The sequence below is a fragment of the Streptomyces sp. NPDC101194 genome, from assembly GCF_044767885.1.
Lineage (GTDB): Bacteria > Actinomycetota > Actinomycetes > Streptomycetales > Streptomycetaceae > Streptomyces.
In genome coordinates, this window is record NZ_JBIWOS010000012.1 from 57,066 (window position 1) to 106,164 (window position 49,099).

General features: G+C 70.1%; 37 protein-coding genes and 1 pseudogene (1 of these 38 running past the window's edge). 31 read left to right on the forward strand and 7 right to left on the reverse strand.

The window, feature by feature from the left end; genetic code table 11:
• From ACIRP2_RS33270 to ACIRP2_RS33295, 6 genes are all read left to right on the forward strand, one after another.
• On the forward strand, window positions 1-2,642 hold the 3' portion of the coding sequence (locus ACIRP2_RS33270) for a putative bifunctional diguanylate cyclase/phosphodiesterase (RefSeq protein WP_404256908.1). 193 nt of this gene lie to the left of the window's left edge; 2,642 of the gene's 2,835 nt are visible here — the last part of the coding sequence; its start codon lies beyond the left edge, outside the window; the stop codon is at window positions 2,640-2,642.
• Window positions 2,643-2,859: 217 nt separating this feature from the next.
• Window positions 2,860-4,716 (forward strand): acetolactate synthase large subunit, encoded by a 1,857-nt coding sequence (locus ACIRP2_RS33275; protein ID WP_404256910.1) that lies wholly within the window; start codon window positions 2,860-2,862, stop codon window positions 4,714-4,716.
• A 22-nt stretch (window positions 4,717-4,738) separates the two neighbouring features.
• Window positions 4,739-5,266 (forward strand): acetolactate synthase small subunit, encoded by a 528-nt coding sequence (ilvN, locus tag ACIRP2_RS33280; protein WP_351080820.1) that lies wholly within the window; start codon window positions 4,739-4,741, stop codon window positions 5,264-5,266.
• Window positions 5,267-5,399: 133 nt separating this feature from the next.
• Complete coding sequence (gene ilvC / locus ACIRP2_RS33285; protein WP_037690024.1) at window positions 5,400-6,401, forward strand: ketol-acid reductoisomerase; 1,002 nt, start codon at window positions 5,400-5,402, stop codon at window positions 6,399-6,401.
• Between the two features lie 271 nt (window positions 6,402-6,672).
• Window positions 6,673-8,265: a phosphoglycerate dehydrogenase gene (gene serA / locus ACIRP2_RS33290; RefSeq protein ID WP_404256913.1), complete on the forward strand. Its 1,593-nt coding sequence runs from the start codon at window positions 6,673-6,675 to the stop codon at window positions 8,263-8,265.
• A gap of 76 nt (window positions 8,266-8,341) precedes the next feature.
• The gene (locus ACIRP2_RS33295) at window positions 8,342-8,929 is read left to right on the forward strand and encodes a TetR/AcrR family transcriptional regulator (RefSeq protein ID WP_404256915.1); all 588 of its coding nucleotides are present in this window, start codon (window positions 8,342-8,344) and stop codon (window positions 8,927-8,929) included.
• Between the two features lie 144 nt (window positions 8,930-9,073).
• Here ACIRP2_RS33295 and ACIRP2_RS33300 read toward each other — a convergent pair whose 3' ends face one another.
• Window positions 9,074-10,216, reverse strand: coding sequence for a PucR family transcriptional regulator (locus ACIRP2_RS33300; RefSeq protein WP_404256917.1), 1,143 nt, complete (start codon window positions 10,214-10,216; stop codon window positions 9,074-9,076).
• 179 nt (window positions 10,217-10,395) lie between these two features.
• Between ACIRP2_RS33300 and ACIRP2_RS33305 the strand changes: the two genes are divergently transcribed.
• Together ACIRP2_RS33305 and pruA are read left to right on the forward strand one after the other, a co-directional pair.
• Window positions 10,396-11,322, forward strand: a complete 927-nt coding sequence (locus ACIRP2_RS33305; RefSeq protein WP_404256919.1) for a proline dehydrogenase family protein — start codon at window positions 10,396-10,398, stop codon at window positions 11,320-11,322.
• 47 nt (window positions 11,323-11,369) lie between these two features.
• Window positions 11,370-13,001 (forward strand): L-glutamate gamma-semialdehyde dehydrogenase, encoded by a 1,632-nt coding sequence (gene pruA / locus ACIRP2_RS33310; RefSeq protein WP_404256921.1) that lies wholly within the window; start codon window positions 11,370-11,372, stop codon window positions 12,999-13,001.
• 108 nt (window positions 13,002-13,109) lie between these two features.
• Here the strand turns inward: pruA and ACIRP2_RS33315 are convergent, their stop codons facing one another.
• Entirely contained in the window at window positions 13,110-13,820 is a 711-nt protein-coding gene (locus ACIRP2_RS33315) for a nitroreductase family protein (RefSeq protein WP_404256923.1), read from the reverse strand.
• 227 nt (window positions 13,821-14,047) lie between these two features.
• Here ACIRP2_RS33315 and ACIRP2_RS33320 point away from each other — a divergent pair, with 227 nt between their 5' ends.
• Complete coding sequence (locus ACIRP2_RS33320) at window positions 14,048-14,602, forward strand: GNAT family N-acetyltransferase (protein WP_404256925.1); 555 nt, start codon at window positions 14,048-14,050, stop codon at window positions 14,600-14,602.
• Window positions 14,603-15,109: 507 nt separating this feature from the next.
• The gene (locus ACIRP2_RS33325; RefSeq protein ID WP_361447164.1) at window positions 15,110-15,238 is read left to right on the forward strand and encodes a hypothetical protein; all 129 of its coding nucleotides are present in this window, start codon (window positions 15,110-15,112) and stop codon (window positions 15,236-15,238) included.
• 123 nt (window positions 15,239-15,361) lie between these two features.
• Here ACIRP2_RS33325 and ACIRP2_RS33330 read toward each other — a convergent pair whose 3' ends face one another.
• Window positions 15,362-16,936, reverse strand: a complete 1,575-nt coding sequence (locus ACIRP2_RS33330; RefSeq protein ID WP_404256927.1) for a purple acid phosphatase family protein — start codon at window positions 16,934-16,936, stop codon at window positions 15,362-15,364.
• A 129-nt stretch (window positions 16,937-17,065) separates the two neighbouring features.
• On the opposite strand from ACIRP2_RS33330, the gene ACIRP2_RS33335 reads away from it, so the two are divergent.
• Window positions 17,066-18,106: a 3-isopropylmalate dehydrogenase gene (locus ACIRP2_RS33335; RefSeq protein WP_404256929.1), complete on the forward strand. Its 1,041-nt coding sequence runs from the start codon at window positions 17,066-17,068 to the stop codon at window positions 18,104-18,106.
• 236 nt (window positions 18,107-18,342) lie between these two features.
• Window positions 18,343-19,431, forward strand: a complete 1,089-nt coding sequence (locus ACIRP2_RS33340; RefSeq protein WP_404256931.1) for a branched-chain amino acid aminotransferase — start codon at window positions 18,343-18,345, stop codon at window positions 19,429-19,431.
• Window positions 19,432-19,509: 78 nt separating this feature from the next.
• Here the strand turns inward: ACIRP2_RS33340 and ACIRP2_RS33345 are convergent, their stop codons facing one another.
• Window positions 19,510-20,946, reverse strand: a complete 1,437-nt coding sequence (locus tag ACIRP2_RS33345; protein ID WP_404256933.1) for a cytosine permease — start codon at window positions 20,944-20,946, stop codon at window positions 19,510-19,512.
• 126 nt (window positions 20,947-21,072) lie between these two features.
• Between ACIRP2_RS33345 and ureA the strand changes: the two genes are divergently transcribed.
• From ureA to cimA, 6 genes are all read left to right on the forward strand, one after another.
• Window positions 21,073-21,756 (forward strand): urease subunit gamma, encoded by a 684-nt coding sequence (ureA, locus tag ACIRP2_RS33350; RefSeq protein ID WP_404256935.1) that lies wholly within the window; start codon window positions 21,073-21,075, stop codon window positions 21,754-21,756.
• Window positions 21,756-23,438: an urease subunit alpha gene (locus ACIRP2_RS33355; RefSeq protein ID WP_404256937.1), complete on the forward strand. Its 1,683-nt coding sequence runs from the start codon at window positions 21,756-21,758 to the stop codon at window positions 23,436-23,438. The genes ureA and ACIRP2_RS33355 overlap by 1 nt, the downstream gene beginning before the upstream one ends.
• Window positions 23,439-23,506: 68 nt before the next feature.
• Window positions 23,507-24,526 (forward strand): agmatine/peptidylarginine deiminase, encoded by a 1,020-nt coding sequence (locus ACIRP2_RS33360; RefSeq protein WP_404256939.1) that lies wholly within the window; start codon window positions 23,507-23,509, stop codon window positions 24,524-24,526.
• Window positions 24,527-24,600: 74 nt separating this feature from the next.
• Window positions 24,601-25,224 (forward strand): TetR/AcrR family transcriptional regulator, encoded by a 624-nt coding sequence (locus ACIRP2_RS33365; protein WP_404256941.1) that lies wholly within the window; start codon window positions 24,601-24,603, stop codon window positions 25,222-25,224.
• An 81-nt stretch (window positions 25,225-25,305) separates the two neighbouring features.
• Window positions 25,306-26,640 (forward strand): MFS transporter, encoded by a 1,335-nt coding sequence (locus tag ACIRP2_RS33370; protein WP_404256943.1) that lies wholly within the window; start codon window positions 25,306-25,308, stop codon window positions 26,638-26,640.
• Between the two features lie 277 nt (window positions 26,641-26,917).
• Complete coding sequence (gene cimA / locus ACIRP2_RS33375; RefSeq protein ID WP_351080787.1) at window positions 26,918-28,525, forward strand: citramalate synthase; 1,608 nt, start codon at window positions 26,918-26,920, stop codon at window positions 28,523-28,525.
• A gap of 72 nt (window positions 28,526-28,597) precedes the next feature.
• On the opposite strand, the gene ACIRP2_RS33380 is transcribed toward cimA, so the two are convergent.
• Complete coding sequence (locus tag ACIRP2_RS33380) at window positions 28,598-29,512, reverse strand: GNAT family N-acetyltransferase (RefSeq protein WP_404256946.1); 915 nt, start codon at window positions 29,510-29,512, stop codon at window positions 28,598-28,600.
• A 460-nt stretch (window positions 29,513-29,972) separates the two neighbouring features.
• On the opposite strand from ACIRP2_RS33380, the gene ACIRP2_RS33385 reads away from it, so the two are divergent.
• The 11 genes and pseudogenes from ACIRP2_RS33385 (at window position 29,973) to ACIRP2_RS33435 (ending at window position 43,880) form a co-directional block, all read left to right on the forward strand.
• The gene (locus tag ACIRP2_RS33385; protein WP_404256948.1) at window positions 29,973-30,947 is read left to right on the forward strand and encodes a LacI family DNA-binding transcriptional regulator; all 975 of its coding nucleotides are present in this window, start codon (window positions 29,973-29,975) and stop codon (window positions 30,945-30,947) included.
• 280 nt (window positions 30,948-31,227) lie between these two features.
• Complete coding sequence (locus ACIRP2_RS33390; RefSeq protein ID WP_404256950.1) at window positions 31,228-32,901, forward strand: ABC transporter substrate-binding protein; 1,674 nt, start codon at window positions 31,228-31,230, stop codon at window positions 32,899-32,901.
• 30 nt (window positions 32,902-32,931) lie between these two features.
• Window positions 32,932-34,017: an ABC transporter ATP-binding protein gene (locus ACIRP2_RS33395; protein ID WP_404256952.1), complete on the forward strand. Its 1,086-nt coding sequence runs from the start codon at window positions 32,932-32,934 to the stop codon at window positions 34,015-34,017.
• Window positions 34,014-34,994 carry an ABC transporter permease gene (locus tag ACIRP2_RS33400; protein WP_404256954.1) on the forward strand — a complete coding sequence of 327 codons (981 nt, stop codon included), beginning with the start codon at window positions 34,014-34,016 and terminating at the stop codon, window positions 34,992-34,994. Before ACIRP2_RS33395 ends, ACIRP2_RS33400 begins: the two co-directional genes overlap by 4 nt.
• A 3-nt stretch (window positions 34,995-34,997) precedes the next feature.
• The gene (locus ACIRP2_RS33405; protein ID WP_404256956.1) at window positions 34,998-35,996 is read left to right on the forward strand and encodes an ABC transporter permease; all 999 of its coding nucleotides are present in this window, start codon (window positions 34,998-35,000) and stop codon (window positions 35,994-35,996) included.
• The gene (locus ACIRP2_RS33410) at window positions 35,993-37,009 is read left to right on the forward strand and encodes an ABC transporter ATP-binding protein (protein ID WP_404256958.1); all 1,017 of its coding nucleotides are present in this window, start codon (window positions 35,993-35,995) and stop codon (window positions 37,007-37,009) included. Before ACIRP2_RS33405 ends, ACIRP2_RS33410 begins: the two co-directional genes overlap by 4 nt.
• Before the next feature lie 27 nt (window positions 37,010-37,036).
• On the forward strand, window positions 37,037-38,455 hold the full coding sequence (locus ACIRP2_RS33415; RefSeq protein WP_404256960.1) for a GH1 family beta-glucosidase: 1,419 nt from the start codon (window positions 37,037-37,039) through the stop codon (window positions 38,453-38,455).
• A 172-nt stretch (window positions 38,456-38,627) separates the two neighbouring features.
• Window positions 38,628-38,990 (forward strand): annotated as a pseudogene (locus ACIRP2_RS33420) (family 16 glycosylhydrolase); the annotation flags it as partial.
• Between the two features lie 37 nt (window positions 38,991-39,027).
• Entirely contained in the window at window positions 39,028-40,404 is a 1,377-nt protein-coding gene (locus tag ACIRP2_RS33425; protein ID WP_404256962.1) for a hypothetical protein, read from the forward strand.
• 218 nt (window positions 40,405-40,622) lie between these two features.
• Window positions 40,623-43,268, forward strand: coding sequence for a SpoIIE family protein phosphatase (locus ACIRP2_RS33430; protein WP_404256964.1), 2,646 nt, complete (start codon window positions 40,623-40,625; stop codon window positions 43,266-43,268).
• Between the two features lie 171 nt (window positions 43,269-43,439).
• On the forward strand, window positions 43,440-43,880 hold the full coding sequence (locus ACIRP2_RS33435; RefSeq protein WP_404256966.1) for a hypothetical protein: 441 nt from the start codon (window positions 43,440-43,442) through the stop codon (window positions 43,878-43,880).
• Between the two features lie 148 nt (window positions 43,881-44,028).
• On the opposite strand, the gene ACIRP2_RS33440 is transcribed toward ACIRP2_RS33435, so the two are convergent.
• Window positions 44,029-44,973 carry a hypothetical protein gene (locus ACIRP2_RS33440; RefSeq protein ID WP_404256968.1) on the reverse strand — a complete coding sequence of 315 codons (945 nt, stop codon included), beginning with the start codon at window positions 44,971-44,973 and terminating at the stop codon, window positions 44,029-44,031.
• Between the two features lie 240 nt (window positions 44,974-45,213).
• The gene (locus tag ACIRP2_RS33445; RefSeq protein ID WP_404256970.1) at window positions 45,214-45,834 is read right to left on the reverse strand and encodes a YceI family protein; all 621 of its coding nucleotides are present in this window, start codon (window positions 45,832-45,834) and stop codon (window positions 45,214-45,216) included.
• A 214-nt stretch (window positions 45,835-46,048) separates the two neighbouring features.
• Here ACIRP2_RS33445 and ACIRP2_RS33450 point away from each other — a divergent pair, with 214 nt between their 5' ends.
• Together ACIRP2_RS33450 and ACIRP2_RS33455 are read left to right on the forward strand one after the other, a co-directional pair.
• Window positions 46,049-46,573, forward strand: a complete 525-nt coding sequence (locus ACIRP2_RS33450; protein WP_404256972.1) for a hypothetical protein — start codon at window positions 46,049-46,051, stop codon at window positions 46,571-46,573.
• Between the two features lie 448 nt (window positions 46,574-47,021).
• The gene (locus tag ACIRP2_RS33455; RefSeq protein ID WP_404256974.1) at window positions 47,022-48,197 is read left to right on the forward strand and encodes a macrolide family glycosyltransferase; all 1,176 of its coding nucleotides are present in this window, start codon (window positions 47,022-47,024) and stop codon (window positions 48,195-48,197) included.
• Window positions 48,198-49,099 lie beyond the last annotated feature (902 nt).

The following is a 49,099-nucleotide window of genomic DNA, read 5'->3' on the forward strand; positions in this document are numbered from 1 at the left end:
TCGCGGCCGTCTCCTGCTTTCTCTACGCGCGGTCCGCCGGCGACCGGTTCCGGCCCGCCTGGCTGCTGTTCTCGATCTCCTCGTTCATGGCCGCCGGGGGCAACGCGGTCTGGGGCTGGTACGAGGTGGTGCTCGGGCGCTCGGTGCCCAGCCCCTCCCTCGCCGATGTCTTCTTCCTCTGCTTCGCCCCACCCGCCATCGTCGGGCTGCTCGTGCTCGCCAAACGGCCCGTCACCCGGGCCGGCTGGGTCTGTCTCGCCCTGGACTCCTGGCTGATCGGCGGCTCGCTGCTCACGCTCTCCTGGAGCCTCGCTCTCGCCCACACCGCCCATCTCGTGGACGCCGAGGGGGCGAGCGTGGCCCGCGCGGCGCTCTCGCTGGCCTACCCGTTGCTCGACATCGTGCTGGTCTCCATGGTGCTGGCCCTGCATTTCCGGCGGTCGAATGCCAACCGCTCCGCGGTGAACACCGCCATCGTCGCCCTCGCCCTGACGGTCCTGTGCGACGCCCTGTTCACCTCCCCGCTGCTGCGCCAGAGCTACCACTCCGGCCAACTGCTGGACGCCGGCTGGTTCGGGGGTTCCCTGCTCCTCGCGTACGCGCCCTGGGGTGCCCACGGCGCGACGGACGACGCCCTCCCGCCGCGCGGCGCGCCCCGCCCGACCAGCCGCCCCATCGCGGGATCGCTGGCCGCGCTGACGCCGTATCTCGCCGCCGCCGTCTGCACCCTCGGCATTCTCTACAACGTCATCGAGGGTCGCCGGGTGGACCGCGTGGTGGTCTTCACCGGCTGCACGGTGGTGCTCGCCCTGGTCGTCCGGCAGGGCATCATGCTCGTCGACAACATCGCCCTCACCCAGGAACTGGCGCAGAAGGAGAACCACTTCCGCTCGCTGGTGCAGGGGTCCAGCGACGTCATCATGATCGCCGCCCCGACCGGCGTCCTGCGGTACGTGAGCCCCGCCGCCGCCGGGGTGTACGGGCGTGACGCCGACGACCTGGTCGGCGCCGAACTCGCCTCGATCATCCACCCCGAGGACCTGGGACGAGTGGTCCACGAGGTGCGCCGGTTCCTCGCCGCCCCTCCGGGCGAGGAACCCGCCACCCGGATCGAGTGCCGCTTCAGATCCGGCACGGGGGACTGGCTCAACGTCGAGTCCACGGTCAACCGCCACCAGGGCGGGCTGATCCTCAACAGTCGCGATGTCACCGAACGGGTGCGGCTGCAGGCGCAGTTGCAGCACAACGCCGAGCACGACCCGCTCACCGACCTGCCCAACCGCGCCCTGTTCACCCAGCGGGTCCGCCAGGCCCTCGGCGGCCGCCGCTCCGGCGACCCGGGCACCGCCGTGCTCTTCATCGACCTCGACGGCTTCAAGGCGGTCAACGACCGCCTCGGCCATCAGGCGGGCGACGAACTCCTCGTCCACGCCGCCCGCCGTCTCCACGAGTCCGTGCGGGCCGGCGACACCGCGGCCCGCCTCGGCGGGGACGAATTCGCGGCCATCATCCTCGGCGACGGCACCCGTGACCAGTCCGCCCGGGAATGCCAGGTCCACGAGATCGCCGACCGGCTGCGCCTCACGCTCTCCCAGCCGTACCGCATCGGCGCCGGGGAGGTCCGGGTCGCCGCGTCCATCGGCGTCGCCTTCGCCGAACCCGGCATCACCCCCAGTGACCTCATGCGCAACGCCGACCTCGCCATGTACCGCGCCAAGGCGGGCGGCAAGGACCGTGTCGAGCTGTACGCCCCGCAGATGCAGGCCGAAGTCGTCCGCCGCTCCGAGCTGGCGGCCCGGCTGCGCACCGCCCTGCGCGACGGTGAGTTCGCCCTGCTCCACCAGCCCGTGGTGCATCTCGCCAGCGGCGCGGTCGTCGCCGTCGCCGCGCAGGCCCGCTGGCGTTCGGCGCAGGGAATCCTGTTCACCCCGGCCGAGTTCCTCCGCGTCGCCGAGGACGGCGACCGCACCGCCGAGCTCGGCCGCTGGCTCCTCGAAGAGGCCGTCGAGCAGGCCGCCGACCGGGCCAGGGCCGGGCACCCGGTCTCCGTAGCCGTGCGGCTCTCCGCCCGCAGGCTCCTCGACAAGGGGATGCCGTTCGGTTCCATCGAGGCGCTGCTCACCCGGCACAGCCTGCCCTCCGGTGCCCTGATGATCGAGGTGTCCGACAGCGACCCCCGGATCTCCTTCGACGAACTCGAACAGCGCCTCGTCGCGCTCCGCCGGCTCGGCGTCCGCATCGCGCTCGACGGCTTCGGCAGCGGCTACGCGGCGATCAACGCCCTGCGCCGGCTCCCCATCGACGTGCTGAAGCTGGACCGCGGTCTCGTCGAAGGAGTCGTGGAATCCGCCCGACTGCACAAGATCACCAGCGGCCTCCTCCGTATCGCCTGCGACCTCGGCATGCAGTCCGTGGCCGACGGGGTCGATGTACCGGAGCAGGTCCTCGCGCTGCGCGCCATGGGCTGTACGCACGGCCAGGGAATGGCCTTCTCCGGGCCGCTCGACGAGTACCGGCTGCGCCGTGCCCTGTCCCGGGGAGAGTTCCCGGTGCCCGGCGCCGCCGCCCAGCCGGTGCTGGCAGGCGGCTCGCTCCCTCTTCTCAGCGGCTCACATGTTGAGACTCCCGTCCCACCCACTTGACACGCCACGTGCGTCGGAGAGAGGGTCATTGCCATGCGCACCCGAATTCTCGTACTTGGAAAGCGCGTCGGCTGAAGCTGAGTCCCTCGTAGACACTCTGCAGACCACTCCGACGCGCTCCCCTCGCTTGCCTCACGGCACGAGGGGTTTTTTGTTGCACTGGAACCACGCAAAACGTCGCAAAACACCCGCAAGAACCCTCAGCTTCGAGAAGAGAATGCCGATGACCGAGCAGGCCACCGGGGCCCACCATCCCCAGCCGCGGGCCCGTAACGGCGGATCGTCCGCCGCCACCGTTGAGCACGTCACGGGTGCGCAGTCCCTCATCCGGTCTCTTGAGGAAGTGGGTGCCGACACGGTATTCGGCATTCCCGGCGGCGCCATCCTTCCGGCGTACGACCCGATGATGGACTCCACCCGGGTCCGTCATGTGCTGGTCCGCCACGAGCAGGGCGCGGGACACGCCGCCACCGGCTACGCGCAGGCCACCGGCAAGGTCGGCGTCTGCATGGCGACCTCGGGCCCCGGCGCCACCAACCTGGTCACCCCGATCGCCGACGCCCACATGGACTCCGTCCCGCTGGTCGCGATCACCGGCCAGGTCGCCTCCAAGGCCATCGGCACGGACGCCTTCCAGGAAGCCGACATCTGCGGCATCACCATGCCGGTCACCAAGCACAACTTCCTGGTCACCAGGGCCGAGGACATCCCGCACACCATCGCCGAGGCCTTCCACATCGCCTCCACCGGCCGTCCGGGTCCCGTCCTCGTCGACATCGCCAAGGACGCCCTCCAGGCGCAGACCACGTTCAGCTGGCCGCCCACCCAGGACCTGCCCGGCTACCGCCCGGTCACCAAGCCGCACGCCAAGCAGATCCGTGAGGCCGCCAAGCTGATCACCCAGGCCAGGCGCCCGGTGCTCTACGTCGGCGGCGGTGTCATCAAGGCGGGGGCCACCGCCGAACTGAAGGTCCTCGCCGAGCTCACCGGAGCGCCCGTCACCACCACACTGATGGCGCTCGGCGCATTCCCCGACAGCCACCCGCTGCACGTCGGAATGCCGGGCATGCACGGTGCGGTCACCGCCGTCACCGCGCTGCAGAAGGCCGACCTGATCGTCGCCCTCGGAGCCCGCTTCGACGACCGCGTCACCGGCAAGCTGGACAGCTTCGCCCCGTACGCCAAGATCGTCCACGCCGACATCGACCCGGCCGAGATCGGCAAGAACCGTGCCGCCGACGTCCCGATCGTGGGCGATGCCCGCGAGGTCCTGGCCGATCTGGTCCAGGCCGTCCAGGCGGAGCACAACGACGGTCACGTCGGTGACTACACCGCCTGGTGGAAGGACCTCAACCGCTGGCGCGACACCTACCCGCTCGGCTACGACCTGCCCGAGGACGGCAGCCTCTCGCCGCAGCAGGTCATCCAGCGCATCGGACAGCTCGCCCCCGACGGCACGATCTTCGCGGCGGGCGTCGGCCAGCACCAGATGTGGGCCTCGCACTTCATCCAGTACGAGCAGCCCGCCACCTGGCTGAACTCCGGCGGTGCCGGAACGATGGGCTACGCGGTCCCGGCCGCGATGGGCGCCAAGGCCGGCATGCCGGACCGCACGGTCTGGGCGATCGACGGCGACGGCTGCTTCCAGATGACCAACCAGGAACTCACCACCTGCGCGCTCAACAACATCCCGATCAAGGTCGCCATCATCAACAACGGCGCGCTCGGGATGGTCCGCCAGTGGCAGACCCTGTTCTACAACCAGCGGTACTCCAACACCGTGCTGCACTCCGGTGCCGACACCGAGGGCGTCCCGGCGAAGGGCACCCGCGTCCCCGACTTCGTCAAGCTGTCCGAGGCCATGGGCTGCTACGCGATCCGCTGCGAGGACCCGGCCGAGCTGGACAAGGTCATCGAAGAGGCCAACTCCATCAACGACCGCCCCGTCGTGATCGACTTCATCGTCCACGAGGACGCCATGGTGTGGCCGATGGTCGCCGCAGGCACCTCCAACGACGAGGTCATGGCCGCCCGCGGGGTCCGTCCCGACTTCGGCGACAACGAAGACGACTGAGAGACAGAGAGAGACCGACTTCATGTCCACCAAGCACACGCTCTCCGTCCTGGTCGAGAACAAGCCCGGTGTCCTCGCCCGGATCACCGCGCTGTTCTCCCGCCGCGGCTTCAACATCGACTCGCTCGCGGTCGGTACCACCGAACACCCCGACATCTCGCGCATCACCATCGTCGTCAGTGTCGAGGACCTGCCTCTTGAGCAGGTGACCAAGCAGCTCAACAAGCTGGTGAACGTCCTCAAGATCGTCGAACTGGAGCCGACCGCTGCGATCCAGCGTGAGCTCGTCCTGGTGAAGGTCCGCGCAGACAACGAGACCCGCTCCCAGATCGTCGAGATCGTCCAGCTGTTCCGTGCCAAGACCGTGGACGTCTCCCCGGAGGCCGTCACGATCGAGGCGACCGGCGGCGCCGACAAACTGGAGGCCATGCTCAAGATGCTGGAGCAGTACGGCATCAAGGAGCTGGTCCAGTCCGGCACCATCGCCATAGGGCGCGGCGCGCGCTCGATCACCGACCGTTCGCTGCGCGCCCTCGACCGCACGGCCTAGGCCGGCCCGGCACCGCTGTCGTGGCACCGGGGCGCCGCCCCACCTCGCCGCCCGTATGGCGAGACCCCAGAACGCATCTCAAGCACCCCGCCGTACGGTGGGACGCAACACCTGCACACCAAGGAGAGACCCAGTGGCCGAGCTGTTCTACGACGACGATGCCGACCTGTCCATCATCCAGGGCCGCAAGGTCGCGGTCATCGGCTACGGCAGCCAGGGCCACGCCCACGCGCTGTCGCTGCGTGACTCGGGTGTCGACGTCCGTGTCGGTCTGCACGAGGGCTCCAAGTCGAAGGCCAAGGCCGAGGAGCAGGGCCTGCGCGTGGTGACCCCGTCCGAGGCCGCCGCCGAGGCCGACGTCATCATGATCCTCGTCCCGGACCCGATCCAGGCCCAGGTCTACGAGGAGTCCATCAAGGACAACCTCAAGGACGGCGACGCGCTGTTCTTCGGCCACGGCCTGAACATCCGCTTCGACTTCATCAAGCCGCCGGCCAACGTCGACGTCTGCATGGTCGCCCCGAAGGGTCCGGGTCACCTGGTCCGCCGTCAGTACGAGGAGGGCCGCGGTGTTCCCTGCATCGTGGCCGTCGAGCAGGACGCCTCGGGCAACGGCCTGGCGCTCGCCCTGTCGTACGCGAAGGGCATCGGCGGCACCCGCGCCGGCGTCATCAAGACGACCTTCACCGAGGAGACCGAGACCGACCTCTTCGGTGAGCAGGCCGTGCTCTGCGGTGGTACCGCCGCTCTGGTCAAGGCCGGTTTCGAGACCCTGACCGAGGCCGGCTACCAGCCGGAGATCGCGTACTTCGAGTGCCTGCACGAGCTGAAGCTCATCGTGGACCTCATGTACGAGGGCGGCCTGGAGAAGATGCGCTGGTCCATCTCGGAGACCGCCGAGTGGGGCGACTACGTCACCGGCCCGCGGATCATCACGGACGCCACCAAGGCCGAGATGAAGAAGGTCCTCGCGGAGATCCAGGACGGCACCTTCGCCAAGAACTGGATGGCCGAGTACCACAACGGTCTGCCCAAGTACAACGAGTACAAGAAGGCGGACAGCGACCACCTCCTGGAGACCACCGGCCGCGAGCTGCGCAAGCTCATGAGCTGGGTCAACGACGAGGACGCGTAACACCGACGCCCCCGGGGGCGGGTCCGAGGACCTGCCCCCGGGGCGTTTTCCTTCACCGCTGGAAGAGGCGGCGTCGTACGTGTGTACAAGTCGTCCACCCCCGTGTGGGTGATCCTTCCATCGGGGCGCAGTATGCGCCCTGGCGCATGACTACACTTCTCCACACATACACGCGTCAGGCCCACAGTGTCGTGCGTCTTCCACGCGGCAAGCCCCTCCACCGCCTGCGGCCGTCGGGACGGCCGTCCGCACTGGACCTGTGAGGACTCACGTGAGCTCGAAACCTGTCGTACTCATCGCTGAAGAGCTGTCGCCTGCCACGGTTGACGCCCTGGGTCCGGATTTCGAAATCCGGCACTGCAACGGCGCGGACCGCGCCGAACTCCTCCCCGCGATCGCCGACGTCGACGCCATCCTGGTGCGCTCCGCCACCAAGGTCGACGCCGAGGCCATCGCCGCCGCGAAGAAGCTCAAGGTCGTCGCCCGCGCCGGCGTCGGTCTGGACAACGTCGACGTCTCCGCCGCCACCAAGGCCGGCGTGATGGTCGTCAACGCACCGACGTCCAACATCGTCACCGCCGCCGAGCTGGCCTGCGGTCTGCTGGTCGCCACCGCGCGCAACATCCCGCAGGCCAACACCGCCCTCAAGAACGGCGAGTGGAAGCGCTCCAAGTACACCGGCGTCGAGCTGAGCGAGAAGACCCTCGGCGTCGTCGGCCTCGGCCGCATCGGTGTCCTGGTCGCGCAGCGCATGTCGGCCTTCGGTATGAAGATCGTCGCGTACGACCCCTATGTGCAACCCGCGCGCGCCGCTCAGATGGGCGTCAAGCTGCTCGCGCTGGACGAGCTGCTGGAGGTCGCCGACTTCATCACCGTGCACCTGCCCAAGACTCCCGAGACGATCGGCCTGATCGGCCACGAGGCGCTGCACAAGGTGAAGCCCTCGGTGCGCATCGTCAACGCCGCGCGCGGTGGCATCGTCGACGAGGAGGCGCTCGCCTCCGCCCTCAAGGAGGGCCGGGTCGCCGGCGCCGGTCTCGACGTGTACGCGAAGGAGCCCTGCACGGACTCCCCGCTGTTCGAGTTCGACCAGGTGGTCTGCACCCCGCACCTCGGCGCCTCCACCGACGAGGCCCAGGAGAAGGCCGGCATCGCGGTCGCCAAGTCGGTACGGCTGGCCCTCGCCGGTGAGCTCGTGCCGGACGCGGTCAACGTCCAGGGCGGCGTGATCGCCGAGGACGTGCGTCCGGGCCTGCCGCTCGCCGAGAAGCTCGGACGGATCTTCACCGCGCTCGCGGGCGAGGTCGCGGTCCGCCTCGACGTCGAGGTGTACGGCGAGATCACCCAGCACGACGTCAAGGTGCTCGAACTCTCCGCGCTCAAGGGCGTCTTCGAGGACGTCGTCGACGAGACCGTGTCCTATGTGAACGCGCCGCTCTTCGCGCAGGAGCGCGGTGTCGAGGTCCGCCTCACGACCAGCTCCGAGTCGCCGGACCACCGCAATGTGGTCACCGTGCGCGGGACGCTCTCGGGCGGCGAGGAGATCTCGGTCTCCGGCACGCTCGCCGGACCCAAGCACCTTCAGAAGATCGTCGCCGTCGGCGAGTACGACGTGGACCTGGCGCTGGCCGACCACATGGTGGTGCTGCGTTACGAGGACCGTCCCGGTGTCGTCGGCACGGTCGGCCGGATTCTCGGCGAGGCCGGTCTGAACATCGCGGGCATGCAGGTCTCGCGGACGGGCGCGGGCGGCGAGGCGCTGGTCGTGCTCACCGTCGACGACGACGTTCCGTCGTCCGTGCTCGCCGAGATCTCCACGGAGATCGGCGCCGCGTCGGCCCGCACGGTGAACCTGACCGACTGACGTCCCCCGGCCTCGCGTACCCGGCATCTAGACGTATGTTTTACACAAACGTCTGTGTGCCGGGTACGCTGTTTTCATGGGACACCGTGAGGATCTGCTCGAAGGCGCCAAGCGCTGCCTGCTGGACAAGGGGTACGCCCGGACGACCGCCCGTGACATCGTGGCCGCCTCCGGTACGAATCTCGCCTCCATCGGCTACCACTACGGTTCGAAGGAGGCCCTGCTCAATCTCGCCTTCCTCAAGTTGACGGAGGAGTGGGGCGATGTGCTCACCGAGCAGCCGGACGAGGCCGCGAAGGCCGACGGCGGGCCCCGGTCGCCGCTGGACCAGTTCCACGACACCTGGCAGCGGGTGATCGAGAGCTATGAGCAGACCCGTTCCGTCTGGCAGCTCCAGATGGAGGTCGTCTCCCGGATCGACCAGGACCCCGAGCTGAAGAAGGCCCTGGCGGGCCCGCAGCGCGAGGGCCGTGACGGGCTCGCCGAGAACATGCTCGGCATCGACCCGGGGACGGACCCGGAGAAGGCGCGGGTGGCGGGGCTGTTCTGCCAGGCGCTGCTCGCCGGGGTGATGGTGCAGTGGCTGATGGACAGTGATTCGGCACCTTCCGCCCAGGACCTGACGGACGGACTGAAGGCGGTTCTTGAGGGGCGGGTGCGCTGAGGGCTGTCCCGTCACCCCCTGGCGGGGGCGCGACGACGGCCACGGCGCCTCGCTGTGTCGCCGGGGTCGCGTCTTCGGACTGCCGTCCGCCGTGCGACGTCCGGGCACGCTCGCCGCGTCGCGGCCCCGGGGCGGCGCACCGGGTCAGAGCCGCGCGCCCTTGAGCGCCATGTGCAGCAGCAGCCGGTCCTCGCCGTCGTTCAGATCGAGGCCGGTGAGCCGCTGGACCCGGGAGAGTCGGTAGTAGAGCGTCTGGCGGTGGATGCCGAGTGCGGCGGCCGTCCGGGACGCCTGGCCCGCGCAGTCGAGGAACACCTCGGCGGTGCGGGCCAGATCCCTGTGCGACGGGGTGAGCAGGACGCGGACCGCGGGGTCGGCGTGCGCCTCAGCGGGCAGAGTGGTCAGCAGCCGGTACGGGCCGATCGCCGACCACTCGGCGACCGGGCCGAAGCGGGCCTCGGCCGCCGCCGCGCGGGCCGCGGCCGACGCCTCGTGCCAGGCCCCGGCCAGGTCCGTCAGCCCGCGTCGGGGCAGGGCGACCCCGGCGGTGGCGCCCCGCCCCGCGCCGGCCCGCAGCCGGTCCGCGGCGCCGAGCGCCGGGTCGAGGACGTCGGTGGAGCGCAGTCGGATCAGCGCGGCCAGCGAGGGGGCCCCGGTCGCCCCCGGAGCGGGGACCGAGGACAGGGCGGCCGCCGCCGACACCGTGCGGACCGACGGCGGATCGTCCGGCCACGGGCTCACGCACACCACCGTGTGCAGCCCCTGCGAGTCCCGGCCCAGTGCCTCCTGCAGCGCGGCCACCGCCATGTCGCGCTGCCAGCCCCGCCCGGCGGTGAGCACCGCACCGAACTCCCGGGACAGATCCGTGCCCGCCCGCGCCTCGTCGGAGAGCAGCCCCCCGATCCGGGTCGCCACCTCCATCGCCGCCGTCAGCTGCTCGTCCGTCGGTCCGGGGTCCGCGTCGAGCAGCCACACGTAACCGAGCACCACACCCCGATGGCGCACCGGCAGACAGATCCGGTCCCGGAACACCCCGGCCTCCGGGGCGGCCGGAATGCGGACCGGGCCGGTGGCTCGGGCGATGCCGAAGCCCTCGAACCAGGCGCGGACCGCGGGTGTGGAGCGCCGGGTCAGGATCGAGCGGGTGCGGACCGGGTCCATCGCCGTGTCGTCGTCGCTGTCGTGCGCGCCGAAGGCGACCAGGCCGAAATCCCGGTTCTCCAGCGTCGCGGGGGCGCCGAGCAGCCCGGAGATCTCGTCGACCAGCTCCTGGTAATCGCCCTTCACCCGGTCATTCTCGCACCCCTTCAGACATATGTCTGAGAACCCGGGAACGGATGCGTGACAGCTGTCGATGGCACACGATCGGAGGGATCCTTAGATTTCACGGTGGTTCTCCGTGCTGTACCGCTTTGTTCCCCCTCTGCCGGTACGGCCTTCGTTCGTACTTTCCGTGGAGGTGCCCCGTGCTGGGTCCCGTGATTCTCGCCGCGTCCCGCAGCGACAAGATGCGCCGTTTCATCTCGGCCGCACCTGGCACCAAGCAGGTCGTCGACCGGTTCATCGCCGGTGAGACCGTCGACCAGGTCGTCCGGGTCGTCGAGGACGCCGCCGACAAGGGTCTCGAAGTCACCCTCGACGTGGTCGGCGAGGACATCACCACCCCCGAGCAGGCCGCCGCCGCCCGCGACGCCTACCTCGAACTGGTCGACCGCCTGAAGGACCTGGGCCTGGGCACCCGGGCCGAGATGTCCGTCAAGCTCTCGATGTTCGGCCAGTCGCTGGACGGGGGCCACGAGCTGGCGCTCGCCAACGTCCGCCCGGTCGTCGAGGCCGCCGCCGCGATCGGCACCACGGTCACGCTGGACGCCGAGGACCACACCACCCTCGACTCGATGTTCGCCATCCACGAGGAGCTGCGGAAGGACTTCCCGCAGACCGGCTGCGTGATCCAGGCCTACCTGTTCCGCACCGAGGTGGACGCCCGCCGCCTGGCCGCCGCCGGCAGCCGCGTCCGCATCGTGAAGGGCGCCTACAAGGAGCCCGCCTCCGTCGCGTACCAGGACAAGGCCGAGATCGACAAGGCGTACGTCCGCATCCTGAAGACCCTGATGGAGGGCGAGGGCTACCCGATGATCGGGTCGCACGACCCGCGTCTGATCGCCATCTCCCAGGAGCTGGCCCGCAAGGCAGGGCGCAAGCTGGACGAGTACGAGTTCCAGATGCTGTACGGCATCCGCAGCGACGAGCACGTCCGGCTCGCGGCCGAGGGCCACCGGATGCGCGTCTACACGGCGTACGGCACCGACTGGTACGGCTACTTCATGCGCCGTCTCGCGGAGAAGCCGGCGAACCTGCTGTTCTTCGGCCGCTCCATCCTCACCAAGGGCTGACCTGCCCGGCTGACCCCCACCCCCTGACACAAGGAGACAAGGCACTCATGGACGCTGTGACCCAGGTCCCCGCGCCGGTCAACGAGCCGGTCCACTCCTACGCCCCGGGCTCCCCGGAGCGCGCCCGCCTGGAGGCGAAGCTCAAGGAGCTCAGCCAGAACCCGATCGACCTTCCGATGACCATCGGAGGCGAGAAGCGGATGGGCGGCGGCGAGCGCTTCGACGTCGTGCAGCCGCACAACCACAAGGCCGTCATCGGTACGTTCGCCGGCGCCACCGAGCAGGACGCCCAGGACGCGATCGACGCCGCGCTGGCCGCCGCCCCGGCCTGGCGCGCGATGTCCTTCGACGACCGCGCCGCGATCATCCTGCGCGCAGCCGAGCTGCTGTCCGGCCCCTGGCGCGAGACGCTGGCCGCGTCCACGATGCTCGGCCAGTCGAAGACCGCCCAGCAGGCCGAGATCGACACCCCCTGCGAGCTCGTCGACTTCTGGCGCTTCAATGTGCACTACGCGCGCCAGATCCTCGCCGAGCAGCCCCCGGCCAACTCGCCGGGCGTGTGGAACCGCATGGACCACCGCCCGCTGGAGGGCTTCGTCTACGCGATCACGCCGTTCAACTTCACGGCCATCGCGGGCAACCTGCCCACCGCCCCCGCCCTCATGGGCAACGTCGTGGTGTGGAAGCCGTCCCCGACGCAGACCCACGCCGCCGTGCTGCTGATGCAGCTCCTGGAGGAGGCGGGCCTGCCCAAGGGCGTCATCAACCTGGTGACGGGCGACGGCATCGCCGTCTCCGAGGTGGCCCTGAACCACCGCGACCTGGCCGGTATCCACTTCACCGGCTCGACGCCCACCTTCCAGCACCTGTGGAAGACGGTCGGCAACAACATCGCCAACTACCGCACCTACCCGCGGCTCGTCGGCGAGACCGGTGGCAAGGACTTCGTCGTCGCCCACCCGTCGGCCGACCACGCCGTCCTGAAGACCGCGCTGACCCGTGGCTCCTTCGAGTTCCAGGGCCAGAAGTGCTCGGCTTCGTCCCGTGCGTACATCCCGGCCTCCATCTGGAACTCCGGTTTCAAGGAGAAGTTCGCCGCCGAGGTCGACTCCATCACCATGGGTGACGTCACCGACCTGTCGAACTTCATCGGCGCCGTCATCGACGAGCGCTCGTTCGCCAAGAACAAGGCCGCGATCGACCGCGCCAAGTCGGACCCGTCCTGCACGATCATCGCGGGCGGCACGTACGACGACTCGGTGGGCTACTTCGTCCGTCCGACCGTCATCGAGTGCACCGACGCCTCGAACGAGGTCTTCACGACCGAGTACTTCGGCCCGATCCTCGCCGTGCACGTCTACGAGGACGACACGTACGACGAGATGCTGGAGCAGATGGAGTCGGTCTCCGACTACGCGCTGACCGGTTCCGTCATCGCGAACGACCGCGCCGCGGCCGCGCACACCATGGAGAAGCTGCGGTACGCCGCGGGCAACTTCTACATCAACGACAAGTCGACCGGCGCCGTCGTCGGCCAGCAGCCCTTCGGCGGCGGCCGTGCCTCGGGTACCAACGACAAGGCCGGCGCCCCGCAGAACCTTCAGCGCTGGACCCTGACCCGGGCCATCAAGGAGACGCTGGTTCCGCCGACCGACTACACCTACCCCCACCAGGGCTGATCCCTCCGGGGCGCCGCACCCCGGCGCCCCGCCACGAGTCCCGCCTCCCGCCCGGTTCCCCTGCCGGTCGGGAGGCGGTTTCCATGCGCGGCGCTCGGACCGGCGGGTTCAGATCTCCACGAGCACCTGGTCCAGGGACTTGCGCACCAGGCCGGGCACCTCGCAGTCGTCCGCCGGGTACCCGACCGGGATCACCGCGAACGCCTTCTCGTTCTCCGGGCGGTCCAGCACCTCCCGCAGGAACCGCATCGGGCTCGGCGTATGGATCAGCGCGGCCAGGCCCGCCAGGTGCAGGGCCGAGAGCAGCATCCCGACCGCGATCCCGACGGACTCGTCGACGTAGTAGTGCTTGCGCCGGGTGCCGTCCTCACCCATCCAGTACCGCTGCTGGAAGACCACGACGAGGGCCGGGGCGTCCGTCATGTGCGCCTTGACGGAATCCGTGCCCAGAGGCCGCAGCGCCGCCAGCCACTCCTCGCCGAGCCTGCCGTCGTAGCTGATCCGCTCCTCGTGCTCGGCCGCCTCCCGGATGCGCCGCCGCACCTCCGGATCCTTGACCAGGACGAACGTCCACGGCTGCTGATGGGCGCCGGACGGGGCGGTCGCGGCGCAGGCGATGGCGTCCTTCACGACCTGCTCCGGCACGGGGTCCGCGGAGAACCGGCGTACGGTTCTGCGCTCGTCCATCCGCCGCCGCAACTCCGTGGAACGGGAAAGGGACTCGTCGGCCGGGGCCCGCTCGGGACGATAGGGGACCGGTCGGTACGGTTCTCCATGGGTGGGAGTCCACCGCGGGGGCAGGGCTGTGGTGTCAGGCATGTCGGCAGTGTGGCGCCGACAGCAGGTCCGGACCAGGGGTTCGCCGGACAGAAACGGCGCGCCCGGCCGGTCGGTGTCCGCAGAGCGGGCAGGTCACGGGCCCGTACCGGGGGCCGGGAGCAGGGAGGCCGTTCCAGGGGCCGACTCCCGTGCGGCGCACGGCTTTTCGGCGCGTGACGGGTACGGGTCCCACCCCGGCGGCGGTGGTGTCCGGGAGGATGGAGCGCATGACCGAGCCGATCGACCCGATCCTGCGGACCACGCACACCCACCGGCTGACCCCCGCCGTCCTGGACGAGATCCGCGCCTTCCTGGACACCGCCTTCGAGGGGGAGTTCGGCGACGACGACTGGGACCACGCCCTCGGCGGCATCCACGTCCTCGTACGGGACGACAGCGGGCTCCTCGCGCACGGCAGCGTCGTCCAGCGCCGGGTGGTCCACGAGGACCGCTCGTACCGGGTCGGCTACGTGGAGGCCGTGGCCGTCCGCGCCGACCGGCGCCGGGAGGGGCTCGGCGGGCGGGTGATGGCCGCGCTGGAACAGGTCGTCGACGGGGCGTACGTCTTCGGGGCCCTGTCCGCGTCGGCTGCCGGGGCGGCGCTGTACGCGGGACGCGGCTGGCAGGTGTGGCCGGGACGGATCGCCGTGCAGGGCAGGCACGGGGTGGAGATGCTGCCGGACGAGGAGGGCAGCACCTATGTCCGCGGCGGGGCCGGCCGCGCACTGCCCCGGGTGTCCGGAACCCTGGTCTTCGACTGGCGGGACGGGGACGTGCTCTGAGCGTGCTCCCGCCCGTCGCCGGAGCCCGTTCACCGACCTGCCCCGCACCCCGGCGCTCCGCGACCGGCTCCCTGCCGCGCTCCCGCGTCCCGGGCCGTCCACACCGACGGGTGCGGCGGCCGGTGGCCCGGCTCGTCGCGGGCCCGACCGGTCGACATCTCTCCGTACCAGGGGCCGATCGGCCATGTCACCCGCTCTGAGCAGGCACGATCGCTCGTCTTCCGGGTCCTGGTCCGGGAACCGCGGGCGGGCGGCCGTAAACCTCCGTCTCAGATAGTAGGAAGTCCGAGTAATTGTGGAGACAGACCGGCCGAGCTGGCTTAGCTTTGTAGGAGCCGAACGTCTCGCTAGATCCAGCGACTGGCGGTCGTGAGCGCGCGCCCCGTGCAGGCAACCCCTGCGGCGCCCGCTTCCCGCCCCTTCCGGCGCCTCGAAATCCCGATCTCGAAATCACTTTCACGGTTTTTCGATCTCGAAGTCCTCGCGATCTCAAGGAGTCGATCCACCATGGCCGAGACGACTGTCCGCCGAGTCCGTCACACCCACCGCCCGACCCAGTCGGAGCGCCAGAACGCCGCCGCCGCCCTGCAGCGGGCCCTCGACCGCCGGGACAACGGCGGCTCCACGGGCCACTGAGGCGGGGCGCCGGTACGGGGCGCCCGTCCGAGCCGCCGAGAGACCGGCGACCCGCCCCGAGCCGCCGGGCCGGTCGGCGGGACCGGCCCGGGGACCGCTGCCTTGCCGGGCTCCGGCGGGAGATCAGCTGCGGCTGATCTCGAAGTGGTCGATCCGTACGCCCGACTCGGCGAGCGCGGTGACCTTCATCCGGGCGTGCCGACCGGGCTCCACCTCGACCGCCAGGAACGAGAAGCCGGTGTGGCGCACCCGCGACCACTCCACGGTCTCGCTCGCCCTTCCGCCGCCCTTGACCACGTGGTACGTGGCCACGCTGTCCAGGTCCTTCACGTGCCCCTCGTAGCTGTCCGGCGCCGGGAAGTCGTACAGCGCCTTGCCCGCGCCCCCCGCCGTGACGTACACGATGCCGTCCCGCGTCGGGTCGGTGCGCTCGCCGATGGGCACCCTGCGTCGCACCGCGTTCCTCAGGATCGCGTCCGTGCGCTCGTAGACGTGGTTGTGGCCGTTGATGACCAGGTCCACCTGATGCTTCTCGAAGAGCGGCACCCAGGCGTCGCGCACCCCGCCGTCCGAGGCGTGCGCGGTGGTGGTCGAGAAGGCGCAGTGGTGGAAGAAGACCACGACGAAGTCGATGTCGTGACGGGCCCGCAGCTCACCGAGGCGCCGGTCCAGCCAGCGCGTCTGCCGGCCGTCGCTGATGCCGAAGTTGGCCGGGATCTCGTACGAGACGTCGTTGGCGTCGAGGGCGACCACCCCCACGTTGCCGTGCACGAACGAGTACGCACCGGGCTGGTTCACCGGATCCGGGCCGTTGTCGGGCAGCGTCCAGCGGGCGTTCTGGCCGCCGTAGCCGTCCGGCGAGTACCACGCCTCCATGTCGTGGTTGCCGGTGGTCACCATCCACGGCACGGTCTTCGACACGGTCTCCGTCTGCGCCAGGAACTGGTCCCAGGTGCGGGCGTCGTAGGTGTCGGTGCTCTGCCCGGAGCCGGACGGGTCGGCGTAGCAGATGTCACCGGCGTGCAGATGGAACGCCGGGTTCTGACCGAGGATCAACTGGTCGTTGCCCAGTGCGTGGTAGCTGACGCCCTGGTCACCGAAGGCGGTGAAGGTGAAGGGCTCGGCGCGCGAGGGTGCGGTGGCGAAGGTGCCGAGCGTGCCCAGGTTGCGCGTGTCGGCGGGGTCGAAGCCGTCGTGGCCGACGCCGTAGTAGTACGTCGTGCCGGGCCGCAGCCGCTCCAGGCTCGCGTGCAGGTAGAACTGCTCGGCCGCCGCGATCTTCCCTCGATTCAGCTCGGGCGTGGTGAGATGGCGCACCTCCGCGTCGATCCGGTGGCTCAGCGCCCACGGCTGGAGGCCGATGCGGATGTACGGCCGCTTCACGGCGAACGGGACCTGCCAGGAGACCGCCATCTGCGTCTTCGGGTCGGCCCCGTACGCCAGGTGCCGACCGAACGGCGCCACCAGTGAACCGTCCACCCGGGTGGAGGCGGGAGGAGCGGTGAGGGCGGTCCCGGCGGCGTAGGCGGGTGAGGCGGTGAGAGAGGTACCGAGACCGGCACCGGCGACGGCCACGGTCGCCACGCCGGTACGGAGCGCGCCACGCCGGGTCAGCCGGGTGCGCAGATATTCGTGCTGCTCGGCCATGCTCATACGGCCGGCGAGCTTCTCCGGAATTCCGAAACGGGGGATGTCCATGGAGCAGAACATCCACCCACCGCCCGACGCCGTCCCGTCGAGTGGGTGAACAGTACACGTACAGCTCCCCATGTGTCCGTATGGTGGACGTGACATGTCATGGGGTGGGACGCGCAGTAAGGTGCGGACATGTCTCGCAGCATCAATCTCGCAGTGATCCCCGGTGACGGTATCGGCCAGGAGGTCGTGGCCCAGGGCCTCAAGGTCCTCAACGCTGTTCTCCCGCAGGATGTGAAGCTGGAGACCAAGGAGTACGACCTCGGCGCCCGGCGCTGGCACCGTACCGGCGAAACCCTTCCGGACGCGGAGCTGGCAGCCCTCAAGGGCCATGACGCCATCCTGCTCGGCGCGATCGGTGACCCCTCCGTGCCCTCCGGTGTCCTGGAGCGCGGGCTCCTGCTGAAGCTGCGGTTCGCCTTCGACCACTTCATCAACCTGCGGCCGTCGAAGCTGTTCCCGAACACCGCGACCCCGCTGGCCGGCCGCCCGGACATCGACTTCGTCGTCGTCCGCGAGGGCACCGAGGGCCCGTACACCGGCAACGGAGGTTCGCTGCGCACCGGTACGCCCGCCGAGGTCGCCACCGAGGTCAGCGTGAACACCGCGTACGGTGTCGAGCGCGTCGTCCGTGACGCCTTCGAGCGGGCGAACTCCCGCCCGCGCAAGAAGCTGACGCTGGTTCACAAGAACAACGTCCTCGTGTACGCGGGCCACATGTGGAAGAACATCTTCGACCGGGTCGCGACCGAGTATCCCGAGGTCACCACCGACTATCTGCACGTCGACGCCGCGACGATCTTCTTCGTCACCCAGCCGGAGCGCTTCGACGTCATCGTCACCGACAACCTCTTCGGTGACATCCTCACCGACCTCGCCGCTGCCGTGACCGGCGGCATCGGCCTGGCCGCGTCCGGCAACATCAACCCGACGGGCACCTTCCCGTCGATGTTCGAGCCGGTCCACGGCTCCGCCCCCGACATCGCGGGCCAGGGCAAGGCCGACCCGACCGCCACGGTTCTCTCCGTCGCCCTCCTGCTGCGCCACCTCGGCTACGAGGCCGAGGCCGTGCGCATCGAGGACGCCGTCTCCGCCGATCTCGCGGAGCGTGACGGAACGACTCGTACGACCGATCAGATCGGCGACGCGCTCGCGGTACGAGTAGCGAGCTGACCCGACGACTCCGTTTCGAAGCCGCCGGGTCGCAACCGCACCCGGCGGCTTCTCCTGTGCGGCCCCGGGTGCAACCATCGACCACGGACCGCATTCGCGTCATTTCGTGCACGGCCACCCGGGAGCGATAATCGAACGGGGCCGCCGCTCGCACTGAAGCTCGGACGTCCTAGCACCTGCCCGGCAGGAGCGGCGCGAGCGCGGTCCAACACACACAACGTGAAGGACACGCACTCATGACGACGCCCACGATCGAGCTCAAGCCCTCCTCGAATCCGCTGTCCGACGCGGAGCGCGAGGCGATCCTGGTCAAGCCCGGATTCGGCCGCTACTTCACCGATCACATGGTGACGATCAAGTGGACCGAAGGCCGTGGCTGGCACGACGCCCAGCTCGTCCCGTACGCACCGCTGTCGATCGACCCCGCGACCACCGTCCTGCACTACGCGCAGGAGATCTTCGAGGGACTCAAGGCGTACCGCCAGCCCGACGGCAGCGTCGCCACGTTCCGCCCCGAGGCGAACGCCAAGCGCTTCCAGGCCTCGGCGCACCGGCTGGCCATGCCGGAACTGCCCGTCGAGACGTTCATCGAGGCGTGCGACGTGCTGGTCCAGCAGGACAAGGCATGGGTTCCGACGCACGGCGGCGAGGAGTCGCTCTACCTGCGTCCGTTCATGATCGCCACCGAGGTCGGCCTCGGCGTGAAGCCCGCCAACGAGTACCTCTTCATCGTCATCGCCTCGCCCGCCGGCGCCTACTTCCCCGGTGGCGTCAAGCCGGTCTCCATCTGGCTCTCCGAGAACCGCGTCCGTGCGGTCCCCGGCGGCATGGGCGACGCCAAGACCGGCGGCAACTACGCCGCGTCCCTCCTCGCCCAGGCCGAGGCCGCCGAACAGGGCTGCGACCAGGTCGCGTACCTCGACGCGGTCGAGCACAAGTGGGTCGAGGAACTCGGCGGGATGAACCTGTACTTCGTGTACGGGAACAAGATCATCACCCCGGCCCTGACCGGCTCGCTGCTCGCCGGCGTCACCCGCGACTCGCTGCTCAAGGTCGCCCGCGACCTCGGCTACGAGTCCGAGGAGGGCCGCGTCTCGATCGACCAGTGGCGGGCCGACACCGAGAACGGCACTCTCACCGAGGTCTTCGCCTGCGGCACCGCCGCCGTCATCACCCCCGTCGGCACCGTCAAGTCCGCGGGCGGCGAGTGGGTCCAGAGCGACGGCGCGCCCGGCGAGGTCACGGTGAAGCTGCGCGAGCGCCTGCTGGACATCCAGCGCGGCATCGCCGAGGACACCCACGGCTGGATGCACCCGCTCGGCTGAGCGACCGTCCCGCACGGCGATGTCCCGTACCGCGACGCCCGCCCCGGCTGCTGCCGGAGCGGGCGTCGTCGTCTTCGCTCAGGACGCGGCGGACGGCTGTGGCTCCGTATCGTCGACCGGCACCGAGCGCTCCGTGCGCCCGCCGCGCGTCAGCGCCGTGTACGCGGCACCGCCCACCAGGCCCGACAGCAGGAAGCTGCAGTCCACCCCGCCGGTCAGGGAGAGCAGCGGACCCTCGTACGAGGGCAGCGAGACTGCGCAGAGGCCCACTGCCGCGCCCAGGGCCCAGGAGGCCGTGGCGGGCAGGTTCCAGCCGGCCGTGTACCAGTAGGCGCCGCCGCGCGAGCGCCGGTTGAAGACCTGGAGGGCCTCCGAGTCGTAGACACCGTGACAGCGGACGAAGCCGATCAGGGTGATCACCGCCCACGGGGTGCCGATGGCGGTCAGCAGCAGGACGAACGACGTCATCGCGGATTCGGCGTCCCAGGCGTAGTGCCCGACGAAGACGCACGCCGTGGCGACGCCCGCGACCGCGAAAGTGGCCCGGGGGCGCGAGGCGCGCGGCCAGATCGCATCCAGATCGAGGCCCATGGAGTACAGCATCAGGCCGGCGTTGCCGACCGAACCGGCGGAGGCGGCGAGCAGCAGCGGGATCAGGTACCAGGTGGGGGAGGCGTCGACGAGCGGGCCCGCGTAGTCGACGGCCGCCCGGGAGGCGTAGGCCGTGAACGTACCGAAGAGCTGCGGGACGAGCAGGCCGATCAGCAGCCCGGCCCAGCTCGCTCGCAGCACGCTCCGGGAGGAGTGCCGGGCCGGGGAGATGTACCGCGTGTAGTCGCCGAGCAGGGTGATGAAGGCGATCGGGCCGCTCAGCCCTGCTGCGACCACGGCCAGCAGCCAGGTCGGCCAGAAGGATCCGAGCAGATGCCCGCCGGTGCCGGGCAGTGCGGCGGTGGTGAAGTGCGGGGCGTACGCGATGACGCCCAGGATCAGCAGCGCGCTCATCGCGACGGCGAGGATGCGGGAGAGACGCAGCAGCATCCGGTAGCCGTAGACCGCGCCGATCACGGTGGCGGCGGCGAGCAGGGCGTACACGGCCGCGTACGAGAGCCCCCCGGTCGGCAGTCCGAGGAGGCGGTGCATGGTGCCCACCATCGCGTCGCCGCCGATCCAGACGGTCAGCGCTGTGTAGCCGAGGGCGAGCAGCAGGCCGACGATCGAGCCGACCAGACGGCCGCGCACACCGAACTGGGCTCCGGAGGAGGTGGAGAGGTTGGTTCCGGTGCGCAGCGAGACCAGGGCGAGCGGTGCCGTCAGCAGGGTGCCGAGCAGGGTACCCGTGACGATCGAGCTCACCGAGGCCCACCAGCCCAGGCCGAAGGAGACCGGGAGCCAGCCGAAGATGATCACGCCCAGGCAGAGATTGGACCCCAGCAGGATCGAGACGAGGTCGCGTGGGGCGCTGGTGCGCTCCGTCTCCGGGACCGTGTCGACTCCGCGCTGTTCTATCGGCATGAGGCCGCCCCTGACGTTCGACAGTTTGAGTGCCGCTCTATGTGAGTCCAAGTACAGCTCTTCGTCAATGCTTTCCAGGTGGGAAAACCTCGATTAGAGTGATGCTCAAATTGGAGGTGTACTGACGTGCGACTTACCCCTACCGAGCGAGACCGGCTCCTGCTCTTCGGCGCTGCCGAACTGGCACGGGCGCGCCGCGCGCGCGGACTGAGGCTCAACGTCCCCGAGGCGACCGCGCTCATAGCGGACACCGTCTGCGAGGCGGCCCGGGACGGAAAGCGGCTCGCCGAGGCGATCGAGGCCGCGCGCGCCGTGCTGGGGCCCGACGACGTCCTGCCCGGTGTGGCGGATGTGGTCACCGAGGTGCATGTGGAGGCCGTCTTCGACGACGGATCCCGGCTCGCGGTCGTCTCGAAGCCCATCGGGGGAGGGCTCGGCGACGCCGCGCCCGGCGCCGTACTGCCCGCACCGCCGCACGCTGAGCCCGAGCCCGCGCTGCGGCTGACCGTGCGCAACACCGCGACCGTCCCGGTGAGCGTCACCTCGCACTTCCACTTCTTCGAGGCCAACCCGCGCCTCGACTTCGACCGGGCCGCGGCGTACGGAATGCGGCTGTGCGTCCCCGCCGGATCGTCGGTCCGCTTCGACCCGGGCGGCGAGACCGAGATCGGCCTGATGCCGATCGGCGGCGCCCGGATCGCGATCGGCTTCGCCGGCCTGGTCGACGGACCGCTGGACGCGCCCGGCGCGAAGGAAGAGGCCCTGCGGCGCGCGGCGGCCTGCGGCTATCTGGGAGCGGAGGACGCCTGATGGACCCCAACGAATACGCGTCGGTCCACGGACCGCGCGCCGGAGACCGGGTCGTTCTCGGCGACTCCGGCCTGGTGGTGCGCGTCGAGTCGGATGCGCAGGCGCACGGCGACGAGTTCCTGGCCGGCTTCGGCAAGACCGCGCGCGACGGGCTGCACCTCAAGGCCGCGGCCGTACGCGACACCTGCGACGTCGTCATCAGCAACGTCCTGGTCATCGACGCTGTCCAAGGCATTCGCAAGGTCTCCATCGGCATCCGCGAAGGCCGGATCCACTCCATCGGGCGGGCCGGTAACCCGGACACGCTCGACGGCGTGGACGTCGTCGTCGGCACGGGCACCACGATCGTGTCCGGCGAGGGCCTGATCGCGACGGCCGGTGCCGTCGACACCCACGTCCATCTGCTCTCGCCGCGCATCATGGAGGCCTCGCTCGCCTCCGGTGTCACCACGGTCATCGGCCAGGAGTTCGGCCCGGTGTGGGGCGTCGGCGTCAACTCGCCGTGGGCCCTGCGTCACGCTTTCAACGCCTTCGACGCCTGGCCGGTCAACATCGGCTTCCTGGCCCGCGGTTCGTCCTCCGACGACGCGCCCCTGGTGGAGGCGCTCGCCGAGGGCGGTGCGTCCGGCTTCAAGGTGCACGAGGACATGGGCGCGCACACCCGTGCCCTCGATACCGCCCTGCGCGTCGCCGAGGAACACGACGTGCAGGTCGCCCTGCACAGCGACGGGCTGAACGAGTGTCTGTCCGTCGAGGACACCCTGCGTGTCCTGGACGGCCGGACGATCCACGCCTTCCACATCGAGGGCTGCGGCGGTGGACACGTACCGAACGTCCTGAAGATGGCGGGTGTGCCGAACGTCATCGGCTCGTCCACCAATCCGACCCTGCCGTTCGGCCGGGACGCGGTGGCCGAGCACTACGGGATGATCGTCTCGGTGCACGACCTCAAGACCGACCTGCCCGGGGACGCCGCCATGGCGCGGGACCGGATCAGGGCCGGGACGATGGGCGCCGAGGACGTGCTGCACGACCTCGGCGCGATCGGCATCACCTCGTCGGACGCGCAGGGGATGGGGCGCGCGGGCGAGACCGTGCGCCGCACCTTCGCCATGGCCGGGAAGATGAAGGCCGAGCTGGGCCCGATGGAGGGCGACGGCGCGCACGACGACAACGCCCGGGTGCTGCGCTACATGGCGAAGCTGACGATCAACCCGGCCATCGCGCACGGTCTCGCGCACGAGATCGGTTCGATCGAGGTGGGCAAGCTCGCCGACATCGTGCTGTGGAAGCCTCAGTACTTCGGGGCGAAGCCGCAGATGGTACTGAAGGCGGGCTTCCCCGCGTGGGGCGTGACGGGCGACCCCAACGCAGCGACCGACACCTGTGAGCCGCTGGTCCTGGGACCGCTGTTCGGGGGGCACGGCGCGACGCCCGCCGACATCTCGGTGGCCTTCGTGGCGAAGGCCGCGGCCGAGCTGGGCTCCGACCTGATGCCGACGCGACGGCGCAGGGTGGCCGTGCGCGGCACCCGCGGGATCGGCCCGGCGGATCTCCGGCTCAACTCCCGCATCGGGGACGTGGCGGTGGACGGGCGCAGCGGGCTGGTCACGCTGGACGGTGTCCCGATGCGCTCGGAACCCGCCGAATCGGTGTCCCTCAGCCGCCTCTATTTCCTGTAGGAACACAGCCTTCCGGCCCGCAGCCTTCCCGCACACCCTTTCCGCACACCCTTGAGGAGTCCAACGACATGACCTTCCGTATGCCGCCCGAGTGGGCCCCGCACGAGCGCACCTGGATGGCCTGGCCGGGCCCCAACGTCACGTTCACCGGTGACGACCTCGCCGAGTCCCGCGAGGCGTGGGCCTCGGTGGCTCGGGCCGTACGCCGCTTCGAGCCGGTCACCATGGTCGTCGGGCCGGGCCAGTCGGAGGGTGCCCGTGCCCTCCTCGGCCCGGACATCGACCTGGTCGAGCGCGAGTTGGACGATGCCTGGATGCGGGACATCGGTCCGACCTTCGTCACGGACGGCACCCGGTTGGCGGCCGTGGACTGGGTGTTCAACGGCTGGGGCGCACAGGACTGGGCGACCTGGGAACACGACGCGAAGATCGCCCGCCATGTCGCGGATCTCGCGGGGGTCCCCGTGCACAGCTCGCCTCTCGTCAACGAGGGCGGCGGCATCCACGTGGACGGCGAAGGCACCGTCCTCCTCACCGAGACCGTTCAGCTCGGTTCCGAGCGCAACCCGGGCTGGACCAAGGAGGAGGTCGAGACCGAGATCCACGCCAAGCTCGGCACCACGAAGGCGATCTGGCTGAAGCGCGGCCTGACCGGTGACTACCCGCCCCACGGCTTCGGCACGCTCGGCCACGTCGACATCGTCGCCGCGTTCGCCGGCCCCGGAGTCGTCGTCGTCCACACCCAGCCGGACCCGTCCCACCCCGACCACGAGCTCTGCAAGGAGAACGTGGCGATGCTCACGGCCCAGACCGATGCTCAGGGGCGTCCCCTGGAGGTCGTCGAGGTCCCTGCCCCGACCGTGGTGCAGGACGAGGACGGTCACTGGGTCGACTACTCCTACATCAACCACTACGTCTGCAACGGTGGCGTGGTGCTGTGCGGCTTCGACGACCCCCGTGACGAGATCGCGGCAGGTATCTTCCGCCGTCTCCACCCCGGACGGACCGTGACCCTGGTCGACGCCCGTACGATCTTCGCCGGCGGTGGAGGCATTCACTGCATCACGCAGCAGCAGCCTAAGATCTGATCCATGCCGAGCACCTTCCAGCGGGCCGGACGGGGTTGCGTGACCGAGCGCTTGCGGACCATGGGGGCCGCCCGATGACCCCCGCTCCGCGCCGCCGCCAAACCGCCCCACCCCGCGAGGACGTGCTGGCCACCGCCATGGCCACCATCGCCGAGTGCGGGCTCGACGGGCTCACCATGGCCGGGCTCGGCCGTGAGGTCGGCATGAGCAGCGGGCACCTCCTCTACTACTTCCGGACCAAGGACGAACTGCTCCTGCAGACCCTGGAGTGGAGCGAGGGCCGGCTCGGCGCCGAGCGGCGGGAGTTGCTGGCCCGGCAGACACCCGTGCGCGAACGGCTCGACGCGTACATCGATCTCTACCTTCCCGACGGTCACCGCGATCCGCACTGGACGCTCTGGCTGGAGGTCTGGAACCGCTCGCAGAACGCCGACGCCGACGCGCGCGCCCGGCAGGTCGCGATCGAGGGGGCCTGGCACCGGGACCTGGTGGCGCTGCTGGCGGAGGGCGCCTCGCGCGGCGAGTTCCGTACGGTCGACGCCGAGCGGTTCGCGACCCGGCTGCGCGCCCTGCTGGACGGGTTCAGCGTCCATGTCGCCGTCGGTATCCCCGGCACCGGGCGCTCCCAAGTCATCGAACAGGTGGGGGAGTTCATCGACGATTCGCTCATCGCCGCGGGGTCGCGCCCGCCGCGGTGAACGAAACGTACGTAAGTACGCGTGATCGTTGCCTGTTGCGCCCTTGTTGTGCTCCCGGCTGTTCGGGCACGGTGACGGACCATGGGACGACAGCAGTGGAAGAAGATCTGGGTCGGCTCGGCGGGCAACATGGTCGAGTGGTTCGACTGGTTCGTGTACGCGACCTTCGCGGTCTACTTCGCGGATTCGTTCTTTCCCGAAGGCAATGAGACCGCCAACCTCATGAACACCATGGGTATCTTCGCCGTCGGCTTCTTCATGCGGCCGGTCGGCGGCTGGATGCTCGGCCGCATCGGTGACCGCAGGGGCCGCAAGGCGGCGCTCACCCTCACCGTCACCCTCATGTCGGCCTCCGCGATCCTCATCGCCGTCGCGCCGACGTACGACGTCGCGGGGTACGGCGGGGTCGCCGTCCTGCTGGTGGCCAGGCTGCTCCAGGGCCTCTCGGTCGGGGGCGAGTACGCCGCCAGTGCCACCTATCTGACCGAGGCGTCCGCCCCCCACCGGCGCGGCTTCGCCTCCAGCTTCCAGTACGTGTCCATGACCGCGGGCCAGCTCATCGGCCTCGGTCTCCAGATCGTCCTGCAGCGCAACATGTCCGACGCGGCGCTGCACAGCTGGGGCTGGCGCATCCCGTTCATCGTCGGGGCGCTCGGTGCCGCGGTCGTCTTCTATCTGCGCCGCTCCATGCTGGAGACCGAGGTGTACGCGGAGTCCGGCGCCGCCGAGCAGGCGGACCGCGGCACGCTGAAGGCGCTGTGGCAGCACAAGCGCGAGGCGTTCCTGGTGATGGCGCTGACCATGGGCGGGACCGTGGCGTACTACACGTACACGACGTACCTCACCAAGTTCCTCTCCAAGAGCGCGGGCATGGAGAAGTCCACCGCCTCGCTCGTCAGCTTCTGCGCCCTGTTCGTCTTCATGTGCATCCAGCCTCTGGCCGGTCTGCTCTCCGACCGGATCGGCCGCCGCCCGCTGCTGATCACCTTCGCGATCGGCTCCACCTTCCTGACCGTGCCGATCATGACGATGCTCAAGCACGCCGGCACCTTCTGGCCCGCCTTCGGCCTGGCGCTGCTCGCCCTGGTCGTCGTCACCGGGTACACCTCGATCAACGCCTGTGTGAAGGCCGAGCTCTTCCCGACCGGCGTCCGGGCCCTGGGTGTCGCCCTCCCGTACGCCATCGCCAACGCGCTCTTCGGCGGCACCGCCGAATACGTGGCGCTCTGGTTCAAGAAGGCGGGCGTCGAGTCCGGCTTCTACTGGTACGTGGCGGGCTGCGCCGCGGTCTCCTTGGTCGTCTACCTGACCATGCGCGAGACCCGCGACATCGATCTGGGCCGGGTCGGCGCCGGCGAGTCCGCGTACGGGCAAACGGAGCCGTCCGGCGCGACGAGTGCCACGCCCGCATCCTGAGACGGGGCACGGCACGGAGGCGGCCTTGTGCAAGACTGCCTCCGTGCCCTCGTTCGTCATGATTATTGGCAACAGGCGCGCCGGTCCGCAGTGATCGTCCGTACCACCACGTACGGCACGGCCACCGTGCCCCAGACCCGCGCGCAGACCTCTCGCACCCGCGAGGGGTTTTTTCGTTTTCCGGCCCTCACCTCGGCCGGGGCGAGGCACGCGGGATGATGGGGGCAAGTGGAGCCTGAACGTCCGGATCCACTCATCCGACAGGAGTCAGACCAGCATGACCACCAAGGCCAAGGCCACCGACGACAGTTTCCATGTCTTCGACACCACGCTGCGCGACGGCGCCCAGCGTGAAGGCATCAACCTGACGGTCGCGGACAAGCTGACCATCGCCCGGCACCTGGACAACTTCGGCGTGGGCTTCATCGAGGGAGGCTGGCCCGGCGCCAACCCCCGCGACACCGAGTTCTTCGCCCGTGCCCAGCGGGAGATCGAGTTCGAGAACGCCGAGCTGGTCGCCTTCGGCGCGACCCGCAGGGCCGGTGGCAAGGCCTCCGAGGACCCGCAGGTCAAGGCGCTGCTGGAGTCGGGTGCCCCCGTGATCACGCTGGTCGCGAAGTCCCACGACCGTCATGTGGAACTCGCGCTGCGCACCACTCTCGAAGAGAACCTGGAGATGGTCCGCGACACCGTCTCCTTCCTTCGCGAGCAGGGCCGCCGGGTCTTCGTGGACTGCGAGCACTTCTTCGACGGCTACCGTGCCAATCCCGAGTACGCCAAGTCCGTCGTCCGCGTCGCCCACGAGGCCGGCGCCGACGTCGTGATCCTCTGCGACACCAACGGCGGGATGCTTCCCGCCCAGGTGCAGGCCGTCGTCTCCACCGTGCTCGCCGACACCGGCGCCCGGCTCGGCATCCACGCCCAGGACGACACCGGCTGCGCCGTCGCCAACACCCTCGCCGCGGTCGACGCGGGCGCCACCCATGTCCAGTGCACCGCCAACGGATACGGCGAGCGGGTCGGCAACGCCAACCTCTTCCCCGTCGTCGCCGCCCTGGAACTGAAGTACGGCAAGACCGTCCTGCCCGAGGGCGCGCTCGCCGACATGACCCGCGTCTCGCACGCGATCGCCGAGGTCGTCAACCTGACGCCCTCCACCCACCAGCCCTATGTGGGTGTTTCCGCCTTCGCCCACAAGGCCGGACTGCACGCCTCCGCGATCAAGGTCGACCCCGACCTGTACCAGCACATCGACCCCGCGCTGGTCGGCAACACCATGCGGATGCTGGTCTCCGACATGGCCGGCCGTGCCTCCATCGAGCTCAAGGGCAAGGAGCTCGGCATCGACCTCGGCGGCGACCGCGAACTCGTCGGCCGGGTCGTCGAGCGGGTCAAGGAACGCGAGCTCAAGGGCTACACGTACGAGGCCGCCGACGCCTCCTTCGAGCTGCTGCTGCGCGCCGAGGCCGAGGGGCGGGTACGCCGCTACTTCCGCACCGAGTCCTGGCGCGCCATCGTCGAGGACCGCCCCGACGGCACGCACGCCAACGAGGCGACCGTGAAGCTCTGGGCCAAGGGCGAGCGCATCGTCGCCACCGCCGAGGGCAACGGCCCGGTCAACGCGCTCGACCGGGCCCTGCGCGTCGCCCTGGAGCGGATCTACCCGCAGCTCGCCAAGCTGGAGCTGGTCGACTACAAGGTCCGCATCCTCGAAGGCCGCACCGGCACCGAGTCCACCACCCGAGTCCTCATCACCACGGGCGACGGCAACGGCGACTGGGCGACGGTCGGCGTCGCGGAGAACGTCATCGCGGCGTCCTGGCAGGCGCTGGAGGACGCCTACACGTATGGGCTGCGGCGGGCCGGGATCGAGCCGACGGAGTAGTCCCCGTTCGCCCTCGGCCGTCGGACGGGCCCGCCGCACGCTCGCCGTGGGCCCGCCGGACGGCCGTGCCGCTCAGGCGGCGGAGCGCGGAAGGCGGAGGGAGCGCATTTCCTCCACGACCCGGTAACCGGCGCTCGTGTACAGGTTCATGGCCACGTCGTTGCCGCCCCACACGGTGAACATCAGCGTCGAGTCGCCGGCCGCCAGCGTCGCCTGTTCGCCGGCCGACATCGCGGCCCGGCCGTAACCCTTGCCGCGGTGCCGCTCCTGGACGTACAGCGAGTAGCCGTAGGTGACTTCCGGGAGGTGCCCGTGCTTCAGCCAGCCGGTGCCGATGGGCTCGCCCGCCGCCTCCAGCACCAGGAACGTGTTGTCGGGCGTGGCCAGGCCCTCGGGGATCAGCTCCGCGAAGTCGCGGTCGGACTTGAGCACGGCCTCCTCGTGGCTCAGGGCTCCGGCCCGGACGATGTCGCCGACGTAGGCGGCCTTCTCGGAGGCCAGCCAATCCGGATACTCGGCCTGTGTCATCGGCCGGGCCGTGACGCCATCGACCGGTTCCGGCGGTGAACCGACGCGCCGCGTCCTGAGCTGTCCGCGGACGCCGTAACCGTCGAACAGCTCACCGGCGGGCTCGGTGAGCCGTATGTCGAGTCGGCCTGCGCCGCGCTTCGCGCACCAGCCCTCGGCCCAGTCCCGGGCGGCCTGCTCGTGCCCCCGGCCGATGTGGAGCGCATCGACGTGGAGGTCGCCGATACGGCCCGCGAGCGCACCGTTGTCGTCGGCCACGACCACGGCGACGTGTCCCACTCGGGTCCCGGCGTCCGTGATCTCGGCGACGGTCCAGTCGCCGATGCCGTCGCGTACCCCTTCGAGCATGCGCTCCGCCGCGGCCGCACCGAGCCCGGCCGCCGTGTACGAGGCGCGTAGCCGCCGCTCGAAGTCCTTCTGCCAGTCCGTGTTGTCGCCAAGGACGCCGAATCCTGTCATCTGATCACACTACGGGCTGTCCCGTAATCCCTGGCGGGCGAACGACGACAGCTACGGCACCTCGCTGCGTTGTCGGAACGTCCGCATGCAACCAGTGTGTGGACGTTCCTCCGCCTTGTGATGCACCGCATCCGACGCCGCGCGCTGCTCCACCAGGGATTACGGGACAGCCCTTGGCCACGTTGTTGTGGGAGAGCAGTCGTCGATCGAGCAGAGTGAACTGCTCCCGGGCGGCCGCGTCAAGAGGTGTGCGTTCAGAACGTGAACGCACAACGCGCCCTGCCCGCACGTGAGATGAGGTGCGGGATCGGTACGGACCAATGTCGGCGTGAAGTATTGACGGCACCGTTTCGGCGGGGTTAACTCACGCCGCAACGCCGGTACCGGTTCCGGAACCGGTTGCGGTACCGGTTCCGGCTTACCTGCCCTGTCCCGTCATGCCTTGTCCCGGAGGCCCTCGATGCGTGTCACCATCGCCGATGTCGCCCGTGAGGCCGGCGTCAGCAAGACGACCGTGTCAAGGGTCATCAACACCAAGGGTGAGGTGGACGGTTCCACGGCCGCCCGCGTTCGGGAAGTGATCGAACAGCTCGGCTATGTGCCCAGTTCGGGTGCCGTCGGACTGGCCCGCGGCAGCAGCCGTACGGTCGGCATGCTGGTGCCCTCGCTCACCTGGCCGTGGATGGGTGAGGTGCTCCAGGGCGTCGTCGACACCGTGGAGGCCGCCGACTACGGGCTGCTGCTCTTCACCTGCAACCGCGGCGCCGAGTCCGTGGAGCGCTTCACCAGTCAGGTGTCGGCGCGCGCCTTCGACGGGCTCGTCGTCGTCGAACCCGAGAACACCCTCGACCACCTCACCGCGCTGCACCGGGGCGGCCTGCCGATCGTGCTGATCGACGACCGCGGCCACCACCCCGAATTCCCCTCCGTCGTGACCACCAACCGCGAAGGAGGTGCTTGTGCGGCCCGCCACCTGCTGGCCGCCGGACGCACCAGACCCCTGGTCGTCACCGGGCCCCAGAACTTCGGCTGTGTACGCGACCGTCTGGACGGATTCCGCGCGGTCCTGCCCACCGAGCTCGTCGTCCACGGGGACTTCACCGAACGCTGCGGACGGTTGGCCGTGGAGCAACTCCTTTCCTCCGGAGTGGAGTTCGACTCGGTCTTCGCCCACAACGACATCAGCGCGGCGGGCGTGCTGCGGGCGTTGCGCGCGGCCGGGCGGTCCGTGCCGGACGACATCGCCGTGGTCGGCTTCGACGACATCCCGATGGCCGAACACACCGAACCGCCGCTGACCACCGTGCGCCAGCCCACCCGGCAGATGGGTGAGACGGCGGCGCGGATGCTTCTCTCCCGCCTCGGTGGCACGAGCGCGCCCGACGCGCCGGTCGTGCTGCCCACCGAACTGGTCGTGCGCCGCTCGGCGCCCTAGCGGGCGGCCGGGACCCCGGCCGCCCGCCCGTCCCTTCACCACCTCCCGCTCGCCGCCCGTCGCCACCTGCATCTCCGCAGCACCGGTGCTGTTCGCACCGTCTGCACCGCCTGCACTGTCTGCATCACCTGTACCACCTGCACCGTCTGCACCGTCTGCACCACTGGCACCACCGGCACCACCGGCACCACCCGCACCGCCCCGTACCGCCTGTACCCGGCGCGCCGAGCGCTGCCCATCACCCGGATCTCCCAGACCCGCAGTCCCTCATGGAGTCGCCATGCCCGTACGACGTCACGCCACGCTGAGAGCGCTCTCACTCGCTACCGCCGTGGTCGCGCTCGCCGCCGGTTGCTCGTCCGCCAACTCCGGTGCCAACAAAGGGGGCGGTGCCTCCGGCGTGCTGACCCTGGGCAAGCCGGACGGACCGCAGACCAACAACAGCAACCCGTTCCTGAGCACCTCGGCGGGGGCGACGCTCGGCTACCGCTTCATGATCTACGAGCCGCTGGCGATGACGAACCAGATCCGGCCCGCGGACAAGGCCGCCCCCTGGCTGGCGACCGACTGGAAGTGGGAGTCCAACTTCACCAAGGTCACCTTCTCCCTCGACCCCGAGGCCAAGTGGGCCGACGGCAAGCCGCTGACCGCCGACGACGTCGCGTACACCTTCGACCTCCTGAAGAAGCACCCGGCACTCAACGGCAACGGCATCCCGTTCGACGGGGTCGAGGTGCAGGGCAAGACGGTCGTCCTGACGTTCAAGGACTCCCAGTACGTCAACCAGAACAAGATCATCCAGCAGTTCATCGTGCCCAAGCACATCTGGGAGGGCGTCAAGAACCCGGAGACCTGGCCCAACCGCACGCCCGTCGGCTCGGGCCCGTACAAGCTCAAGACCTTCACCCCGCAGACCACCACGCTGACCGCCACGCCCACGTACTGGAAGGGCGCGACCAAGGTCAAGGAGCTGCGCTACACCGCGTACAACGACAACAGCGCGGCGACCACGGCGCTGGCGAGTGGCAAGGTCGAGTGGTCGTTCGTCTTCATGCCGAACTACAAGCAGCTGTTCATCAGCAAGGACCCCAAGAACCACAAGCTGTGGTTCCCCTCCGGGCTCGGCATCCACGGACTGTGGTTCAACACCGCCCGCAAGCCGTTCGACAACCCGGCGCTGCGCAAGGCCATGGCCATGGTCGTCGACCGCAAGGCGATCTACACCCAGGCCGAGGCGACGCTCTACCCGGAGATCACCAACCCGACCGGCATCCCACTGCCCGCCGGTGAGTCCTTCCTCGCGCCCGAGTACAAGAGCGCCACCGCCGCACCGGACGTGGCCGGGGCCAAGAAGATCCTCAGCGACGCCGGGTTCGAGCTCAGCGGCGGGGTGCTGAAGGACCCGAGCGGCAAGCCGGTACGACTCACCTTCACCGACCCGGCCGGCTGGAACGACTACATCACCGGGCTGGCGATCATCAAGGACAACATCAAGCAGCTCGGCATCGAGGCCAAGGTCAAGACGCAGACCGCGGAGGCCTGGGGCGCGGACGTGGCCAACGGGAACTTCGACGCCACCCTGCACTGGACCAACAGCGGCGCCACCCCGTACGACATGTACCAGAACATCATGGACGGCGCGCTGCTCCAGCCCGTGGGCAAGGCGTCCCAGCTCGGCAACTTCGGTCGCTTCAAGAGCGACGAGGCCACCAAGGCGCTCAAGGACTTCGCCAACGCCACCGAGGACTCGGCACGTACCACGGCCATGAACACCCTGCAGAAGATCATGGTCGAGCAGGCACCGATGATCCCGACGGCCGCCGCTCCCATCGGAGCCGAGTACTCCACGAAGAACTGGGTGGGCTGGCCCACCGAGGCCGACCCGTACGCCCCGCCGCAGCACACCCAGCCGTCCGCGCTGCAGATCGTGCTGAAGCTCAAGCCCGCCAAGTAGAGCCAGGGACACGGGACACAGGGGCCGGCCATGTCAGAACAGTCCACGAAGAACCACATCGTGCTCGAAGCACGCGGAGTCACCAAGCACTTCCCCGTACGGCGCACCGGACGCGATCTCGTCACGGGCAGGCGCCGCACCGTCCACGCCGTCGACGACGTCTCGCTGCGACTGCGGCGCGGTACCGTCACGGCGCTGGTGGGGGAGTCGGGCTCCGGGAAGTCCACCGTCGCCAGGCTGCTCGCCCAGCTGTACCCGCTCACGGGGGGTGAGATCCGACTGGACGGCGCGGCGGTGAAGGCCGGACGTGGCCGGTCCTTCCGCGCGTACGTACGCCGGGTCCAGCTCATCTTCCAGGACCCGTTCGCCTCGCTGAACCCGGTGCACACCGTGCGCTACCACCTCACCCGTGCGCTGAGGATCCACGGGCGGGCGGGCAGCGGTGAGGAGGAGCTGGAACAGCATCTGACCGCTCTGCTGGACCGTGTCCAACTGACCCCCGCGCACCAGTACCTGGACAAGTTCCCGCACGAGCTGTCGGGGGGACAGCGCCAGCGCGTGGCCATCGCCCGCGCGCTCGGCGCCGATCCCCAGGTCCTGCTCGCCGACGAGCCCGTCTCGATGCTGGACGTCTCGATCCGGCTCGGGGTGCTCAATCTGCTCAAGGACCTCAAGGACCGGCTGCACCTCGCGATCCTCTACATCACCCACGACATCGCCTCCGCCCGCTACTTCGCGGACACCACGCTGGTCATGTACGCGGGCCGGATCGTCGAGGGCGGTGACAGCGAGACCGTCACCCAGCGTCCCGCCCACCCCTACACCCAGCTCCTCATCGCCTCGGCGCCCGACCCGGACCGGGTGGTCGCCGAGGCGGAGCAGGAGGAGACCGGCAGCGGTGAACCGCCCTCGCTCATCGCCCCGCCCGCCGGCTGCCGCTTCCACCCCCGCTGTCCCAAGGCGATGGAGCGCTGCCGTACCGAACCGCCGCCGCGCTTCGACCTCGAAGGCGGCCAGTGGGCGGCCTGCTGGCTGTACGAGGACGGCGGCGACCGGGGAGCCGACGGTCACGGGCCCGGCGGCGCCGACGCCCACCGGAAGGAGACCGCGAAATGAAGTACCTGCTGCAGCGGCTCGCCTTCTACCTGGTCACGGCCTGGGCCGCGATCACCATCAACTTCCTGATCCCGCGCATGATGCCCGGCGATCCCGTCCAGGCGCTCATCTCCCGCTTCCAGGGCCAGCTCGACACCAACGCCGTCAACTCGCTCAAGGCGCTCTTCGGCCTCGACAAGCAGCAGTCGCTCTGGCAGCAGTACACCGACTACTGGTCGCATCTGCTCGACGGAGACCTCGGGCTCTCCTTCACCTTCTTCCCGACACCGGTCAGCGAGGTGATCGCCCAGTCGCTGCCGTGGACGCTCGCGCTCGTCGGAGTCACCACCCTGATCAGCTTCGTGCTCGGCACCGGCATCGGCGTCTTCACCGGCTGGCGGCGCGGCTCCTGGATGGACAGCCTGCTGCCCGTCACCACGTTCATCTCGGCCATCCCGTACTTCTGGCTGGGGCTCATCGCCATCGCGCTGTTCGCCGTGAAGTGGCCGCTCTTCCCGGCCGCGGGAGGCTACGACAGCTCGCTCGTGCCCGCCTTCGACTGGCCGTTCATCTCCAGTGCGCTCTACCACGCGGCGCTGCCCGGACTCACCATCGTGCTCAGCGCCATGGCCGGCTGGATCCTCGGCATGCGCAACATGATGGTGACGGTCTCCTCCGAGGACTACGTCATGGTCGCCCAGGCCAAGGGGCTCTCCGAGCGCCGGGTGATGGTCGGGTACGCCGCACGCAACGCGATCCTCCCCAACATCTCCGGCTTCGCCCTGTCGCTGGGCTTCATCGTCGGCGGCACGCTGCTGGTGGAGATGGTCTTCTCCTACCCCGGTATCGGCTACCAGCTCTTCCAGGGCGTGGGCGCCAAGGACTACCCCCTGATGCAGGGCGTCTTCCTGATCATCACGCTCTCCGTCCTCGCGGCGAACCTCCTCGCCGACGTGCTCTACATGGTCCTCGACCCCCGTACCCGAAGGGAGGCCTAGGACATGGCCGTCACCTCCGCCGAGGCCGCCGTGATCGACGCGACCGAGGCCCCGGCCCCCAGCAGGCGCCGCCTGCGCTTCCTGCGCGGCCGCAAGACCGTCATCGGCCTCGGCATCCTGTCGTTCTTCGTCGTGATCGCGGTCATCGGCCCGTGGATCGCGCCGTACGACCCGGACACCATGAGCAACGAACTGCTCCAACCACCCTCCGGAGCACACTGGTTCGGCACCACCCAGACCGGTCAGGACGTGCTGTCCCAGATCCTCGTCGGCACCCGGGGCGTCCTTGTCGTCGGCTTCGTCGCCGGGATCTTCGCGACGATCCTGTCCGTACTGGTCGGGGTCAGCGCCGGCTTCCTCGGCGGCACGGCCGACGAACTTCTCTCGGTGCTCTCCAACGTCTTCCTGGTCATCCCCGGACTGCCGCTGATCATCATCATCGCCAGCTTCGTCTCGGACACGGGCGACCTGCTCATCGCCACCGTCATCGCCTTCACCTCATGGGCGTGGGGAGCACGGGTGCTGCGCGCGCAGACGCTGTCGCTGCGCCGCAGGGACTACGTCGAAGCGGCCCGCGCCACCGGCGAGTCCACCTGGCGGATCATCTTCTTCGAGGTCCTGCCGAACCTGACGGCCGTCATCGCCTCCGGCTTCGTCGGCACGGTCATCTTCGCGATCCTCTCCGAGATCACCCTCGCCTTCATCGGCGTGGCCGACATCTCCAACTGGAACTGGGGGACCGTCCTGTTCTGGGCGCAGTCCAACCAGGCCCTGGCCCAGGGCGCGTGGTGGTGGTTCGTCCCCGCCGGGCTCTGCATCGCCCTGCTCGGCATGTCGCTCGCCCTGATCAACTTCGGCATCGACGAGTTCGTCAACCCGCGCCTGCGTACGGAGACCGGCGCATCCCGGAAGGTCCGGATGCGGGTCGGCTTCACCCCCGTGGCGCGCGGTACGCACGATGCCGCGGCGCGCGGCACGCATGACAAGGAGACCCGCTCATGAGCAGCGAGCCCGTCCTCACCATCAGCGGCCTGAACGTGGACTACGGGACCGGGGGCGACGCCGTGCACGCGCTGCGCGACATCGACCTCACCCTGCACCGCGGCGAAGTGCTGGGCCTGGCGGGCGAGTCCGGGTCCGGCAAGTCCACACTCGCGTACGCCGTCACCCGGCTGCTCTCACCGCCCGGGGTGATCACCGGTGGCGAGGTCCACTACCGGAAGAGGGACGGCGAGACGCTCGACCTGCTGACCCTGTCGGCCGCCGAACTGCGTGCGTTCCGCTGGCAGGAGTTGTCGATCGTCTTCCAGGGCGCGATGAACTCGCTGAACCCGGTGCACACGGTCCACAGCCAGCTCACCGACGTGCTCCGGGCACACCGTCCGGAGACGAGTCGGCCCGAACGGACCGCCCGTGCCAAGGAGTTGCTGGGACTCGTCGGCATCTCCGCCGACCGGCTCTCCGCCTACCCGCACCAGCTCTCCGGCGGGATGCGCCAGCGCGTGATGATCGCGATGGCGCTCGCGCTGGAGCCGGAGATCGTCATCATGGACGAGCCGACGACGGCCCTCGACGTCGTCATGCAGCGCCAGATCCTGCGCCAACTGGTGCGGCTCCGCGAGGAGCTGGGCTTCTCGGTCGTCTTCATCACCCACGACATCTCGCTGCTGATCGAGTTCTCCGACCGGATCGCGATCATGTACGGCGGCCGGATCGTCGAGGAGGCCGGTGCCTCCGCGATCTACCGGGACCCCCGCCACCCCTACAGCGACGGCCTGCTGCACTCCTTCCCGGCGCTGCACGGCCCGCGCCGTGAACTCACCGGCATCCCCGGTTCGCCGCCGCACCTCACCGCCATGCCGGCCGGCTGTGCCTTCCATCCCCGCTGCGGGAAGGCGCTCGACGCATGCGCCACCCACGTCCCGGCTCTCGCCCCACCCGACGGGGACGATGCGCGCGCGGTGGCCTGCTGGCTCCACCGGCCGCTCCCCGCCACCGCGGCACCCCGTTCGTAGCGACCCCACGCACACCACAGGAGACCCATGAACATCGTCACCCCCCAGGGATACGCGCGCGAGATCGCCGCCGAGGCCGTCCCCGGCCTGCCCGCCGACTTCCGCTGGGGCGTCGCCACCGCCGCCTACCAGATCGAGGGAGCCGCGGCCGAGGACGGCCGGACCCCGTCCATCTGGGACACGTACTGCAGGGTGCCGGGGATGGTCGTCCGCGGCGAGAACGGCGATGTGGCCTGCGACCACTACCACCGGATGCCCGAGGACGTGCGGCTGATCGCGGACCTGGGCGTCGACACGTACCGCTTCTCGCTCGCCTGGCCGCGCATCCAGCCGGGCGGCCGCGGACCGGCCAATGCGAAGGGGCTGGACTTCTACAAGCGTCTGGTCGACGAGCTGGAGTCCAGGGGCGTCACTCCCTGGATCACCCTCTACCACTGGGACCTCCCGCAGGAGCTGGAGGACGCGGGCGGCTGGCCGGCCCGTGACACGGCCTACCGTTTCGCCGAGTACGCCGCCCTCGCCCACGACGCGCTCGGTGACCGGGTGAAGCACTGGACGACGCTGAACGAGCCCTGGTGCTCGGCCATGCTCGGCTACGCGTACGGCAACCAGGCCCCGGGCCGGAAGAACTTCGGCGATGCGATCCGGGCCGTCCACCACCTGCTCCTCGGCCACGGCCTTGCCGCGCGGAACCTCCGGGAGACCGCCGCCGCCCGCGGCGACGCGCTCGAACTGGGCATCACGCTCAACCTCGGCACCGCCACCCCCGAGACCGACAGCCACGAGGACGCCGAGGCATGCCGTCGCGCCGACGGCATGGGCCGACGTCTCTACCTGGACCCGCTCGTCAAGGGCGCCTACCCCGCCGACGTCGTCGCCGACCTCGCCCTGCAGCACGCCGAACTCCCGGTCCAGGACGGGGACCTGGAGATCATCTCCACGCCGATCGACGTCCTCGGTGTCAACTTCTACCGGGGCACGCTCTTCTCGGGCGTCACCGAGGACGGCTCCCCGCTGGGCGACGACGGCCTGCCGGTCACCCGCGGTGTGGAGCGAGACCTGCCGCGTACCGCGATGGACTGGGAGATCACGCCCACTGCCCTCACGGACCTGCTGGTGGGCCTGGAGAAGGACTACGGCGTCCCGACCGTCATCACCGAGAACGGCGCCGCGTTCGACGACACCGTCTCCGAGGACGGGCAGATCCACGACGCCGACCGCACCACCTATCTTGCCGACCACATCGCCGCCGTGGCCGCGGCCCGCGCCGAAGGAGCCGACGTCCGCGGCTACTTCGCCTGGTCACTCATGGACAACTTCGAGTGGTCCTACGGCTACGACAAGCGGTTCGGCATCGTCCGCGTCGACTACGGCACACAGGAGCGGACGCTCAAGGACAGCGCCAAGTGGTACCGCGACACGATCCGCCTCACCCGCGACGCGTAGCCGCACAGCGCGCGGCCGCGCCCCCTTCCAGGAAACGAACGGGAGCCCCCACCATGCCCTCTCGTACGACTCTGATGGCGACCACCGCAGCCCTCAACGCCCCCGCCGCCCCCACGGCCGTGGCCGCGCCTGTGCCGAGGCCGGCCGTCCGGGCCGCGGCCTGGGACACCGACCGGGCGGCGGGCGCGCCGACGCCTGGCACACCTACGCCGTCGAGTGGACGCCCGAAGGCATGACGTTCAGCGTCGACGACCAGGTCGTCCAGCAGACGTCCCGGCAGAAGCTCGAATCGACCCGCGGCCAGTGGGTCTTCGACCACGACCAGTACCTGATCCTCGACCTCGCGCTCGGCGGTGCCTACCCGGCCGGGTGCAACCAGGTCAGCCTGCCCGACCGGGGACTGCCGCAGTCCGGCGTCGACCGCGTCGCGCAGGGCGGCGTCCAGGCAGAGATCGACCGGGTGCGGGTGGAACAGAAGAAGGAGCGCCCGAGCACCGGGCGGAGCCTTCCGAACGGGAGCGGCCCGGGTGGGTGACCGCGCAGCCGTCACCCACCTGGGTTAGCTTCGAGATATGCGGAACAGGCTGTTCCCGACGCTGCTGGCGGGTCTGCTGCTGATCCTCTCGGCGGCCGTGCTCGCCATGGCGCCGAGCGCCACGCCCGGGGCAGTCGGCGCATCGACCGTCGACGATGTCGCGCAGGCGCTCCGCAGGGGCCCGGTCTACGTCGACCCGGCCGCCGCCGACCAGCTCTCCCCGGGCCAGGCCGCCGCCCTGACGAAGAAGATCAAGGACGCCGACAAGCCCGTGTTCGTCGCGGTACTGCCACGGACCCCGGCGTTCCCCGAGCAGACCGTGCTGCCGACCCTGCGCACCGACACCGGCATCACCGGTGTCTACGCGGTCCGTCTCGGCAACGGGTTCAACGCGGGCGCAGATCCCCGGGTCATGACCACCCGAGCGGTCCAGAACCTCACCGCGGCCGTGAAGTCACCCGGTACGGACACCGATGCCGCGACCCAGCTCAACGCCTTCGTCGACCGAGCCGTCGAACAGGCCCGGGGCAGCGCCCCCGCCTCCTGGGGCGGATCGGCCGCGCGGAGGGGCTCGTCGTCCACCGCCGGACTGATCGCCGTCGGCGCCGTCCTGGTGCTCGGCGGCGGCACGGCCTACGCGCTCGTCCGGCGCAACCGCAGGCGCAAGGAGGAGGACGAACGGACCGCACTCGCCACGCTCCGGGTCGTCGTGGACGAGGACATCACCGCGTACGGCGAGACCCTGGACCGTCTCGACTTCCATCCCGCCGAGGCGGGCGCCGACGACGCCATGCGCGCCGACTACGAGCGGGCGCTCGACTCCTACGAGGCCGCGAAATCCCGCATGGACCGGGCCCGGCGCCCGTCCGACGTGCGCGGGGTCACCCAGGCACTGGAGGACGGCCGCTACTCCCTCGCCGTCCTGGAGGCCCGCCGCACGGGTGGTGAGCTGCCCGCCCGCCGCCCGCCGTGCTTCTTCGACCCGCGCCACGGGCCCTCGGTCGCCGACGCCCGGTGGTCCCCGTCCGGCGGCACGGCCCGCGAGGTCCCGGTCTGCGCGGCGGACGAGATCCGGTTGCGCGAGGGCGAGGAACCGCGCAGCCGCACGGTCGACGCGGGCGACGGCCGGCGCCGCCCGTACTGGGAGGCGGGCCCGGCGTACGGCCCCTGGGCTGGCGGCTACTTCGGCGGGGGCCTGCTCCCCGGGCTGCTGGCCGGCACGCTGCTCGGCTCGATGCTGTCGTCCCCCGCGTACGCGGGGGAGTACGGCGGCGGCGACTTCGGTTCCGGCGGTGACGGGAGCGGCGGGGACTTCTCCGGCGCCGACTTCGACCCGTCGGGCTTCGACGGCGGAGGTTTCGGGGACGGCGGCGACCTCGGAGGGGGCGGCGGCTTCGACGGCGGCGGGTTCTGAGCCGCTGATCGGCGAACTCTCGGGCAAAGGCGATCCATGCTAGACCTGAAACTATGTCTGGTATCGGCCGATTCCGGGCGAGGCTGCGACGCTCCGTCCGGAGTTCAGATCGGCACGATGGGGGGAGCTCGGGCCGAGCCACCCCCGCGCCGTCGCGCCAGGAGGCGACTCACCGCTCCCCGGGCCGCGACCTGCTCGCGCTGTTCAGCGTGCACACCGTGGCGGGCCAGGTCTTCTGCTTCGTGCTGGGGCTCGTCGTGCTGCTCATCACCGGCTTCGCGGTCGCGCTGGTGCTGCAGGGCCGCCGCGACAGTCTGCAGGAGGCCCGGATGCGCACACTGAGCGTCGCCCAGACCTTCGCGCATTCGCCGGGCATCGTGGCGGCGCTGGAAAGCAAGGACCCCACCGCGATCCTGCAGCCGCGCGCGGAGCAGGTCCGCAAGGACGCCCATGTGGAATACGTCGTCGTGGCCAGCACCCAGGGCATCCGCTACACCCATCCGGACCCCGCGCTGATCGGGAAACCCCTCGTCGGCCCCTGGAAGGAAGCGTTGACCGGCCCCGGCTTCACCCGGACGTTCAAAGGCAGCCTGGGGCCCTCGATCAACTCCGTGGTGCCCGTGCCGAGGCCCGACGGATCGGTGGCCGGACTGGTGTCGGTGGGGATCACCGACCGTTCGGTGAACAGCGTGGCCGACCGGTCCATCCCGTTCAGTGTCGGTGCCGGGGTGGCGGCCCTGGCGGCGACCGCGGCCGGCGCGGCGCTCGTGAGCAGACGGCTGCGGCGTCAGACCCGTGGGCTCGGGCCCGGGGAGATGACCCGGATGTACGAGCACCACGACGCGGTGCTGCACGCGGTTCGCGAGGGCGTCATCATCATCGGGCCCGGTCACCGGCTGACACTCGCCAACGACGAGGCCCGCAGGCTGCTCCGCCTTCCCTCCGACGCCGAGGGCCGGGCGGTGACGGACCTCGGACTGGAGCCCGCCACCGCCGAACTGCTCGCCTCCGGCCGGACCGTCACGGACGAGGTGCTGCGCAGCGGCAACCGCCTGCTGGCCGTCAACCTCAGACCGACGGACGCGCGCGGCGGGCCGCCCGGCACCGTGGCCACTCTGCGGGACACCACCGAGCTCCGCAAGATCACCGGCAGGGCGGAACTCGTCCACGAACGTCTGCTGCTGCTCTACGAGGCCGGCAACCGCATCGGCACCACCCTCGATGTGACCCGGACGGCCCAGGAGCTGGCGGAGGTGGCGACGCCCGGATTCGCCGACGTGACCACCGTCGACCTCGCCGATCGCGCGGTGCCGGGGGAGGAGCCGACCGCCCAGTCCGACATCCCGCTGGACATGCGCCGTACCGCCGTCGCCGCCACGGACCCGGACCAGCCCCTGTACCCGGTCGGCCGACTGGTCGGATTCGTTCCCTCCAGGATCCGCGCCATGCGGGTGAACAGCGCGGAGACCGGGCTGGGTCCCGAGGTGATCACCCAGCTCGGCTGGCGCTACTGGGACCCCGAGCGGGCCGCCGGCATCCTCGACTACGGCTTCCACTCGGTGCTGTCCGTACCGCTGCACGCACGGGGCGTCATCCTGGGCCTGGCCAACTTCTGGCGCGCGGGCGATTCCGAACCGTTCGACGACGACGACCAGTCCTTCGCCGAGGAACTGGTGGCGCGGGCGGCCGTCAGCGTGGACAACGCCCGCAGGTACACCCGCGAACACGAGATGGCCGTGACACTGCAGCGCAGCCTGCTGCCCAGCGACCTGCCCGAGCAGAACGCCCTCGACGTGGCCCACCGCTACCTCCCCGCGCGGGCCGAGGTCGGCGGCGACTGGTTCGACGTGATCCCTCTGTCGGGCGCCCGGGTCGCCCTGGTCGTCGGCGACGTGGTCGGGCACGGGCTGCACGCGGCGGCCACCATGGGGCGCCTGCGCACCAGCATCCACAACTTCTCCGCGCTGGACTTCGCGCCCGACGAACTTCTCGGGCATCTGGACGAAGCGGTCAGCCGGATCGACCAGGGCGAAACCACCGACGGCGGCAGTGCCGAGATCACCGGGGCCACCTGCCTGTACGCCATCTACGACGCGGTCTCCGGCAACTGCTCGGTGGCCCGCGCCGGCCATCCCGCCCCCGCGCTGGTGCTCCCGGACGGCACCGTCGAGTTTCCCGAGGTCCCGGCCGGCCTGCCACTGGGCATCGGCGGCATGCCTTTCGAGGCGGCCGAGTTCCACGTGCCCGAAGGGAGCCGACTGGTCCTGTACACGGACGGTCTCATCGAGCTCCGTGACCGCGACATCGACGCCGGCCTGGAACTGCTGCGCACCACCCTCGCCGGTCGTGACCGGACCCCGGAGGAGACGTGTGAGGACCTGCTCGACGCGATGCTGCCCGAGCAGCCCTCCGACGACGTCGCGCTCCTCGTGGCCCGTACCCACATGCTCGATCCCGACCAGGTCGCGCAGTGGGACGTCGCCACCGACCCGGCGGCCGTGGCCGGAGTCCGCAAGAACGTCGCCGAGTGGCTCGCCGACCGGGGTCTGGACGAGGAGGCGTTCACCACCGAGCTGATCCTGAGCGAACTGGTCACCAACGCGGTCCGCTACGGCAGCGGACCGATCGAGGTCCGCCTCCTGTACGACCGCAACCTGATCTGCGAGGTGTCCGACACCAGCAACACCTCACCGCACCTGCGCTACGCGACGACGACGGACGAGGGCGGCCGGGGCCTGTTCCTCGTCGCCCAGATCGCCGAACGCTGGGGCACCCGGTACACCGAGACGGGCAAGGTGATCTGGTCCGAGCAGACGGTCGGCGAACCGGAGGAGGAGAACGGGGGGAACGAGAAGAGCGACTGAGGCGAGCGTGGTGCGCAAGGCCATGGGCGGCGCCGCCCGGAGTGCCGACCCGGAGCCGCCGTGACACGCTGAGAGCAGGGGGACGGGGGTCTCACCGAAAGGGGGGACGGGGATCTTGCCGGGCCCGGCACGACCGCCGGACCGACGGTTCTGCCACCCGAGGAGATCGAAATGGCCAGTGACACGAGCGGGGCGAGCCACACGTACCCGAGCCCGACGCACGCGCCCACATCCGGTACCACCGTCCTGGCGGCAGTCATGCTGATCGTCGGTGGAGCCATGGCGGTCTTCGAGGGGATCGCGGCCCTCACGAAGGACCATCTGTTCGTCGTCACGCGCCACTACGTGTTCCGGTTCAGCCTGACGGGCTGGGGCTGGGTCCACCTCATTCTGGGCATCGTCATCGTCCTCGCCGGCTGTGCCGTGCTCGGCGGAGCCCTGTGGGCGCGCTTCTTCGGTGTCGCCGTCGCCGGCCTGGGTGCGATCGCCAACTTCCTGTGGCTGCCGTACTACCCCTTGTGGGCCATGGTGCTGATCGCCGTCAACATCCTCGCCGTGTGGGCGTTGTGCATGGGCATGCACCGAGAAGCGCACGCGGGCTCGACCGTCTGACCCGGCAGTTCAGGACCGGGCGGCACCGCGGCCACCTGTTCGTGCGTGACGCCGATCCGCAACACCCGCTTCGTGCAGGGCGGTTCGTCCGACCGCCCGACTGCGTGAACCGCTCCCCCACCGATCGACGCCCGAGCCCGCCGCCCCGTCAGGACAGGCCACCGCGACCGACGGCGGCGGAGAGTTCCGCCCGCAACGTCGCGTACGTCGGAGCGAGTCGACGCAGCCCCTTCTCCAGGGCCGGGTCGTCCCCGGTGACGAGCGGGTGCTGGAGGCCGCCCAGGATGCGGGACTGCTCGTCGAGTACGGCCGCGCAATCGGACAGGCCGATCAGGTCCATGCAGGCCGCCGCGTCGCCCAGACGACGGGCGCCGACACGTACGCCGAACCCGGCCAGCATGGCGCGGGTGCCCGGCGCGAGTCCTTCGACGACCTGCGAGGCAAGAGCCTCGACCGCAGCCGCTCCGCCGAGCGATCCCGGCGGCATCGCCAGGTCGTCGCGGCCGTCCAGCCATCGCAGGGCGCCGGGCAGCGACTCCCGCAGCGCCTCGGCCGCCGTGACGTCGCGTTCCCGTACGAAGCCGGTGCGCATCACGAACGGTGCGTCGGTGTACGTGACGCTCTTCGCCTCCCAGGCGGCGACGAAGTCCGCGGTCGGCAGCGTCGCGTACGGATGGCCGTGCGGGTCGTGGAGCAGCACGGTGTCCCCGACGACGGCGAGTACCTGTACGAAGTGGTCGCCGCCGTCGGCGACGGGGGTGCCGGGGTGGTACAGCAGCAGCCCCATGTCGACGGGGCCGACCAGGACGGGCCCGTCCGCGCAGGCGGCGCGCAGGCGGTGCAGGGCCTCGTCGGGGGTGCCCCCGTCGGTGCGCTCGCAGCGCACGCCGAGCAGTTCGACGGCGGCATCCAGGCCCAGATCGGGATCCCAGCCGTACGGGTCGAAGAGCGGCAGGGAACCCGCGATCAGCTGGGCGCCGAAGGGTGAGCCGGTGAGCGTCTCGATGACCGAGGGGGAAGGGGCCTTAGGGCCGAGCATCATCGCCAGGGAGTTGGTGAAGCAGTACGGGCCGGAGCCGATGTAGCCGGACATGCGCGTCGATCCCTTGTGCCGGTGACCGGGTGGAGGCCCCAGTCCAGACCATCACACGGTGACAAGGTCAACGATCTGCAGTTCGGGCAGGCCGCCCGTCGCCGCCCGTCGCCGCCCGTCGCCGCCCGTCGCCGCCCGTCGCCGCGCGGCCCCCGGAACGCCGAGCGCCCGTCTTCCGTCCCTGGCGGGGGAGGGGGAAGGCGGGCGCGCTCGGGGTCGGGCGTGGGGCGGCGGGACGTGTCAGCCCTGCGGCGCCGCGGCCTTGACCGCGGAGATGTCGAAGTTGAGCTTGACCTTGTCGCTGACCATCACGCCGCCGGTCTCCAGCGCCGCGTTCCAGGTCAGGCCCCAGTCGGAGCGCAGGATGTCGGCGCTGCCCTCGAAGCCCACGCGCTCGTTGCCGTAGACGTCGGTGGCCGAGCCGTTGAACTCCAGGTCGATGGAGAGGGGGCGCGTGACGTCCTTGATCGTGAGGTCGCCGGTGATGCGGTAGGCGTCGCCGCCGAGCTGCTCGGCCTGCGTGGAACGGAACTTCATGAGGGGGAACTTCTCGGCGTCGAAGAAGTCGCCGCTGACCAGGTGGCCGTCGCGGTCGGCGATTCCGGTGTCGACGCTGGCGATCTTGACGTCGATCGAAGCGGAGGAGTTGGCGGGGTGGTGACCGTCGAGCTTCAGGCTGCCCTCGTGCTCGCCGAAGGAGCCGCGCACATTGGTGACCATGGCGTGGCGCACGGTGAAGCCGATGCTGCTGTGCGCCGGGTCGATCGTGTAGTCACCGCTGAGGGCGGCCAGAGCCGGGTCCACGGCGGTGGCGACGGCGGCGGACGGGGCGGTGTTGTTCTTGCGGTTGAACAGAGCCATGGCTCCTCCTCGGGGGACGTGATCGAGCGGTGGTCGAAGTGGTTGTTTAAGCTTCAACGAGATTGACTGTAGCGCTATCTAGTTCAAAGTTCAACATTGGGTGCGCGAATTTGTTGCGGAAGGGGCCTCCGGTGTCGCCACCCCCTGGCGACGCGCGTAGAACTCGGGCAGTATCTCCCTGCCCCTTACTTGTCATGAGCAGGAGGATCCCCCCATGGTGTCCCGTATGACACTGCGCCCCGTCCTGACCGCCCTCGCCCTCGTCCTCGGTGTCCTCTTCGCCCCCGGCGTAGGTGTCCTCGGCGGCGGGGCCACCCAGGCGCACGCCGACACGAAGCTCACCCACGCCCAGGCCACCGCCCGGTTCAGCTCGTCCGGGATCACCTGGTCGTCCTCCGGCAACTGCTCCAACCGCAACGTGTCCACCTGCACCTCGTTCGACCAGCTCAACCTGGCCACCGCCCAGGGTGCCCAGACCCTCAAGAGCGCCACGGGCTGCGCGCTGAACATCACCGGCGGCACCGAGACCGGGCACGCCAGTGGCACGTACTCGCACTGGAACGGCTACAAGCTCGACTTCGGCAAGTCCACCTGCCTCACGAACTACGTCCACGGCGTCTTCACCTACATAGGGCTGCGCGGCGACGGCGCGCCCCAGTACAAGGCCGGTTCCGGCAACATCTACGCGGACGAGGGCAGCCACTGGGACGTGACGTACTACAACTGCGGCGGCTGCTGACCGCGCGCCGTATCCGATCGCACGGGTGCCCCGTTCCGCCACGGACGCCGCCGGCCGGTACGGGATCCGCGTGACCTCGGCCTCCATGACCTGCTCACGGTCGTGGAGGCCGACTTCGTCGTGTGCGGCGGAACGGATGGACGGCCAACGCGACCTGCAGGAAGGCGCGTTCGACGTGGCCGGCGACGGCGAACGGGTCGATCGGCCGGGCCGGGTCCTGTGCCGTCGCCGTCCCGGAGCGTGTGACAAACGCTGTGCGCGGGGACCGGAGGCGAGCTAGGCTCCCCGGTATGCATTTCCATCAGATCTACGGCTGACGCGAGCGGGCGGAGCCTCCGGCTCCTCTTCCGCACGCCCGTGCGTCCCGACGACAGGACTTCCTCTCGGACGGTGACGCACCGGTTCGTCGTGTCCGTTTCGCCGTAGACCTGAAATGAGTTGATCCTTCATGACCCGTCGTCGTGCCCACATCGCGATGGTCGGCATCCCCGTCATCAGCCACGTCCTGCCGAGCCTCGAAATCATTCGTGAACTGGTGGCCCGCGACCACCGGGTGACCTACGCCAACGGCCCCGCGGTGGCGGACGTGATCACGGCCACCGGCGCGGAATTCGTCCCCTACGGCTCCGTCCTGCCGGGCGCCGGCAGCAGCTGGCCGGACGACCCCATGGAGGCGATGGGTGTCTTCCTCGACGAAGCCGTCCAGGCCCTGCCGCAACTGCGCGCCGCCTACGACCACGACCGCGCGGACCTCTACCTGTACGACATCGGCGCCTACGCCGCGCGCGCCCTCGCCGAGGCACAGGGGCGCCCCCTCATGCAGCTGTCACCGACGTACGTCGCCTGGAACGGCTACGACCAGGACGTCGCGGCACAGTTGTGGCAACTGCCGGGCGCCGACGCGTACCGGGCGCGGTTCACGCGGTGGCTCAACGACTGCGGGGCGTCCACCACCGACATGGACGCCTTCGGCGGACGCCCCGCGCATACCCTGGCCACGATCCCCCGGGCCATGCAGCCGCATGCCGATCAGGTCGACACCGACACGGTGACGTTCGTCGGCCCTTGCTTCGGCACGCGGGCGGCCGACGGCGGCTGGACGCGTCCGGCCGATGCCGAGAACGTGCTGCTGATCTCGCTGGGCTCGGCCTTCACGCATCAGCCGGAGTTCTACCGCCAGTGCCTGGCCGCCTTCGGCGACCTGCCCGGCTGGCACGTCGTACTCCAGATCGGCAAGCGTACGGACCCTAGGGAACTCGGCGACATCCCGTCCAACGTCGAGGTGCACTCCTGGGTGCAGCAACTCGCGGTCCTGGAACAGGCCGACGCCTTTGTCACTCACGCGGGGATGGGTGGCAGCAGCGAAGGGCTGTTCGTCGGTGTTCCCATGATCGCCGTCCCGCAGGCCGCCGACCAGTTCTTGAACGCCGACACGCTCGTCGAACGGGGAGTGGCCCGCCGCATCGACACCGCGGAGGCGACCGCGGCGAACCTGCGGGCCGCTCTCACCGGACTCGTCACCGATCCGGCTGTCATGCGGCGTTCGGCACTGCTGCGAGCCGAGGTTCGGGCCGAGGGCGGCACTGCACGGGCCGCCGACCTGATCGAGAACATGCTGGGCTGACCCCTGCTCCACCAGGAGCGTGAGGTGGAGGGGCGGCACTCCGTGCCCTCCACCTCCGCGCCCCTGCTTCCCCGACGCGCCGTGCTCCGGTGGCGGCTCCGCCCGGTTCCCCGAGGCCCGCACGAGCCCGCAGTGTGACGCGGAGCCGACACGGTGGCGGCGCGCCGGGCATGTCCCCGGATCTGCCCCGGCACATCCACCCATCGGACGCTGGCACTGGGCTAAAAGCGCTAAATACGACCACTTGGAACTCAAGGGAAACCGATTGCGACCCGATGAAGCGGCAAAGCGTGCAAGCGCTTTGTTGTGGCTTCACCGATCCAGTTCCAGAGGGAGTTTTGAATGAGTCCTGAGCACAGGGCCAAGTCATTTCTCGGCCCGGTTCCCCGACGGGGTGCGTGGCTGACCGGCACCACGATCGCATCGATCGCTCTCATCGTCACGGGGTTCGCGAGCCCCGCGGTTGCCATGGCGCAGCAAGGGCGGACAGTTGCCGACAGCAGCGTAGTAAGCCCGTCGGGTGGCGACAAGTGCAGGAACGAGCAGCCCAAGAAGAAGCCCAAGAAGAAGCCCAAGAAGAACCGCAGGTCGCTGACGGACGAGGCGCTGACGGCGCAAGCGCTCGGCGGCGGAGACAAGTGCAAGGTCGGTCCCACCGGTCCCACCGGGCCGACGGGTCCGCAGGGCCCCACCGGACCCACCGGTCCGACCGGCCCTAAGGGTGATAACGGTGAGACTGGTCCCACGGGTCCCACCGGTCCGACTGGCCCCAAGGGTGAGAACGGTGAGAACGGGGCGACTGGGGCGACTGGTCCCACGGGTCCCACCGGTCCGACTGGCCCCAAGGGTGAGAACGGTGAGAACGGGGCGACTGGGGCGACTGGTCCCACGGGTCCCACCGG

What these genes read in the sequence shown, in the direction of transcription:
- ACIRP2_RS33275 (WP_404256910.1), top strand. Translation starts at nt 2,860, where the DNA reads ATGCCGATGACCGAGCAGGCCACCGGGGCCCACCATCCCCAGCCGCGG.
- ilvN (WP_351080820.1), top strand. Translation starts at nt 4,739, where the DNA reads ATGTCCACCAAGCACACGCTCTCCGTCCTGGTCGAGAACAAGCCCGGT.
- ACIRP2_RS33295 (WP_404256915.1), top strand. Translation starts at nt 8,342, where the DNA reads ATGGGACACCGTGAGGATCTGCTCGAAGGCGCCAAGCGCTGCCTGCTG.
- pruA (WP_404256921.1), top strand. Translation starts at nt 11,370, where the DNA reads ATGGACGCTGTGACCCAGGTCCCCGCGCCGGTCAACGAGCCGGTCCAC.
- ACIRP2_RS33315 (WP_404256923.1), bottom strand. Translation starts at nt 13,820, where the DNA reads ATGCCTGACACCACAGCCCTGCCCCCGCGGTGGACTCCCACCCATGGA.
- ACIRP2_RS33320 (WP_404256925.1), top strand. Translation starts at nt 14,048, where the DNA reads ATGACCGAGCCGATCGACCCGATCCTGCGGACCACGCACACCCACCGG.
- ACIRP2_RS33325 (WP_361447164.1), top strand. Translation starts at nt 15,110, where the DNA reads ATGGCCGAGACGACTGTCCGCCGAGTCCGTCACACCCACCGCCCGACC.
- ACIRP2_RS33330 (WP_404256927.1), bottom strand. Translation starts at nt 16,936, where the DNA reads ATGGACATCCCCCGTTTCGGAATTCCGGAGAAGCTCGCCGGCCGTATG.
- ACIRP2_RS33335 (WP_404256929.1), top strand. Translation starts at nt 17,066, where the DNA reads ATGTCTCGCAGCATCAATCTCGCAGTGATCCCCGGTGACGGTATCGGC.
- ACIRP2_RS33340 (WP_404256931.1), top strand. Translation starts at nt 18,343, where the DNA reads ATGACGACGCCCACGATCGAGCTCAAGCCCTCCTCGAATCCGCTGTCC.
- ACIRP2_RS33345 (WP_404256933.1), bottom strand. Translation starts at nt 20,946, where the DNA reads ATGCCGATAGAACAGCGCGGAGTCGACACGGTCCCGGAGACGGAGCGC.
- ACIRP2_RS33355 (WP_404256937.1), top strand. Translation starts at nt 21,756, where the DNA reads ATGGACCCCAACGAATACGCGTCGGTCCACGGACCGCGCGCCGGAGAC.
- ACIRP2_RS33360 (WP_404256939.1), top strand. Translation starts at nt 23,507, where the DNA reads ATGACCTTCCGTATGCCGCCCGAGTGGGCCCCGCACGAGCGCACCTGG.
- ACIRP2_RS33365 (WP_404256941.1), top strand. Translation starts at nt 24,601, where the DNA reads ATGACCCCCGCTCCGCGCCGCCGCCAAACCGCCCCACCCCGCGAGGAC.
- ACIRP2_RS33370 (WP_404256943.1), top strand. Translation starts at nt 25,306, where the DNA reads ATGGGACGACAGCAGTGGAAGAAGATCTGGGTCGGCTCGGCGGGCAAC.
- cimA (WP_351080787.1), top strand. Translation starts at nt 26,918, where the DNA reads ATGACCACCAAGGCCAAGGCCACCGACGACAGTTTCCATGTCTTCGAC.
- ACIRP2_RS33380 (WP_404256946.1), bottom strand. Translation starts at nt 29,512, where the DNA reads ATGACAGGATTCGGCGTCCTTGGCGACAACACGGACTGGCAGAAGGAC.
- ACIRP2_RS33385 (WP_404256948.1), top strand. Translation starts at nt 29,973, where the DNA reads ATGCGTGTCACCATCGCCGATGTCGCCCGTGAGGCCGGCGTCAGCAAG.
- ACIRP2_RS33390 (WP_404256950.1), top strand. Translation starts at nt 31,228, where the DNA reads ATGCCCGTACGACGTCACGCCACGCTGAGAGCGCTCTCACTCGCTACC.
- ACIRP2_RS33395 (WP_404256952.1), top strand. Translation starts at nt 32,932, where the DNA reads ATGTCAGAACAGTCCACGAAGAACCACATCGTGCTCGAAGCACGCGGA.
- ACIRP2_RS33400 (WP_404256954.1), top strand. Translation starts at nt 34,014, where the DNA reads ATGAAGTACCTGCTGCAGCGGCTCGCCTTCTACCTGGTCACGGCCTGG.
- ACIRP2_RS33405 (WP_404256956.1), top strand. Translation starts at nt 34,998, where the DNA reads ATGGCCGTCACCTCCGCCGAGGCCGCCGTGATCGACGCGACCGAGGCC.
- ACIRP2_RS33410 (WP_404256958.1), top strand. Translation starts at nt 35,993, where the DNA reads ATGAGCAGCGAGCCCGTCCTCACCATCAGCGGCCTGAACGTGGACTAC.
- ACIRP2_RS33415 (WP_404256960.1), top strand. Translation starts at nt 37,037, where the DNA reads ATGAACATCGTCACCCCCCAGGGATACGCGCGCGAGATCGCCGCCGAG.
- ACIRP2_RS33425 (WP_404256962.1), top strand. Translation starts at nt 39,028, where the DNA reads ATGCGGAACAGGCTGTTCCCGACGCTGCTGGCGGGTCTGCTGCTGATC.
- ACIRP2_RS33435 (WP_404256966.1), top strand. Translation starts at nt 43,440, where the DNA reads ATGGCCAGTGACACGAGCGGGGCGAGCCACACGTACCCGAGCCCGACG.
- ACIRP2_RS33440 (WP_404256968.1), bottom strand. Translation starts at nt 44,973, where the DNA reads ATGTCCGGCTACATCGGCTCCGGCCCGTACTGCTTCACCAACTCCCTG.
- ACIRP2_RS33445 (WP_404256970.1), bottom strand. Translation starts at nt 45,834, where the DNA reads ATGGCTCTGTTCAACCGCAAGAACAACACCGCCCCGTCCGCCGCCGTC.
- ACIRP2_RS33450 (WP_404256972.1), top strand. Translation starts at nt 46,049, where the DNA reads ATGGTGTCCCGTATGACACTGCGCCCCGTCCTGACCGCCCTCGCCCTC.
- ACIRP2_RS33455 (WP_404256974.1), top strand. Translation starts at nt 47,022, where the DNA reads ATGACCCGTCGTCGTGCCCACATCGCGATGGTCGGCATCCCCGTCATC.